At 50.8% G+C, this 56709-nt stretch carries 62 protein-coding genes and 1 riboswitch (2 of these 63 running past the window's edge); of the genes, 3 read left to right on the top strand and 59 right to left on the bottom strand.

Annotation, left to right across the window (positions count from 1 at the left end):
- From AC0YOA_RS10580 to AC0YOA_RS10450, 27 genes are all read right to left on the bottom strand, one after another.
- Positions 1-74 carry the start of an ABC transporter permease gene (locus tag AC0YOA_RS10580; RefSeq protein ID WP_475786513.1) on the bottom strand. 913 nt of this gene lie to the left of the window's left edge, so 74 of the gene's 987 nt are visible here — the first part of the coding sequence; its start codon is at positions 72-74; its stop codon lies off the left edge, out of view.
- Positions 71-1600: a sugar ABC transporter ATP-binding protein gene (locus AC0YOA_RS10575; protein ID WP_475786512.1), complete on the bottom strand. Its 1530-nt coding sequence runs from the start codon at positions 1598-1600 to the stop codon at positions 71-73. The genes AC0YOA_RS10580 and AC0YOA_RS10575 overlap by 4 nt, the downstream gene beginning before the upstream one ends.
- A gap of 48 nt (positions 1601-1648) precedes the next feature.
- A complete protein-coding gene (locus tag AC0YOA_RS10570; RefSeq protein WP_475786511.1) occupies positions 1649-2815 on the bottom strand; it encodes a sugar ABC transporter substrate-binding protein in 1167 nt (388 codons plus the stop codon).
- 168 nt (positions 2816-2983) lie between these two features.
- Positions 2984-4462 carry a stage IV sporulation protein A gene (gene spoIVA, locus AC0YOA_RS10565; protein WP_475767907.1) on the bottom strand — a complete coding sequence of 493 codons (1479 nt, stop codon included), beginning with the start codon at positions 4460-4462 and terminating at the stop codon, positions 2984-2986.
- A gap of 352 nt (positions 4463-4814) precedes the next feature.
- Positions 4815-5543: a hypothetical protein gene (locus AC0YOA_RS10560; protein ID WP_475786510.1), complete on the bottom strand. Its 729-nt coding sequence runs from the start codon at positions 5541-5543 to the stop codon at positions 4815-4817.
- A 59-nt stretch (positions 5544-5602) separates the two neighbouring features.
- A complete protein-coding gene (locus tag AC0YOA_RS10555; RefSeq protein ID WP_475786509.1) occupies positions 5603-5947 on the bottom strand; it encodes a 2Fe-2S iron-sulfur cluster-binding protein in 345 nt (114 codons plus the stop codon).
- Positions 5944-6543: a nucleotidyltransferase family protein gene (locus AC0YOA_RS10550; protein WP_475786508.1), complete on the bottom strand. Its 600-nt coding sequence runs from the start codon at positions 6541-6543 to the stop codon at positions 5944-5946. Before AC0YOA_RS10550 ends, AC0YOA_RS10555 begins: the two co-directional genes overlap by 4 nt.
- A gap of 20 nt (positions 6544-6563) precedes the next feature.
- Positions 6564-6860, bottom strand: coding sequence for a 2Fe-2S iron-sulfur cluster-binding protein (locus AC0YOA_RS10545; protein ID WP_210041483.1), 297 nt, complete (start codon positions 6858-6860; stop codon positions 6564-6566).
- A 49-nt stretch (positions 6861-6909) separates the two neighbouring features.
- Positions 6910-7089 (bottom strand): DUF2768 family protein, encoded by a 180-nt coding sequence (locus tag AC0YOA_RS10540; RefSeq protein WP_210041485.1) that lies wholly within the window; start codon positions 7087-7089, stop codon positions 6910-6912.
- Positions 7090-7274: 185 nt separating this feature from the next.
- Entirely contained in the window at positions 7275-7556 is a 282-nt protein-coding gene (locus tag AC0YOA_RS10535; RefSeq protein ID WP_210041494.1) for a stage VI sporulation protein F, read from the bottom strand.
- Positions 7557-7717: 161 nt separating this feature from the next.
- Positions 7718-8755, bottom strand: coding sequence for an NAD(P)H-dependent glycerol-3-phosphate dehydrogenase (locus tag AC0YOA_RS10530; protein ID WP_210041496.1), 1038 nt, complete (start codon positions 8753-8755; stop codon positions 7718-7720).
- An 8-nt stretch (positions 8756-8763) separates the two neighbouring features.
- Positions 8764-9357, bottom strand: coding sequence for a glycerol-3-phosphate 1-O-acyltransferase PlsY (plsY, locus tag AC0YOA_RS10525; protein ID WP_475786507.1), 594 nt, complete (start codon positions 9355-9357; stop codon positions 8764-8766).
- Positions 9358-9617: 260 nt separating this feature from the next.
- Positions 9618-10940 (bottom strand): ribosome biogenesis GTPase Der, encoded by a 1323-nt coding sequence (gene der, locus AC0YOA_RS10520; RefSeq protein ID WP_475767919.1) that lies wholly within the window; start codon positions 10938-10940, stop codon positions 9618-9620.
- 184 nt (positions 10941-11124) lie between these two features.
- Complete coding sequence (locus AC0YOA_RS10515) at positions 11125-11310, bottom strand: capping complex subunit for YIEGIA (RefSeq protein ID WP_210041523.1); 186 nt, start codon at positions 11308-11310, stop codon at positions 11125-11127.
- Positions 11303-12226: a YIEGIA family protein gene (locus tag AC0YOA_RS10510; RefSeq protein WP_210041525.1), complete on the bottom strand. Its 924-nt coding sequence runs from the start codon at positions 12224-12226 to the stop codon at positions 11303-11305. Before AC0YOA_RS10510 ends, AC0YOA_RS10515 begins: the two co-directional genes overlap by 8 nt.
- A gap of 3 nt (positions 12227-12229) precedes the next feature.
- Positions 12230-12853: a YphA family membrane protein gene (locus AC0YOA_RS10505; RefSeq protein WP_475786506.1), complete on the bottom strand. Its 624-nt coding sequence runs from the start codon at positions 12851-12853 to the stop codon at positions 12230-12232.
- Positions 12854-13009: 156 nt separating this feature from the next.
- Positions 13010-14350, bottom strand: a complete 1341-nt coding sequence (rpsA, locus tag AC0YOA_RS10500) for a 30S ribosomal protein S1 (protein ID WP_475786505.1) — start codon at positions 14348-14350, stop codon at positions 13010-13012.
- Between the two features lie 108 nt (positions 14351-14458).
- The gene (locus AC0YOA_RS10495; protein ID WP_475786504.1) at positions 14459-15037 is read right to left on the bottom strand and encodes a lysophospholipid acyltransferase family protein; all 579 of its coding nucleotides are present in this window, start codon (positions 15035-15037) and stop codon (positions 14459-14461) included.
- Between the two features lie 3 nt (positions 15038-15040).
- Positions 15041-15742, bottom strand: coding sequence for a (d)CMP kinase (gene cmk, locus AC0YOA_RS10490; RefSeq protein WP_475786503.1), 702 nt, complete (start codon positions 15740-15742; stop codon positions 15041-15043).
- Positions 15743-15875: 133 nt separating this feature from the next.
- Positions 15876-16079, bottom strand: coding sequence for a hypothetical protein (locus tag AC0YOA_RS10485; RefSeq protein WP_475767930.1), 204 nt, complete (start codon positions 16077-16079; stop codon positions 15876-15878).
- A 108-nt stretch (positions 16080-16187) separates the two neighbouring features.
- Positions 16188-16841 carry a flagellar brake protein gene (locus AC0YOA_RS10480; protein ID WP_475786502.1) on the bottom strand — a complete coding sequence of 218 codons (654 nt, stop codon included), beginning with the start codon at positions 16839-16841 and terminating at the stop codon, positions 16188-16190.
- 104 nt (positions 16842-16945) lie between these two features.
- On the bottom strand, positions 16946-18280 hold the full coding sequence (ypeB, locus tag AC0YOA_RS10475) for a germination protein YpeB (protein WP_475786501.1): 1335 nt from the start codon (positions 18278-18280) through the stop codon (positions 16946-16948).
- 116 nt (positions 18281-18396) lie between these two features.
- Entirely contained in the window at positions 18397-18552 is a 156-nt protein-coding gene (locus AC0YOA_RS10470; RefSeq protein WP_210041559.1) for a hypothetical protein, read from the bottom strand.
- 89 nt (positions 18553-18641) lie between these two features.
- Entirely contained in the window at positions 18642-19337 is a 696-nt protein-coding gene (prsW, locus tag AC0YOA_RS10465; RefSeq protein WP_210041566.1) for a glutamic-type intramembrane protease PrsW, read from the bottom strand.
- A 37-nt stretch (positions 19338-19374) separates the two neighbouring features.
- Positions 19375-20631: a Glu/Leu/Phe/Val family dehydrogenase gene (locus AC0YOA_RS10460; protein ID WP_210041568.1), complete on the bottom strand. Its 1257-nt coding sequence runs from the start codon at positions 20629-20631 to the stop codon at positions 19375-19377.
- A 135-nt stretch (positions 20632-20766) separates the two neighbouring features.
- A complete protein-coding gene (locus tag AC0YOA_RS10455; protein WP_475786500.1) occupies positions 20767-21375 on the bottom strand; it encodes a genetic competence negative regulator in 609 nt (202 codons plus the stop codon).
- A 247-nt stretch (positions 21376-21622) separates the two neighbouring features.
- Positions 21623-21928 carry a hypothetical protein gene (locus AC0YOA_RS10450; RefSeq protein ID WP_210041572.1) on the bottom strand — a complete coding sequence of 102 codons (306 nt, stop codon included), beginning with the start codon at positions 21926-21928 and terminating at the stop codon, positions 21623-21625.
- A 271-nt stretch (positions 21929-22199) separates the two neighbouring features.
- Between AC0YOA_RS10450 and AC0YOA_RS10445 the strand changes: the two genes are divergently transcribed.
- Positions 22200-23153, top strand: coding sequence for a polysaccharide deacetylase family protein (locus tag AC0YOA_RS10445; protein WP_475786499.1), 954 nt, complete (start codon positions 22200-22202; stop codon positions 23151-23153).
- Here AC0YOA_RS10445 and AC0YOA_RS10440 read toward each other — a convergent pair.
- Genes AC0YOA_RS10440 through AC0YOA_RS10430 form a run of 3 tightly spaced genes read right to left on the bottom strand, consistent with a single transcriptional unit; the run spans position 23104 to position 24823 of the window.
- Complete coding sequence (locus AC0YOA_RS10440; RefSeq protein WP_475786498.1) at positions 23104-23961, bottom strand: metallophosphoesterase; 858 nt, start codon at positions 23959-23961, stop codon at positions 23104-23106. The genes AC0YOA_RS10445 and AC0YOA_RS10440 overlap by 50 nt on opposite strands.
- 32 nt (positions 23962-23993) lie before the next feature.
- Complete coding sequence (locus AC0YOA_RS10435; RefSeq protein ID WP_475786497.1) at positions 23994-24233, bottom strand: hypothetical protein; 240 nt, start codon at positions 24231-24233, stop codon at positions 23994-23996.
- Entirely contained in the window at positions 24230-24823 is a 594-nt protein-coding gene (locus tag AC0YOA_RS10430) for a lysostaphin resistance A-like protein (RefSeq protein ID WP_475786496.1), read from the bottom strand. The genes AC0YOA_RS10435 and AC0YOA_RS10430 overlap by 4 nt, the downstream gene beginning before the upstream one ends.
- A gap of 101 nt (positions 24824-24924) precedes the next feature.
- On the opposite strand from AC0YOA_RS10430, the gene AC0YOA_RS10425 reads away from it, so the two are divergent.
- A complete protein-coding gene (locus tag AC0YOA_RS10425; protein WP_475786495.1) occupies positions 24925-25845 on the top strand; it encodes a hypothetical protein in 921 nt (306 codons plus the stop codon).
- A gap of 13 nt (positions 25846-25858) precedes the next feature.
- Here AC0YOA_RS10425 and AC0YOA_RS10420 read toward each other — a convergent pair whose 3' ends face one another.
- Entirely contained in the window at positions 25859-26185 is a 327-nt protein-coding gene (locus AC0YOA_RS10420) for a rhodanese-like domain-containing protein (RefSeq protein WP_475786494.1), read from the bottom strand.
- 336 nt (positions 26186-26521) lie between these two features.
- Between AC0YOA_RS10420 and serA the strand changes: the two genes are divergently transcribed.
- On the top strand, positions 26522-28114 hold the full coding sequence (serA, locus tag AC0YOA_RS10415; RefSeq protein WP_475786493.1) for a phosphoglycerate dehydrogenase: 1593 nt from the start codon (positions 26522-26524) through the stop codon (positions 28112-28114).
- A gap of 154 nt (positions 28115-28268) precedes the next feature.
- Here the strand turns inward: serA and AC0YOA_RS10410 are convergent, their stop codons facing one another.
- The 28 genes from AC0YOA_RS10410 to AC0YOA_RS10275 form a co-directional block, all read right to left on the bottom strand.
- The gene (locus AC0YOA_RS10410; protein ID WP_475786492.1) at positions 28269-29726 is read right to left on the bottom strand and encodes an ATP-binding protein; all 1458 of its coding nucleotides are present in this window, start codon (positions 29724-29726) and stop codon (positions 28269-28271) included.
- A gap of 3 nt (positions 29727-29729) precedes the next feature.
- Entirely contained in the window at positions 29730-30446 is a 717-nt protein-coding gene (locus AC0YOA_RS10405; protein ID WP_210041599.1) for a response regulator transcription factor, read from the bottom strand.
- 27 nt (positions 30447-30473) lie between these two features.
- Positions 30474-31739, bottom strand: coding sequence for a c-type cytochrome biogenesis protein CcsB (gene ccsB, locus AC0YOA_RS10400; RefSeq protein WP_210041607.1), 1266 nt, complete (start codon positions 31737-31739; stop codon positions 30474-30476).
- Entirely contained in the window at positions 31736-33403 is a 1668-nt protein-coding gene (gene resB / locus AC0YOA_RS10395; protein WP_379114573.1) for a cytochrome c biogenesis protein ResB, read from the bottom strand. The genes ccsB and resB overlap by 4 nt, the downstream gene beginning before the upstream one ends.
- Before the next feature lie 19 nt (positions 33404-33422).
- The gene (locus AC0YOA_RS10390) at positions 33423-33950 is read right to left on the bottom strand and encodes a redoxin domain-containing protein (protein WP_475786491.1); all 528 of its coding nucleotides are present in this window, start codon (positions 33948-33950) and stop codon (positions 33423-33425) included.
- Between the two features lie 118 nt (positions 33951-34068).
- Positions 34069-34809, bottom strand: coding sequence for a pseudouridine synthase (locus tag AC0YOA_RS10385; RefSeq protein WP_475786490.1), 741 nt, complete (start codon positions 34807-34809; stop codon positions 34069-34071).
- Between the two features lie 134 nt (positions 34810-34943).
- Complete coding sequence (locus AC0YOA_RS10380; protein ID WP_379114571.1) at positions 34944-35477, bottom strand: spore maturation protein; 534 nt, start codon at positions 35475-35477, stop codon at positions 34944-34946.
- Positions 35470-36177, bottom strand: coding sequence for a nucleoside recognition domain-containing protein (locus tag AC0YOA_RS10375; protein ID WP_475786489.1), 708 nt, complete (start codon positions 36175-36177; stop codon positions 35470-35472). The genes AC0YOA_RS10380 and AC0YOA_RS10375 overlap by 8 nt, the downstream gene beginning before the upstream one ends.
- On the bottom strand, positions 36171-37388 hold the full coding sequence (locus AC0YOA_RS10370) for a D-alanyl-D-alanine carboxypeptidase family protein (protein WP_475786488.1): 1218 nt from the start codon (positions 37386-37388) through the stop codon (positions 36171-36173). The genes AC0YOA_RS10375 and AC0YOA_RS10370 overlap by 7 nt, the downstream gene beginning before the upstream one ends.
- A gap of 343 nt (positions 37389-37731) precedes the next feature.
- A complete protein-coding gene (gene ytfJ, locus AC0YOA_RS10365) occupies positions 37732-38220 on the bottom strand; it encodes a GerW family sporulation protein (protein ID WP_475786487.1) in 489 nt (162 codons plus the stop codon).
- A gap of 92 nt (positions 38221-38312) precedes the next feature.
- Positions 38313-39008, bottom strand: a complete 696-nt coding sequence (locus AC0YOA_RS10360; protein ID WP_475786486.1) for a DUF2953 domain-containing protein — start codon at positions 39006-39008, stop codon at positions 38313-38315.
- A gap of 65 nt (positions 39009-39073) precedes the next feature.
- Positions 39074-39694 carry an SMC-Scp complex subunit ScpB gene (gene scpB, locus AC0YOA_RS10355; protein WP_475786485.1) on the bottom strand — a complete coding sequence of 207 codons (621 nt, stop codon included), beginning with the start codon at positions 39692-39694 and terminating at the stop codon, positions 39074-39076.
- On the bottom strand, positions 39663-40442 hold the full coding sequence (locus AC0YOA_RS10350) for a segregation and condensation protein A (protein ID WP_475767963.1): 780 nt from the start codon (positions 40440-40442) through the stop codon (positions 39663-39665). Before AC0YOA_RS10350 ends, scpB begins: the two co-directional genes overlap by 32 nt.
- 17 nt (positions 40443-40459) lie before the next feature.
- Positions 40460-40933, bottom strand: coding sequence for a 6,7-dimethyl-8-ribityllumazine synthase (gene ribH, locus AC0YOA_RS10345; RefSeq protein ID WP_210041652.1), 474 nt, complete (start codon positions 40931-40933; stop codon positions 40460-40462).
- A gap of 58 nt (positions 40934-40991) precedes the next feature.
- On the bottom strand, positions 40992-42233 hold the full coding sequence (locus tag AC0YOA_RS10340; protein WP_475786484.1) for a bifunctional 3,4-dihydroxy-2-butanone-4-phosphate synthase/GTP cyclohydrolase II: 1242 nt from the start codon (positions 42231-42233) through the stop codon (positions 40992-40994).
- 36 nt (positions 42234-42269) lie between these two features.
- Positions 42270-42965: a riboflavin synthase gene (gene ribE, locus AC0YOA_RS10335; RefSeq protein ID WP_475786483.1), complete on the bottom strand. Its 696-nt coding sequence runs from the start codon at positions 42963-42965 to the stop codon at positions 42270-42272.
- 34 nt (positions 42966-42999) lie between these two features.
- Positions 43000-44097 (bottom strand): bifunctional diaminohydroxyphosphoribosylaminopyrimidine deaminase/5-amino-6-(5-phosphoribosylamino)uracil reductase RibD, encoded by a 1098-nt coding sequence (gene ribD / locus AC0YOA_RS10330; RefSeq protein ID WP_475786482.1) that lies wholly within the window; start codon positions 44095-44097, stop codon positions 43000-43002.
- A gap of 175 nt (positions 44098-44272) precedes the next feature.
- Positions 44273-44471: riboswitch (FMN riboswitch) on the bottom strand.
- 254 nt (positions 44472-44725) lie between these two features.
- Positions 44726-45073, bottom strand: coding sequence for a hypothetical protein (locus tag AC0YOA_RS10325; protein WP_475786481.1), 348 nt, complete (start codon positions 45071-45073; stop codon positions 44726-44728).
- Between the two features lie 166 nt (positions 45074-45239).
- On the bottom strand, positions 45240-45671 hold the full coding sequence (locus AC0YOA_RS10320) for a peptidylprolyl isomerase (RefSeq protein WP_210041668.1): 432 nt from the start codon (positions 45669-45671) through the stop codon (positions 45240-45242).
- Positions 45672-46254: 583 nt separating this feature from the next.
- On the bottom strand, positions 46255-47586 hold the full coding sequence (lysA, locus tag AC0YOA_RS10315) for a diaminopimelate decarboxylase (RefSeq protein WP_475767971.1): 1332 nt from the start codon (positions 47584-47586) through the stop codon (positions 46255-46257).
- 129 nt (positions 47587-47715) lie between these two features.
- Entirely contained in the window at positions 47716-49452 is a 1737-nt protein-coding gene (locus AC0YOA_RS10310; protein ID WP_475786648.1) for a spore germination protein, read from the bottom strand.
- Positions 49453-49872: 420 nt separating this feature from the next.
- Positions 49873-50307: a stage V sporulation protein AB gene (locus AC0YOA_RS10305; protein WP_210041672.1), complete on the bottom strand. Its 435-nt coding sequence runs from the start codon at positions 50305-50307 to the stop codon at positions 49873-49875.
- Complete coding sequence (locus tag AC0YOA_RS10300; protein WP_475786480.1) at positions 50300-50953, bottom strand: stage V sporulation protein AA; 654 nt, start codon at positions 50951-50953, stop codon at positions 50300-50302. The genes AC0YOA_RS10305 and AC0YOA_RS10300 overlap by 8 nt, the downstream gene beginning before the upstream one ends.
- Before the next feature lie 376 nt (positions 50954-51329).
- Positions 51330-52085 carry an RNA polymerase sporulation sigma factor SigF gene (gene sigF, locus AC0YOA_RS10295; RefSeq protein WP_210041676.1) on the bottom strand — a complete coding sequence of 252 codons (756 nt, stop codon included), beginning with the start codon at positions 52083-52085 and terminating at the stop codon, positions 51330-51332.
- Positions 52086-52105: 20 nt separating this feature from the next.
- A complete protein-coding gene (gene spoIIAB / locus AC0YOA_RS10290; RefSeq protein ID WP_210041684.1) occupies positions 52106-52552 on the bottom strand; it encodes an anti-sigma F factor in 447 nt (148 codons plus the stop codon).
- Positions 52549-52902, bottom strand: coding sequence for an anti-sigma F factor antagonist (gene spoIIAA / locus AC0YOA_RS10285; protein WP_210041686.1), 354 nt, complete (start codon positions 52900-52902; stop codon positions 52549-52551). Before spoIIAA ends, spoIIAB begins: the two co-directional genes overlap by 4 nt.
- A gap of 388 nt (positions 52903-53290) precedes the next feature.
- The gene (locus tag AC0YOA_RS10280; RefSeq protein WP_475786479.1) at positions 53291-54481 is read right to left on the bottom strand and encodes a D-alanyl-D-alanine carboxypeptidase family protein; all 1191 of its coding nucleotides are present in this window, start codon (positions 54479-54481) and stop codon (positions 53291-53293) included.
- Between the two features lie 287 nt (positions 54482-54768).
- Positions 54769-56709: the 3' portion of an FAD-dependent oxidoreductase gene (locus tag AC0YOA_RS10275; protein WP_475786478.1), read on the bottom strand. It continues 312 nt past the right edge of the window; 1941 of the gene's 2253 nt are visible here — the last part of the coding sequence; the start codon falls outside the window, past its right edge — the gene reads right to left on this strand; its stop codon occupies positions 54769-54771.

The raw sequence follows: 56709 nt of genomic DNA, 5'->3' as shown, positions 1-56709 counted from the left end.
AAAAACAGGATGACGATACCTATAACCATTATAGAGCCGTATTTAAAAATAAAATCCATCGGTTTGCTGATCATGCTGTACCTTCTCCTCCCCCGCTGGCATAATAGAGCAATTGCTCTTGGGTCGTTTCTCCCCGCCCAAAGGAAGCTACAATCCGTCCATCATACATAACCAGAATACGATCGGCAATACCCAGCGCCTCTGAGAACTCGCATGTTAAATAAACAATTCCCCTGCCCTGCTGCGCCAATTCCCCTATGATGCGGAAAATATCGCTTTTGGCGCCAATATCGACGCCTTTTGTCGGTTCATCAAACAAAAACACGTCTACCCCAGCATTCAGCCATTTGCCGATTGCCACCTTTTGCTGATTGCCCCCGCTTAAATACATCGTTTTCTGGGCGGGAGACGGCGTCTTGATGCCCAAACGGCTGATCACCGATGAAGCATTGCCCTGTTCTCCTGAGCCGGAGAGAAACCCGAAACGCGAGAGCAGCTTCAGAATCGGCAGACTGAGATTGCGCTGCACCGACTCAGAGACAAGAATCCCCTGACTCCGCCGCTCTTCGGGTACCAGTGCGATACCACCGCTAATGGCCGTGGCCGGCTGGGAGAGATTCATCCTGGTTCCATTGACGCGGACTTCGCCGGAATCGACGGCATCTGCGCCAAACAGAAGCCGGGAAAGCTCCGTCTTGCCTGCGCCGACAAGTCCGACAATCGCAACGATTTCCCCCTTCTTCACCGAGAAGCTGACATCTTGCACAGTACGTGATGCTGTCATACGTGATGCTGTCAAGCCTTTCACTTCGAGCACAACTGGCCCGATTTCTGCCTCCGCTTTGGGGAATTCCTGCTCGAAGCTTCGCCCGAGCATTGCCTGAATGACGCCGTCCATATCGGTTTCCTGCTTGTCCTCCGTAAGTACGCGCTCGCCGTCACGCATGACAGTAATCCGGCCGCACATCTCGAACACTTCCGGCAGACGGTGGGTAATGAAAATACAACCGATACCGTCGTCCCTCAGTTGCCTCATAACACGGAACAACCGCTCAGCCTCTTCAAGGCTGAGCGGTGCGGTCGGTTCGTCGAAAATGACAAACTTTGCTTGTTCGGTGAGCAGACGTGCGACAAGGACAAGCTGTTTCTCGGCAAGGGTCAGCTCACTGACCCGTTTGCGGACCGGTATAGGAGAGTCGAGGCGCCGCAGAACGGCCTCCGCCTCCTGGTGGAAGGCTTTCCAGCCAAGAAAGTGGCGGCTTCCCGGCGAAGAAATGCGGTCAAGCATAATATTCTCCGTGACGGTCAGATGCGGAACCAGTGCCGTATCGACCTCCTGGTAAACGCAATGGATGCCGCTTGCTTTGGCATCCCCTGGCGTCCGGACCTGGATCGTCTTGCCGTCAATTTCGATAGAGCCGGAATCCGATGTATAAGCACCTGAAAGAATTTTCATCAAGGTGCTTTTACCCGCTCCGTTCGCGCCCAGCAGAGCATGAATTTCACCTGACCGGACTTCAAAATCAACCTCTTTGAGCGCATGCACACCGGCAAAGGATTTGCCGATGCCGCGCATAATCAAACTGCTGCCGTACCCCATGCTGCACTTCCTTGTCTGCTCATTCGCCTGCGTCATGCAAACGGGCTATTATTTTGCAGCTGAAGCTTCAAGCTCCTTCAACGTATCGGTATAACCTTGATCGTTGCTGCCCCAACCTTCAACATATTGGCTAAGCTGCGATGTACTTACTTTCTCCGGGAGAGCGGGCAAATCCTCACGTTTGACCATGGAAGGAGTGAGGACAACTGTCTCATCCGTTTGATCTCCGTTGAATTTTTGATACAAATAACGGACTTGAACGCTGCCGATCGAGATCGGATCTACGGCTGCGGAAGCGACCCAGGGACTGGCCGTATCTTGAATCATTTGAAGATCCTCATCGCTCATATCGATACCGTATACTTTAATTTCTGTACGTCCAGCCTGCTGGATTGCGCGCGAAGCGCCTTTGGCAAACTCATCCCATGCTGCCCATACCGCTGTTATATCGCCTTTGTTCGGAAATTTCTTCAGAACGGCTTCCATTTGCGATTGTGCATCCATGGCTGGATTGTTGGCATTACCGAAAGCGGAGATTTGCTTGATGTCCGGATTGCTTTCCATAAACGCCTTATAAGCGACTTCACGGCGTTCCATAGGGGCAAAGCCGGCTACCCACACTTTAACGATGCTGCCTTTACCGCCAATATCCTCGGACATTTTGTTCAATGTCATTTCCGACATTTTCTGGTCATCCTGCTGAAGGACCGTTACGCCCGGAATTTTGATATCCGCGTCGAAAACGACGACTTGAATGTTCTGCTCAAGAGCCTTTTTGATGCCGGCTTCAAGCGCACCGGCTTGTCCATGATCGATCAAAATCCCGTCGAAGCCTTGGTTGACGGCCGCATCCAGGTTGGAGGACATTTTGGCAAGATCATTATCCGATGCGAACACCTGCACCTCGCCGCCGAATTTGGCTGCTTGATCCTTGACGCCCTGAATATATTGCGACGAGAACGTTCCTGTATTAAACTGCATTATAAGGGCAATTTTTTTGCCTTTGAGTGCATCCAGGTCTTTGGAATCATTTGTTGTGCCGGCTTCATTGACTTGGTTAGCCTCGCCAGTCTGGTTCGTTGCATTGTCCCCGGTCTGGTTCGCTGCATTGCTGCCGCTATTTGTACTCTCGTTTGTTTTGTTGCCGCAAGCGCTCAGCACGACCATCAGAGCAACCGCCAGCAGCATAATAGTTACTTTTCCCCATTGTTTCATCTTCTCTTTCTCCTCCTGCTAACTCTTTCTATTTTTCATAATGATTATAATATCATGCTTTCCTACTATGTCAATCGGAATTAATAACCTATATGTAGAGATTATCCTTATATCTGTAAAAACGAGAAAAGAGACACGCCTGAGCGTGCCTCCAGCCTTGATTTTGGACTATAAAATGATGGCAATCAATCCGCCTGAGCCCTCGTTGATAATACGTCCGAGCGTCTCCTGGAGCTTGTAGCGGGCATTATCCGGCATCATCGCGATTTTGCCCTGAATGCCCTCGCGCACGATGGAGTGCAGCGAGCGGCCAAATATGTCGGATTCCCAAATCTTTATCGGGTCATTCTCAAAGTCCTGCATCAAATACCGGACCAGCTCTTCACTTTGCTTCTCCGTACCGATGATCGGCGCGAATTCAGATTCCACATCGACACGGATCATATGAATGGATGGCGCCGTCGCTTTCAGCCGGACGCCGAATCTTGAGCCTTGACGGATCAGCTCCGGCTCGTCGAGTGCCATTTCCGCCAGAGATGGGGCTGCTATGCCGTAGCCGGTTGTTTTCACCATCTCCAGCGCTTCGGCGAACCGGTCATATTCGCGCTTCGCGTGGGCGAATTCCTGCATCAGCTGCAGCAGATGGTCCTTCCCGCGAATTTCCACGCCCACAACTTCCATCAGGATTTGATCATACAATTCATCCGGCGCATAGAGGTCAATTTCCGCTACCCCTTGGCCCATATTCATGCCGCTCAGGCCCGCTCTCGCAATAAATTCATAATCCATGAACTGCGAAACGACGCGGTCCACATCACGCAAACGGCGGATATCCTTAACCGTATCGCGAACGGAATTCTCATAGTTGCTGCGCAGCCAGTGCTGATCGTTCAGCACCATGACCCAGCTTGGAAGATTGACATTGACTTCATGCACCGGGAACTCATAGAGCACTTCGCGGAGCACCGACATGACATCTTCCTCGCCCATCGTGGCTACACTGAGCGTCATCACCGGAATATCATATTTGGCCTGCAGCTCGCTCCGAAGCTGAATAGCTTCGTCACTGCGCGGACGTGTGGAGTTCACAATGAGGACGAAGGGCTTGCCTACCTCCTTCAACTCCTCAATAACGCGCTCTTCCGCTTCAACATAGGAGCTGCGGGGAATTTCGGCAATCGTACCGTCAGTCGTCACGACGACTCCAAGGGTGGAATGCTCCTGGATAACTTTTCGTGTGCCAATTTCCGCTGCTTCCTGGAAAGGAATCGGCTCGTCGAACCAAGGCGTCGTGATCATCCGCGGACCGTTCTCGTCCTCGTAGCCTTTTGCCCCGTTTACGGCGTAGCCTACACAATCCACCAGACGGATGTTGACATCAAGCCCTTCTGCCACACGAAGCTGAACGGCTTGATTAGGCACGAATTTTGGTTCCGTTGTCATGATTGTCTTGCCCGCTGCGCTCTGCGGCAGCTCATCAATTGCTCTTACCCGATCGGCGTCGTTCGTGATGTTAGGCAGAACAACCGTCTCCATGAACCGCTTGATGAAGGTTGATTTGCCTGTGCGGACCGCACCGACGACGCCGAGGTAAATATCCCCGCCGGTTCGTTCGGCTATGTCCTTGAAAATGTCCACTTTCTCCACTGAATATCCCCTCCCAATCGAATTTCGCCTGTACATGGACGTACCGTTACTGCCGCGTATCCTCCTGCTGTGTAGCCGCCTGTGTCCGCCGCCTCTCGCCGTCTTTTCGGAGCAGGCCAGCGACGCAACTCGTACATGATTTTGGACTAGTAATAGCTTATTGCGCGTTCGTCCCAATTATGACGACTTGCTGATGAAATCTTTCGATTTGCTTCCTTGGCATCTTCGCCTCTGGTCCTTCCAATGAATGAGGTATATGAGAGAAAGAACGCTGCTATGCCTTGAACATAAAAAAATCCCCCCTGCGCCTGCCCGGGGCACAAGGGGGACATGTATTCTCGTGTACAGCCGTTCACTTGAGGACCGCTTGCGGTTCCCCATTAATGAGATGATACACCGGAGACTTGACCGGCACGAAATCCGCATTGTTGACCAGCAGCCCGCGCAGGTCCTGCGCTGGTGCGATGCTCTTGCCTCCAGCCTTCTCAATGGCCTGCATGATATCGCTTCCGTAATCAATGTACACATTTCCTTTGGCATCCATCAGCGTGTATAATGTCTGGCCTGTGAACATGCTGCGGATTACAGGCTCTTTCACAGCAAGCTTCTTATAATCAATGCGGACAAAACCCGGATAGGCCTCATCTGACGACGGGAGCTCGCCATTATGTCCACTCCTATAAGTTTTAACCGCTGCCTGGACATCATTGACTTGTTGATAGATTACCAGATTCATGAGCTTCACCGTCGGATCGGTCTCCTCGTTAATGATAAGGTAGTAATAGCTTCCTCCCTTCTCATAAGCGGTCTCCGGAATGCTCGTTAAGTAATTCATTCTTTGCAGCTTCGCAAAATCAATCAAATATTTTTCATAAATCGGCGTATCTTGATCACTATTTTGAATCGGGAGCAGTCCCGTATCTTTCTGATATTGGTCTATTACCGTCTGCACATTCAGGATGGCATCCTTGGCCGGCTGCTTAGCCAGCTGGTCATCCGGGTACAGACAGCCAGGCAACATAATAATCATCGCCAGCAAAGTAATCATGGCAGCTGCGCTTCTTGTTCCTTGTCTAATCATAGTGCCTCCTGAGATTAATAGCTTGCTGCCGTAACCGGTCTCAAGCATGAATCCTGCGTCTACCAGAGCTTATCTTCCTCCGCCTGACGCATTAACTGTTTCCTGACCGCTGCGCGAAGCGGATCTTCGGGTACTTCTACAACCGATTTACCGATAATTTTAGCCTGACAGGCGAGCCTTGTGCCCTCGGCTTCAAGTCCCCCGAGCTTATACCGTTCATTATTCTGCATGGGAGACAGACCGCTTCCGTTTTGCGCTACGACTTTGCACATCAGGCAGGAGGCTTTCCCGTCGCATCTCGTACGTACCGGGATACCGAAGCGGCGGGCGGCGTCCAGCACCGTTGTCCCTGCCCGAACCGATACGGTACGTTCCGAAGGAAGAAACGTGATGTCTACATTCATAGCGGCCCCTCGTTTCTGGAGATTCCAATAAGATCGTGTATGGCGCCAATTGATGATCCGCTTAGTTGATTTGCCGCCTCAATGGCTTCAAAAGCTTCCAGGTGAATTACGGGCTCAGCGCGCACCGCACCGGCGATGAGTGCCACCCGGTCCAAACGCTCACGCAGCAGATTGAACCATATCTCATGCGCCAAGGGAACAATGCCGATGGCGGTACCTTTGACAGATAGGGAAAGCTGCCGGGGTGCAAGTACTTGTGTGACCTGCACGGCATAACGGTCCTCACGTGATGTAATGACAAAACCACCGACCAGCTCGACCGGAACCCCTTCGATGAGATAATGGCTGAGCACCGAACGGTAGATTCCGCTAACGCTTACCTGCTGCTGATCCGTAGCGTAGCTCTGCAGCGACTCATGCAGCCGCATCGCATCGCTTTCGTCCGCATAAATATCCAGATCGCGCGGAGGGTTGTCGAGCTTGATGCCCCTGAGCAGCAGGCCGGCGCTTCCTCCAGTCAGCCACGTGGCATTGGCGGAAAGGCCCGCTTCCGCGATGATGGACAATACAGACAGCAGATTACTCTCGTTCAGCAACAAAAAGCACTTCCTTCAAATTAAAAATAAGTCCGGTTCTCCGCTTTGATAGCAGCATCTGCCGATTTTACTACCGCCTGACAGCCAAGCCGGTAGCCCTCATCGAATTCCTGGGGCTCCAAGCGGTCCCATTCTTCATCTGTGACATCTTCAAGGAATTCTCCGCCTTCTATAACGAGGCATCTGCATCGCGCACAAGTGCCGCGCGTACAGGAGAATCCCCAATCCAGATTGTGCTTCAGCGCGATATCCAGCAAGGACAGTCCCGCCTCAGCCTCTACGCGAATTGATTTCGTCAACCCTTTTAGTTCTAACATATGCAAACCCTACTTCCTTTCGACATTGCAAACTGTACCCCTCGGCTCTTTATGTAATCGAAATTAATCCGAGAAATCCGCCAATCACCAAGAGCAAAAAAGCAAAAGAGGAAACCAGCATCTTAAACACGCCCTTGGTCTTGTACCTTGCCAGAGTGATCAGAACGGCAGCTATTGCCATAAGCCCGATCCCCACAAAAGAAACCCACATTTTCATCATCGGATCCATATTGCCTTGTCGCCACCTTGTCCACCAAATAGTCGCTTCATTATACCATTAGTGTACTTTGCTCTGCTACTTTCAGGTTTAATTAGCAGGTTGCAAACAACGGAACCCAAAAAAATAAGGATCTCGGCGCTGGGCGGCTCGCTGCGGTAGCCTCGCCGCCTGCGCCGTGCGCTTCAATCCTCATTTTACTTCTTAAGCATCATTTTCATCAGCATTTCCATGCTTGACGTGTTCATTCCGCTCTTCTTAACGGCACCGATAATATCGTTGACCGTTTTATCCGTGACCGGCACCTTTGCCATAGCCGATACGGACTTGATAAGCTTGCGCAGCTCATCTTCATCCTGCAAAGTGTTGGCTGTTACATTGCTGGCCAGCTTTTTAACTGCATTCTCCGTTATCGGTTTACCGGTCTTTTTGTTGACCGCATTAAGAACGTCTTTGGAAAGATTGTTTTTATCGCTCAATTTTTCCCCTCCTACAAGAGTTTGCGAAGTAAACTCACCTCGTAAGCACAGGCTTAGTTTACGAAGTAAACCCGTCTCGCAAGCGTATGCCCAGTTTACGAAACGTAAGCTTACTTCGAAAGCAAAAGCTTGCTTTCCTCGTATCATATGAGGGGAAAGGATTATTGGTGTAGGCCCCAGGAGCCCGCTCCTTCTTCCATTTCATGTGTGCGGCCCCGGCCCATCAAATCCTCGACAGCGCTGCGCGGCGGTTTATTCGCAAACAAAACCTGATACAGCTGCTCCGTAATCGGCATGACCACATCGAATCTGGCAGCGAGCTCACGCGCTGCGCTGGTTGTGCGGACGCCCTCAACCACCATTCCCATACGCTGCAGTACGTCATCCAGTGCAAGTCCGCCGGCAAGCATGGAACCTGCACGCCAATTGCGGCTGTGCTTGCTTGTACAGGTGACAACCAAATCACCGATGCCGGCAAGACCGGCAAAGGTTAAAGGGTTCGCCCCCATTGCCGTGCCCAGACGGCTGATCTCGGCCAATCCTCTGGTGATGAGCGCAGCCTTGGCATTATCGCCAAAGCCCAGTCCGTCCGTCAATCCCGCCCCAAGGGCGATGATATTCTTGATTGCACCCGCTACCTCAACACCCACAACATCGGGATTGGTATATACCCGAAAATAGGGGGTGATAAAAGCATCCTGAGCCCGTTCTGCCGATTCCTGGCATGCTGATGCCACTACAACCGTCGTCGGTTGTTTGTTCACGACCTCTTCTGCATGGCTGGGTCCTGAGAGCACAACAAGCTGTTTCGGATCACCTGACAGCTCCTCGGCAAGAATTGAAGTCATCCGGTTATAGGTGACGGATTCAAAGCCCTTGGTTGCATGAACACAAAGCGTCCCCTCAGCGATAAAAGGAGCGGCCTGTCTGGCCACTTCCCGCATGGCGGAGGAAGGCGCGGCAAATAGAACAAGCTCAGCCCCTGTGACCGCTTGTTCTATATCCGTTGTGGCTCCTATCCTGTCAGAGAGTACAGTGTCGGGTAAAAATTTATGGTTGCGATGCTCTTCATTGATTTCCGTGACTTGCTCGGAATTGCGGGCCCACATGATGACATTGTAGTCATTGTCAGCAAGAACGGCTGCCAGTGCGGTCCCCCAGCTTCCGGCAACAAGGACGGCTGCTTTCCGGTTTGTCATATGTGCACCTACCCTTTTTTGGCTCCCAGCTTGTTTTCATTGCCCTGCAGCAGCTTCACAATATTGCTGCGGTGACGGACAAATGCAAAGACACAAACAATCAGACTAGCCCACAGCAAGGCCTCGGACATCCCGAATATCCAAACAAATAAAGGCGTTAGCAGTGCAAACAGCAAAGAACCCAGTGAAACAAAGCGGGTCAAGGCAATGGCAGCGATAGCCACGCCGCCGGCGATGAGACAGGGCACCAAGGCCAACGTTACCATTACGCCCACTGTCGTAGCGATTCCTTTGCCGCCTTTGAAATTAAACCAGATCGGCCAGTTATGGCCGGCAATGGCTGCCAATCCGCATAATACGGGAGCCCAATCATCACCGACGATCAGCATGCCCAGCAAAACGGCAGCGACTCCTTTGGCGATATCAAGTAAAAAAACAGTAATTCCCGGACCTTTGCCAAGCACACGCAGCGTGTTGGTCGCGCCTGCATTGCCGCTGCCATGACTGCGGATATCAATGCCCTTGACCCATTTGGCGATTAGAATACTGAATGAGATGGAGCCTAATAAGTAACTTATGAGAACCGCGATGACTGTAAACACGTTCTTCTCTCCCCAGGAAGATATTTCTTACCCCCTAAATCCCCCTTTCATAGGGGGACCCCAAGGGCTCCGCCCTCTGGACACCCGAATGGTATAACGTTTGGGGGACAGAGACGGACTATTTGATTATTTTGCAGCTTCGGCCCGCTTTCGTCCCTTCGGGACACGCTTTAATGCGCAGATTCTGTGATAAGGACTCTTAGCCCTTTTCACAGAATCTTTTTTTTTCCCTAACGGGACATGTGTTGATGTGCGATGATTTAATCCTCATCTGATTTGCGGCGGGTATAGATACGGATTGGTGTGCCTTCGAAGTTGAAGGCGCCGCGGATTTTATTTTCCAGATACCTCTCATAGGAGAAATGCATCATCTCCGGATCGTTGGCAAACAGCACGAAGGTCGGCGGTTTGGTGGCAACCTGGGTTGCATAGTTGATACGCAAGCGTCTGCCTTTGTCTGTTGGCGGAGGATTGATGGCGATGGCATCGGATACAATATCATTAAGCAGATGCGTCTGAATTCGAAGCGCATGCTGCTCGGAGACATGATCGACAACCGGAAGCAGCTTGTGCAGCCTCTGCTTGGTTTTGGCCGAAAGATATACAATCGGCGCATAGGTCATGAACAGGAAATGATCGCGGATGCTCGTGGTAAATTGCTGCATCGTCTTCTCGTCCTTGTCGACAACATCCCATTTGTTAATGACGAAAATCGATGCTTTCCCTGCCTCGTGGGCATAACCGGCAATATGCTTGTCCTGCTCGATGATGCCTTCTTCGCCATTGATCAGCACCAGCACAACATCTGCTCGCTCGATGGCTTTTAATGCGCGCATAACGCTGTATTTCTCGGTTGTCTCATAAACCTTGCCCCGTTTGCGCATCCCTGCCGTGTCGATCAGCACATATTTTTGGCCGTCGCGCTCGAATGGTGTATCGATCGCATCGCGCGTTGTACCGGCGACATGGCTGACAATAACCCGTTCCTCACCCAGCAGCGCATTGACGAGCGATGATTTTCCGACATTCGGGCGTCCGATCAAGGCAACACGGATCACATCGTCTTCATAATGTTCCTCTACAAGCTCGGGAAGCTTACTGACGGCAGCATCCAGCAGATCGCCTATGCCCATACCGTGAGATCCGGAAATCGCGATCGGATCGCCGAAGCCCAGATTGTAAAACTCGTAAATATCATCATGCCGATTGAAATTATCAACCTTGTTTACTGCAACCACAATCGGTTTGCGGGATCGAAGCAGCATTTGTGCAACTTCATCATCCGCATGAGTCAATCCATCTTTGGCATCCACCATGAAAACAATAACATCTGCTTCTTCAACAGCCAGCTCCGCCTGCATGCGGACTGATTTCATGATTTCGTCTTCGCCGTCGATTTCAATGCCTCCCGTATCCACGATACTAAAGGCTCTGCCGTTCCATTCTCCGGAACTGTAAATGCGGTCCCGGGTTACGCCCGGCTTGTCCTCCACAATCGCTAACCGATCGCCAATGATGCGGTTAAATATCGTAGACTTCCCCACGTTAGGCCGCCCTACGATGGCGATAATGGGTTTTGCCATGTTTTCACTCCTTCATAAAAATAGGTGCTTTTTTGTATTTTCACTGCCGGTTCACAGTGTATATGCAACGAATAATGCTATCCGTTTTTTCACAAATATAAGTTATGTATAAGAGAGGGTTATACGAGCTTATATTTACTCACGCCTACCATCATAGCAAAAAACCCCCCGCTTGGCTAACATTTCATTCCTGATGGCGATCTACCAGAATGATTGTTCCATTCTTCAAATCATGAGCGCTGGCGTCTAAAATCTTTTCCAGCAAAAATGCTGTCGTTTCCCGTTTGTCTATGTCGGGTTCGATAAAAATCGGCGCGCCTCCGCGGGTGCCCTCCCCATTCACCGTTACAATAGCCACAATTTTAGCCATGTCTATCCTCCTTACGGTTCACACTTGCTTCAGTTGGCATCCGAACCGCAGACTCCAGAATCGGCACTTTCAAGGTTACTGCACGCGCTTTGCTTCCATCCATATCCTGAGGCAGCAAAAAGACGGCTAACCGCCCATTTTTCATGTCCAATTTGGCTAAGGGGACCAGTGCAGGCTCGCCATCGTCCCGGTACACCCCGAGAATTGTGGACAAATCGAATAAAATCGCCTGCCGCTGTCCGAGATTACTGAGTGTGGCTTTGCCATTGGCATTAAAGGGCGTCAAAATAATACCGAGACCTCTCTCCGCAATTATCTGCTGATTGGTGGTCAGCCCCACATTCATAATATATATATCTCCGACAAATAAATCCGGACCGTCAACTCTTACCTCAGCGATCTCCGCTTCTGCAATATGGGAAATATTTTTGCCGGATTTAAGCACCCATACCAGCATAAAAGACAAAATCCCCGCAAGAATGCCAAACAACGGCCCCAAGCTGATGGAAGCGAGACTTGTCAGCAAGGAAGTTAATATAACCAGATAGTTTCGTCCTTCAAATACCATGGCGATGCCTTCAATGTAAGTAGCCCCTCGGGGGACCAGCTCCAGACTGTCGATTTTGTCGAGCGTATCCCGTTCCATTTTACGGACATCGCGGAACTGCTGGGCAGCGAGCGTCAAAAAGGTAATCGCTGTGAAATCCTTGTTATACAAAGCCGGAACGGCTACAGCACCCAGCGCCGCCGCAATCACGCCGAGAGAGATATGAATAATCCGGCCATGCGGATATGTCGGATATTGCCGGTAATCCGTCCGCAGCATCAGCATCCGGGAAAAAATACCAAATGCAATTCCAAGCAGAATTCCGATCAAAATATGATGCGGTTGTCCGATTTTCATCTGTTCCCACATGGATTATGAACTCCCGCCTCTCTGGGTGAACCGGCTATTGCCTTTTTGAAGCAAGCTTCGTATAAAGCCCCTGACCAGACTGACAATTCTCGCTGCAAGCAATGCGATGGCAAATCCATCCCACCATCCCAAAGATCCTATAATCAGCATTCCGCCTGGCGGCCGGATAATATCCACTAGCTGCGATATCAGGGCGGAGGCAACAATTAAAACAAATTGATGACGGAAACGCTCTACCAGAATGCCGGCCATCAATCCCGCTATCAAGGGCCCATCCCATAAAGGATGGATGCCGACAAATACCGGATCTGCCCGGTACATAACATGCACCCACATCCAGATCACACCCGTAAACAACGAGCAAAGCGTAAGGTACACGATTTGTCCGGCCTGACGGATGCTTACAAGCGAAAGAATCGCTGCCCCGACCGCTGCAAGCACACTGCCTTGCACATAATCAGTCGTCGTTCCGATGGGGATTTTTATATTATGCAGAATAAGAACCGCAATAAAGAAAATGGTAAGCGCACGGCCTGATACCCCGTCGGCAACCAGGTGTTTCCATCCGGTTGCATATAATATAAGCAGCATGGTAACGAACCAGCATCCGATAAATCCTTCATTCAAACATTATCCCCCCTCTTTCGACTATCCTATTATGCGCCTCAGCCGCCAAACCTAATCTTTCGTATCCATCTTAGCGTACACAAAGAAAAAAGCCGCAAAACAGGCAATAAATGCCTGTCTTGCGGCTAATGATAAAGATTTCTACGAATTTCGGTCTTATTTCAATTTGCTCAATTTATCGCCAAACCGCTCAGCCAGCGTAAAGCTCATGCCTTCGTTGCTCAAGCTGACGTTCGGATTGTTCAGCTCCACCTTAGGTGAACGCTGCGATGAGGAGGAACGCTCCGGACGCGATGACTTCTCAGGTTGTTCAGGAGCTTCTTCCGTTTCCTTGATGCTGAGGCTAACGCGCTTCTCAGACGGGTTGAAATCAAGCACTTTCGCCTGTACTTCCTGACCTTCTGTAACCACTTCATTCGGAGTAGCTACATGACGGTGAGCAAGCTGCGAAATATGAACGAGACCTTCAACGCCCGGTGCAATCTCAACAAAAGCGCCAAAGCTGACAATACGGCGTACCGTACCCGTCACGATGTCACCCGTTTTGAATTGACCATTAGCAGATTCCCATGGGCCCGGTTGTGCGGCTTTCATGCTCAAGCTGATTTTGCCTGCGGCAGGATCGACTTTAAGCACTTTAACGCTGACGGATTGGCCTTCCGAGACAATATCCTTCGGATGAGCCACATGCTGCCATGAAAGCTCGGATACATGAACCAGACCATCAATGCCGCCGATATCAACAAATGCGCCAAATGGAGTAAGGCGCTGAACAGTGCCCTCGATCTCTTGGCCTACTTGAATCGAGTTCATTACAGCCAGTTTGTTTTGCTCGAATTCAGCATCCAGCACTTCTTTTTGGGAAAGAATCACTTTATTGTTCTCGCGATCGATTTCCTTTACCTTAACGCGAAGCGTACGGCCTTTGTAGTCACTGAAATCTTCTACAAAATGACGCTCAACCATGGATGCCGGAATAAATCCGCGCACGCCAACATCGGCAACCAGCCCGCCTTTGACAACGTCGGCAACCGTTACTTCGAATACTTCTCCTTGGTCAAAACGGTTCTGAAGCTCATCCCAGGCTTTCTCGCCGTCGACCAGCTTTTTGGACAGAACGAGTTTTTCCTTGTCATCGTCAATGCTGACGACTTTCAATTCTACCTCTTGACCGACTTCTACGGCGTCTGCCGCACTTTCAATCTGAATCGAGGAAAGCTCACGAAGTGGAATAACGCCGTCATATTTATATCCAAGGCTCACATAAGCTTGGTTATCCTCAATTTTGACGATTGTGCCTTTTACAGAGTCGCCTTTCTTCAAGGACACAAAGTTGTCCAATGCGTCTTGGCTTTCCACTTGTTCAGCGGCTTCGACATTTTCAGTCGTTTCCGCACCAGCGGATTGTTCAATTTCATTATTTTCCGCAGTAGCGGTCTCTTGCGATTCGATATTTTCCGCAGCTGCGGTTTCCTGCACGTTTGTTTCTTCTGACATTTGAAAAACCTCCTCAGTTCATACCCCAACTTTATTTAAACGCACGCCCGCGACATTGAAACAGAAGCTCCGACGTACCATCTAAAACTTAATTATACATGCAAAACCCTATCCTTGTGCAACCATTTCGCGAATTCGCTTCATAATGGCCTCGGTGACCTGCTCCAGAACATCGGATGCGGGATCCTCCGTGAATGCGGAAATATCAATAGGCTTGCCGTAACGGATCTTCATCTTGCGGAAGATACGATAATTTCCGACAATCGCTACCGGTATAATGGTTGCATTGCTGCGCATCGCAATCATCGCGGCGCCTTTCTTCCCCATCTCAGAGGCGGAAGCCTTACGGGTTCCCTCCGGGAAAATGCCCATGACTCCCCCTCCCTGCAAAAGGGTGATGGAGGATCGTATCGCTTCCTTGCTGACACCGCCGCGTTTGACCGGAAATGCCCCAAGCTTGCGGATAAAAGGACCGAATAACGGAATTTGGAATAATTCCGCTTTCGCCATATAGTGCACACTACGGTTAAGCTTTGTGCCTACTGTAGGAGGATCAAGCACACTAAGATGATTGGAGCAAAGGATTACGCCCCCTGTAGCCGGAATATTCTCCAGCCCGCTTGCCTCAAATCGGTAAAAGACGGCATACAGGATGCGGAGCACAAGGCGGCAAAACCTATATAACATAGTTTACTTCGCCTCCGCCAGTTTGGTTCGGCTTAAGTCTAGAATAAGTGCTACAACTTGGTCAATAGTAAGCTCAGTGCTATCGACCTTGATGGCATCCTGCGCACAAACCAATGGCGAAATTTCACGCTGTTCATCGCTCAGATCACGCTTGGCAATTTCCACTTCCAGCTGTTCCAGCGAGATTCCCTCAAGATCCTTCAATTCCTCATAACGCCGCTTCGCTCTTATTTGAACGCTTGCGGTCAAGAATACCTTCAATTCGGCATCGGGCAGAACATGGGTGCCGATGTCACGGCCATCCATAACAATGCCTCTTGATGCGGCAAGCTGCCGCTGCAGCTCCACCAACCGGATACGAACCGATTCATGTGAAGCCACCTGTGAAACGTGTAGCGTTACTTCGCGTGAACGAATAGCGGATGTTACATCTTCCTCATTCAAAAATACCATTTGACCGTTCTCACCCGGAGCAAGGCGGATGCTCAGCGAATTCACCAGCTGCTTGAGCCCGTCCGTTTCTCCGGGATGGATTCCCGCCCGATTGGCGGCCAGCGTTACCGCACGATACATGGCTCCGGTATCGATGTAAACATAGCCGAGCTGCTCGGCAACCTTGCGTGCAACGGTGCTTTTGCCGGCACCTGCAGGTCCGTCAATCGCTACGTTAATGCGGTCGCATTCGCGTCCCCCATTGATGCTCAACGGTGTATAACCTCCTTGAGAGCCGTTAGCGGTTTTCATCCCATGCTCTGATCATCAAGAAAAAAGCAGGCTCTGCCTGCGATAGTAAAAATTATACCACAGCAGTTTTGAAGATGCAAAGAACGTGAATCGCCTAGAAGGGGGTCCCCTCCAATCGATCCACGCCTGTTATCCATAAACGAACCTGTGGAATCTGCAGTACAAGCTGACTTGCAACCAGTAGAATCAGCAGGATAATAACAATTTTTTTCAGTACATCGGTAACATCATCGGATAACTCTTCAAACCCTTTCAAACGCTTGGTACGTTTGCGGGCGAATAACTGACGAAGCTTCATGGTCGCCTCTCCTTGTTGACTGCCAGGTAGATAGATAGTCATGGGTTGTGAGGATAGTTTTTCCAATAAGCTTGTCCTTATGCGCAAAAAAAAGAAAAATGTCGGTTTTTATTTTTTGCGAAAATCCAGTTGACGTTCAAAACAGAACCTAATAATCTTCTGTCTGTCACCGTCCGAAATGCTTGCGAATTTGGCCATAATCTGATTTTTGCCCGTTTCCATGCGTTTCACGCGGACAACCTCCGCTTTAAACTGGGAATGGTCTATCGTACCGTTTCGGTAAGGCACCAGCAGCCAGCAGTCCAGATCCGTACCGTCCACAATCGGCCATTTGGCATCGGCAAGAAAGGAGATCCCTCCTCCGCCGACATCGTCCGTCATCCCGATAAAACGGACATGAGTCGACATCTGGATTGCCAGCTCCAGCTCCGCTGAAACCCGCAGGAAATGCCGCCTCTGGACCTTGGTTATACTCTCCGGGTCCGGCTTGCCGATCCGGATCATTTTGACAACATCGTCCTTGAATCCCAGCACATGTGAATTAAAATAATGTTTAACCCCATCGCCGGTCATAAAATAGATGGACAGCTCATCTCCCAGAAAAAGCCGTTTGTACCGGCCATTACTTTCGAGAATGGGAATATCAATAAGAAGCTCATGATCTGCTTCGTCGGAAACTCTCGATTTATATTCGGTATTCGCTTCTTCTTCATCGGATGAGGCCACTTGCAGGTAAAGAAATTGATTCACTTTCGGCAGCATGATCGTCCCCCCATTTTCCTCGATTATAGCATAGCCCATGCCATATAGGGGAGGTCCTCATGAAAGAAGATAGGACGTGCAACATGAGTCGCACGTCCTATTTTCTATTGGGGCATTTCTTCGATTGCTTCTTCAACACCTGTATCGGCATTAATGTACATCCGATACATCGCATTATTGATTTTGCCGACAAATTCGTAGCATAGCACTTCTTCACCCTGTTCGCTCGCAATCAGTGCCAGCTGTTCGGATTTCGTCTCAAAATCCGGATTCAATGCCTTCCGTGCTGCAGCCAAGGTCAGCTTGGGTTTTGGTATTGTCCGCTTATGATGCTCATACACATAATCCGAAGCCTGAAGTCCCACCACATCGCCATTGTCCAGCGCTACCTTAACCGTCACCTTCTCCGGGAAGATAAGCACTCCATCCTGTGTGCCGACGAGAGTCAGGACGGCAATCGTATCGTAGCGGTCGTAATTTACGGTTTTCATGCCTTTATAGCCATGGTCGTTCAAAAACTCTGTCGCTTTGGTCTTGGCATCTTCGGCCTGCAGAGTCTGCTTGCCGATAGTGCGCGGATTCTCAAACCAGATCAGCTGCCCGCCTTTTTTGGTGAAATCCATCTGTATCGGATTGTCCATATTAGGCTGTTCAATGGTGGCGGAGTAGGACTCATATTCCGTTCCTTTCCCATTTTCGACAACGTGAATGTTGCTCATATCCGGCATATTCATAAAATCGGCAGCAAGCTTCCTGATGTCTTCGGCCGATTTCATATCGCCGCCAAGCATTTTAATCGATCTTTTTTGATACATGCTGGAAACTGAGGGTCCCCAATTGATTTCCGGGTATTCACTGACGGTTTTGTCCACGGTTTTGAATCCGTCAATAATGGTGTTGTCATTAGTCGATTTCTCGGAGGCCAACGCGACTTCAACATCCATCCACCGCAGACTGTTCGCCAGCACCTTGCCTTGAACGCCGATCAGTTCATTGGAGATTTGCTCGGAGTTCGTATACAGTGTTTTGAGCATCTTGTATTCGTCAGTCGACAGCGGTTGTTTGGTTAAATCCCGCACAGAGGTTTTATAAGAGAAGTTGGCAATCTTCGAGAGAAACTCCTCTGTCTTGTTAAAAGGCAGCAGTGTAAGCGGCAGCTGATTGATTTCGCTTTGAGCCTGACTTGTCAGACGCCAAACGTTCACCAGCCCTTTGCGGTGATAATTCTGGGATGCCGCATGTACGGCAAGCGTGTTGCCAAGCTCCCGATGAAGCTGCGTGACATGGTAGGTCAAATCATGGAAAGCCCGCTGATATTGGTTCTCCGCTTTAATCAAAACCGAATTCTTCTCTTGATGCTCCTGATAGCCCCAATAAATCGAACCGATAAAAAACAGTGTCATTACCGGGAATAACACAGCGCTTAATCGACGGTACATAAGGCAAAAGCTCCTTTCGTGTGCAAAACCTGGTGTTAGTTTGGTTTGCACGAAGGAGCTTTATACATCCATGTCAATAACATATGGCAGCGGAGGATATTCCTCCGCCGCAGGCTTTACAGAGCCTCTTCCACTTCAAAATCATGCTCATTGTTGCAAAGACACTGCTTGAAGCCTGTATCGATGCGGTCTTTGTCTCTTCGTCCGCGAAGCACAAACTTTTCTCCGCAAACCCTGCAGCGAATGCTCACTTTAACTCGTGCCGTAATCATTTTTTCCTCCTGAATGTAATACTGCTTCAATCTTCAACAATAGTCGCGAACAATAGTCGCGCTTGATGATCCTATTATGGACCAAAAAATTACAATTTAATCTCTTCTTCCCGCCCAAGCAGGGCAAACGGTGACCGGGCGTTGGCCCGGTTCATTTTCCGGATTCCCTTTATCCACAAATAGGTCATGAGCGGTACAATAAACCATACCCAGTAGGTGGAGCCGGAACCCATAATCCAATCGTAAACGCCATGCTCCACCATGGGCGCAGCGGCTGCAAGCATAATAAATTTGCCGCTGGATTTTTTCGCGGCAAATTTGGCTTTGCCCAAATAATATCCCATTGTGACGCCAAACAAGGCATGTCCGGAAACAGGAAGAAGCGCACGGATAAGCAATGTGCCCATGGAAGAAGGCTGAAATACCGCATAGAGCACATTTTCAACAGTAGCAAAACCAAGCGATATCGCTACTGCATACACAATCCCGTCATAAGGCTCATCGAATTCCGTATGGTTGTATATGATGTGATACAGCACGAACCACTTGACCAGTTCCTCCACCCCTGCCGATACGGCAAAGGCAAATACGAAGGGATGGTCTCCCCACAAAAGGGTCAGGCCGCGTTGAATGACCATAATAGGCAATACGATGACGACACCGAGAAGAAATACGCGCAGTACCATATGAATCGGTTCAGCATCGTACCGGTCCTTCAGATAAAAGTAAGTGAGCAAAGAAATTCCGGGCGCAACCGCTCCGGTTAATATGGAAAAAAGCAGCATTTTCTCGTCTGTCACCTCCTGGTGTCATGCACAACCCTTACACCCAACCGCGATAACGCGAGGCCTCCGCCATCTTGCGGACCCCGACCATATAGGCGGCCAGCCGCATATCCACCTTGCGGCTGATATGAAGGTCATAGACTTGATTAAATCCGCGGATCATCATTTCCTGCAGCCTGCTGTCCACTTCGGTTTCGGACCAATAATAGCCCTGATTATTTTGAACCCATTCAAAGTAGGACACAATCACGCCGCCGCCGCTTGCCAGCACATCCGGTACAAGCAGGATGCCGCGATCCGTCACAATTCGGGTAGCATCCATTGTAGTTGGCCCATTTGCCGCTTCCACAATGATTTTCGCTTTAATTCTGTCGGCATTATTCACTGTTATCTGATTTTCTATCGCAGCGGGTACGAGAACATCGCATTCGAGCTCAAGCAGCTCCTCATTGGATATCGTATCCCGGAATAAATTGGTCACTGTACCGAAGGAATCCCGCCGGTCAAGAAGAGAGTCGATGTCCAGTCCCTCCTTATTATACAACGCTCCGTTCACATCGGAAATACCTATAACTTTGGCACCGGCATCATGCATGAATTTTGCCAGAAAACTTCCGGCATTTCCAAAGCCCTGAATGACTACCGTCGCATCGGGAAGAGGAATGCCTTTTACCCGGAGAGCCTCGTCGATGACGATCGCAACCCCGCGCGCCGTCGCGCTTTCGCGCCCCAGCGACCCGCCAAGCACAATCGGCTTGCCGGTTATAAAACCGGGTGAATCAAACTCGCGGATCCTGCTGTATTCATCCAGCATCCAGGCCATAATTTGTGAATTTGTCATCACATCGGGCGCGGGTATATCTTTGGTTGGACCCACAAGCTGGCTGATTGCCCGGACATAGCCTCTGCTGAGCCGCTCCAGCTCCCGGAAGGACATATTGCGGGGATCGCAGATAATGCCTCCCTTTCCTCCGCCGAAAGGCAAATCGGCAATGCCGCATTTCAAGCCCATCCAGATCGAGAGCGCTTTGACTTCATTCTCGTTCACGTCGGGATGAAAACGGACTCCTCCTTTAGTTGGACCGACCGCATCATTATGCTGGGCCCGGTATCCCACAAACATACGCATATTGCCATTGTCCATCCGGACGGGAATGCGCACGGTCAACAGCCGCATCGGTTCCTTGAGCAGCTCTACCATTTCATCTCCATAACCCAGCTTGCGAAGCGCATCCTTAATTACCGCTTGGGTAGATGCGAGCATATCGTTTGAATTCGACACAGATTCATTCATAAATCCGCCACCACCTTTTCTACCATAATATGAGCGGTTAGAGTCGGTGCTATGCGGCGGCAAGCATGACAGGTAAACAAAAAGCACCGTGCACAGGGATTGAACCCCGAATGCAGATGCTTAGGAATGACCACTTTAGAAATAAGTGCAGATTTCGGCGACAGCCTTGGCCGGCATAATCACTTTGCCATACTCCTCAAGAATCGCAGTTGTCACGGATGTTGCTTCCCCGTACTCGGCAAGGAGGGCAATAATGGCGTGATAGCGCGCCAGCTCTACACCTTCAGATTCAAGAACAAGCATATATTTGCCATTATAGGAATATAAACGTCCATCGTCCGTTAATTCGGCTGCCTTGATTTGCTTGCAAACCGCAATCACATCTTCGATGTCCCGGAAAGCGTACATGACAACATCACTTTGCTCAAGTGTGACTTCAAGCTCATAAACATCCTCTTCGCCGTCGTCTTCCTCGAGGGAGCGTTCCTCCGGCTTGAAATTCACCTTGCCTCTTGTAACAATGACGACCATACCCTGAGCCGGGAGGGCAAATACTTCAACAGCAAGAGGACCGCTCGCATCAAAACCTAATTCGTTATAGGCCTGATCCATCATCTCGCTGAAAAGTTCGTGCACCTTCGGTATTTCGCGCCACATGTCTTCCTTCTGGATCCCACGCTCCAGCAGGTCGTCGAACGTCAGAAATATACGTATTTTGTCTTGATTGAGTCGTTCGATTTTCATGATAGGATCCCCCTTCTCGAAAGCATCTGCTTCGTTTTCGCGGAGCAAAACCGTCTTCGAAAGCGCACAAACGCGGTAATATCGGTTATAAACAGCGTATGAAGCAAGCGCTGTTTGGTGATTAAATCGTGCTATGTAACTATGTTAGCATGTCTGTGATTGGAATGCTACTTAGATCACACAAAAAAAGAATCGCCAGACCGTCTCCTATTATACGAAATCAGACGATCAAACGATTCAATTTTTTTTAATGCTTTGTCGCTTCCGCCATGATCTCTTCCGCCTGCCGCTTCACATGTGGATCCTGATTCAGCATTTCCTCAATTTGATTCCAGCTGTCGCCCGATCCTTCCGAATGCTTCGAGTCATGATCTGCTTTGTCGGAGCGGAATTTACGGTCGAGAACCGCATTAACCGCTCTTCCCTTCATTCCATCCCAAGCCTCGCCCGCCGCTGCGCCAGCCCAGGCAAACATTCCCGGACGTTTTCTGGCGGCATACACCGCTACTGCTGCTCCGGCAAGACCACCGAGCATAAAAGCGCTCCATTTCATCGGTAATCCTCCTTGTTTAAGCTTCGTGATTTCAAGCTTAGTTTGACCCAACAGGACTGCTGTCATTCCGTGCTCCAAGATATGCCGATTACATATTATCATCCTGTTTTCCTGGAATATTGCAAGCTGAATAAAGAGCGGAAAAATGCGTGACGGAGGAATAATTATGTTACAATGGTTGAACTTTAGAGTAATAAAGAGGAATAGGCTATACATATCCGGCAAGTCTTAGTAAGCCGGACAAATCAAAATGACTTTAGGAGGCATAACTATGCCAGGACTACATAAATCCACCATCATGCTTAAGCTGTCGCTAGGCTTCCTGCTGCTTTCAGGATGCGCGGCTCAGCCTCATAATAATGAAGCAGGCAATCAGACAATTGCGCCTGCGCCAAATACGGCTCCTTCCAATAAGGATGCCCCTGCGAGTGAAGGTCCGGCGCAGCCGGCCGCAGAGCCTGCAGATCCCCAATCCGATCAAACTGCGGGAACAGAGCCTGCTGCCAGCAGCGGGAGCGAAGACAATTCAACGGGTACAGCAGCCCAGAAACCAGAAGATGCGCCGGTCAAGGAAAAACTCTACAAAATGAGCAAGGCTTACCGATTTGAACCCATCTCCAAAGAAACGGCCGACAAGGTTGTTCTTCTCACCTTCGATGACGGGCCCAAAGAGGATAAAATGATTAGCGGCTTGCTGGATACGCTGGATAAGCATAAAGCGAAGGCAATTTTCTTCGTCAATGGCTACCGCGTGAAGAAACATCCCGAACTGCTTAAAAAAATAGCCGACCGCGGACAGACGATCGGCAATCACTCCTGGGATCACATCGATTTGAAAAAAGAATCAGTTGCTGCAATTGAAAAGCAGGTTGGGGATGTTCAGAACATTGTGAAGGAAACCTTAGGATTTGAGCCTGTATTCTTCCGCCCGCCTTTTGGTTCGGGAGGAGACAAGGTCCGAAGCATTGTGAACAAAAAAGGCATGCTGTATACGACCTGGTCAAACGGTTCTCTGGATTGGGACACGAAAAGCACAAAGGAGCAGCCTGATCTCGTCATAAAAAACGTGTTGGAGCAGCTCCACCCCGGCGCTAATATTCTGATGCATGAGCTTCCCTGGACGGTTGAAGCACTGGACACGCTATTGACCAGGCTCGAAGAGAAGGGCTACGGATTTATTGATCCTCAGACGATAGACCTGGGTCTCGATCAGACTTCAAAGTAAGAAAATGCAGCTGTGCGGGAGCCAGCAGCCTAAGCGGGAATTTGGATGTGCCGAATCCGCAGCTTACGAACAGCAGAGGCGATACCGTCTCTGCTGCCTGGATTGCCGGCAGCTTAAACCACCCGCGTCCATAATGCTTCAGAGATTGGGTCCTCAGCACGGGGCCAAGAAGAGGCAGGACGATCTGCCCGCCATGTGTGTGGCCGCTTAGAATAAGATCAACCGGCATATCGGAAAGCAGCCGGCCGGCAATAATGGGGTCATGCGCAAGCAGAAGCGTGAACAAACGATGCCCGTCTTCCGGCTCACTCAAAGCCAGGGACAGCTTATCCCTGTTGGTGCGGGGATCGTCCACGCCCGCCAGGCGGATACGGCTCCCATCCTTTTGCTCCAGAATCACGGACTCATTAACCAGCATATGGATTCTTTCTTCCTGCAGCATTACCTCAAACGGGCGGATATCCTCATCATGATCATGATTGCCATAAATAAAATAAACCGGAGCGATGGAAGCAAGCTTCCGCAAATTGCCGCGCACCCGTTCAAGAGGAACGCCTTTCTCCCGAAGATCGCCCCCAATAAGAACGAGATCGGCTCCCCCTTCCCCGATGCACCGCTCTATTACCTTAACCGGAATTACTCTTCTATGAATGTCGCTAATAAACAAAAGCCGCGTACCGTCAAAAGCATCCGGCAGCCTGTCAAGTGAAATCACATGCTGATCAAGCCGGTAGCGGTAGGCTTCACTTATCATATAGACAATAAGACCTATAGCGGCGATCCCCAGAGCAAGCAGCCACCCTATCATCGACGAACCGCCTCCCATACTTGCATAGCCGGTTATATTCCGGACAGTTTTTTTCCCCAGATTACAAGTCCGATCACGAGAATCATAAACAGCATAATAAGCAACCGGTAATACCATTTGGCGATCTTTAGTTTGTTTGAGGGATGCTTCAGGACCCTTGAGGACAGGACGTCACTTTCCGGACGCGCTTCAGATGCGCTCCTGTTCCTTTTCTTCACCCGGGATTCAGGCTCAATCCTCCGCCCTCTTCCGTATTTTAGAACTCTGCTCATGTTTCCCTCCGAAAACGAATAACGAAACCCATCACCATATCAATAACAAAATGGGCGATGATCGGGGCCCATAACGACCCTGTCTGTATGTAAATCCAGCCTAATGCATAACTGATGGAGAAGACCAGACCAGTCGGTATCCAATGCCTCAAATAACGGACATGGATCGCGGCAAACACGATACTCGTCCAGTAAGGACCCAGATTATGCTGGATGGCTCCCCGAAACAAGGTTTCCTCACAAATAGACACAATCAAAGACAGAACAACTATATGCCAGACCGGCCTGTTTTTAAAAATCCGGTCGTTGACTCCTCCGTCGTCCCCCGCTTCCTCAGGGACAAAACGGGATACAAGAAGGTCTACAGCGATGACCGCAGCAGCCAAACCAAGACCCCACAGAAGGAATTTCCAGCCACTTGGGAGAGCATACAATAAAAATGGATTTCGATGCTGAAATAAAATCCAGATCAAACCGATAATAAAAGTAACGGCTTGCGTGGCATATAAATTTATCAGCAGCAGACGGTCATCAATTTGGTCAATCGTGACTTTTTTAAAGCGGATTTTACGAATGTCGAATTTTTTCATTGTTAACCGCCTGACATGAAGGTTCATATTTCCTTTTCCACCTATTTAACCTATACTGATTAGGACAATCGAATTAGATCAGAAGAACGAAGGGGATTATCATGGAGAAACGATTAACACGAACTGAAATGCTGTTTAGCCTCGGTTTCCTGTTTATGCTGGTTTGTGCTGTCGGCGCTTTTTTTTATGGTGTTAAGATCGGATCCGACCAGACCGAAGCGAAGCTCATTGAGCAGACCAGGCATTTGAGCGGAGGCAAGAGCAACAGTGTATCCGCGTACCAGCAGCAAGATCTGGTCTCCTTCTATCATACCGTATTTTTACCCTATCGTGAATTTCAAAACGAATGGACTCAAACCTTACATAAAATGTCCACCCAACAGCTGTCGGATTCCGCTTCCGCTTTGAAAGAATTGGCCAGTTCAGCCAGGCAAAAATACGATGAAGCCAAGCTCGCATCCGTGCCGGCCACATCTCCTCTTCTTGAACAATCCCAGCTGCAGCTCCTAAAGGGACTTAAACTGTTAGGAGAAGCCGCGCAGCGCGGTGCAGGCTCTGTCAGAGATATGTCATCGGCCGCTCTGGTCCAAGGCCTGGAGAAGGACGCTTATTACCTGGAAGGTGTCAAACAAGCGTTAACCGGCCAACAGAATTATTATTATGCCATGATGAAATGGAGCAGCTCCGTTAATCCGGATATTCCTGACCAGTATGCGGCAACTTCGGTACTGGAGCTCAGCAAGTGGAAATCGCTCCCGCTTGTCGTGAAGAACAAATTAATAGCTGAGCAGTTCAAGGCGCGTATGCTGGTTGTTTCCTATTATCCTCAGGATTTGACAGCGCGTGTGGATCAATTCATCGGATCCGGGCAAGCCGCCAAGATGGGCATGAAAACTCTCGGGTCCGTCATTGATTTGCTGATCAGCACAGAGGCCGTCCGTCCCGGAGACTTCGACGACAGCAAGCCGCTGCTTTATCCCAAGGAGCTGCTGCCTCAGCTGCCGTTTTTCTATCCGGAATAATGCAAATGCTTACTTAGTCATATTGGAAGCCTTGCAGAGAGGCTACAGCCGCCATTCCCCCAACAACGTTGTGGAGGTTGCTGTAGCCTTTCTCTGTTAAATACCGGCAGACTCCTGTACTTCTGACCCCATGAGCGCAGATAATATATACCGCTTTGCCCGCGGGAATTTCCGCAAGCCTGTGAGGAATTGTATTCATTGGTATCAGCAATGAGGAATCCAGATGATAATAATCCCATTCCTGCTGCTCCCGCACGTCAATAATTTGATCGGAATCAAGATTCCCCCCGGCCGCAAGCTGCAAAAACTTTTCCGGCTCGATATCGTTCCATTGCTCCATCTGTGTGCTCCTCGGCGTTATTTGCATGCATGTCCGGGAAGCCCGAAAACGCCCTTGGGAAGCATGCTCTTTTCAAGGTCGATCATAACGAAATTTTCACAATTGAGCAAGTTTCGCCATTGCAATTATCCGCTTGCTTGCTATAGAATAGTAAAGGTTACGTGTCAATTCTTGTCGGTCCGTGCAGAGCCTCAACCCGCGCGGATGGAAAGCGTCAGGCGATTCACCGGGCACAGCTTTATTCCGCGCCCGATGTAACCTAAACAACGGCTCTTACTACTTATAGTTCTACATAAGCGTGTACCTGCGTAAATAATTTTCAGGAGGCAATCAGACATGTTTAAAGTATTAGTCTCAGACCCGATAAGCGATCTCGGTATCCAGAAGCTTGTGGATGCGGAAGACGTCATTGTCGATAAAAAACCAGGACTGAGCGAGGACGAGCTTGTTGCTGTCATCGGCGAATATGATGCCCTGCTCGTTCGCAGCCAGACCCGCGTAACCGCGCGTATTATGGAAGCGGGCAAATTGCTGAAGGTAGTTGGCCGCGCTGGCGTCGGAGTCGACAACATCGATCTGGAAGCCGCAACGCAGCGCGGTATTATTGTTATAAACGCGCCTGACGGAAACACAATCACGACCTGTGAGCATACCTTCGCCATGATGATGGCCGTTGCCCGTCACATCCCGCAGGCTTATCTGAAAACGGTTGGCGGCGAATGGGACCGCAAATCTTTCCTCGGCGTTGAGCTCCGCAACAAAACTCTGGGTGTATTGGGCATGGGCCGGATCGGCAGCGAAGTCGCCAAGCGTGCCAAAGCATTCGGAATGGAGATATGGGGTTATGACCCGTTCCTGACTGAGGAGCGTGCGGAGAAGCTCGGTATCCGTCTATCATCGGTTGATGATATAATCCGGAATGCCGATTTCATGACCGTTCATACGCCGCTTACGCCGGAAACGCGCCACATGATTGGCAAAGCGCAATTCGCAGTAATGAAGAAAGGCATGCGTATTATCAACTGCGCGCGCGGCGGCATCATTGACGAGCTTGCACTCGTTGAAGCCGTAGATCAGGGCATTGTAGCCGGTGCAGCGTTCGACGTGTTCGAATCCGAGCCGCCTGCTGCCGATCACCCTTTCCTGTCCAATCCCAAAATCATCGTAACGCCTCATCTCGGCGCTTCAACAGTAGAAGCCCAGGAGAATGTTGCGATTGACGTCTCGGAGCAGGTACTGAACATTCTGCGTGACAAGCCGTTTATGAACGCGGTCAATATGCCGCCAATCCCGGCCAATGTGTTGAACATTCTTCAGCCGTACTTCAACCTGGGCGAGAAGCTTGGCAGCTTTGCCGCTCAGCTGACTGAAGGTGCAATTCAGGAAATCACTGTCAATTATGCCGGAGAGCTGGCCGAAGTCGATACCCAGCCGCTGACCCGCTATATTGTGCGTGGCGTGCTCTCGCATCATCTGGGCTCTGAGATGGTCAATGTTGTCAACTCCATGCATTTGGCCAAAGAACGCAGCGTCAATATTATTATTCAGAAATCCCATACATCGCGTGACTTTACGAATCTGGTTACGGTAACGCTGCGCTCGAAGCAGGAAGAACGCCTTGTAGCAGGCACCTTGCTCACCGGATATGGACCACGTATCGTGCAAATCGACAAATTCCCGGTCGATGTCGCTCCAGGAGGCAATCTCATTCTCGTATCGCATAATGATAAGCCAGGTATCATCGGCCGTGTCGGCACTCTGCTCGGCACCAACGACGTCAATATTGCGACGATGCAGGTCGGACGGAAAATTGTCGGCGGAGCAGCGATCATGGTTCTATCTGTGGATAAAGGCGTTCCAAAGGATGTTCTTTCCCAGATCGCCGAGCTGCCTGATTTGAATAATGCGAAAGAAATTATTTTGTACTAGGCAGCTCCTTTTTCTTGGCGGGGTACAACAGTTTAAAACATTCTCTGACAAAAGCGCTCCTTCGCGGGGGCGTTTTTTTTGATGTTTCACGAACAACAAGATTAGTCTGCCTGCTTCAACAAAAAAAGCACCCCTGTCAGGAGTGCCTTGTCAATTATATTATTCCTTCGACAGGAAGCAGCAGCGTAAAGGTGGTGCCTTCTCCAACAACGCTTTCGACATCAATTCGTCCGTGATGGGAGTCGACGATGTTCTTCACAATCGCAAGTCCAAGCCCGGTACCTCCCGAGGATGCTCCGCGCGTGCGCGCTTTGTCGGCTTTATAGAAGCGCTCGAAGATATAAGGCAGATCATCCGCAGAGATCCCCTGCCCCTCATCCTGTATCTTCAGCTCGACAAAGCTCTTGCGGTCCTTCGTTACATAGCGGGCCGCCAGCTTGATCTGAGCCCCGCCCGGTGTATGGCGAAGCGCATTGTCGAGAAGATTGGTCAGCACCTGCTCCAGCCGGTCCTCGTCCGCTCCACGAATTGTCAGTCCCGTTCCCGGAGGAAGCTCGCTCTGCAGAGTAATGCCCTGTTCCTTGGCATAAACCTGAAATTTACGGTGAACACGCTTGACCAATCCTTCGAGATCAACCTGCTCATTTTTCATCTCGATGTGACCGGCCTCCATTCTGGCCAGATCCAGTAGATCCTTGACCAGCCTGCTCATTCGCAAGGACTCGTCATGAATTACCTGAACCAGCTCCATCCGTTCCTCGGGCGAAGCGGCGATATCATCAATCAGCGCTTCGCTGTATCCCTGCAGCATGGACAGCGGAGTCCGGATTTCATGAGACACATTAGCGACAAAGTCACGGCGAAGCTTCTCCAGTTTCGATTCCTCTGTCACGTTCCGCATTACAGCCACCGCGCCGCGTACAGAGTCATTGGATTTGAGCGGCGCCATTACGACTGACCAAACGCCGCTCTGCACATGAATCTTATCCGTCAAATCTCTGCCTTCTCGCAGCACACGCTTGTACAGCTCCGAGATGGGTCCCGGCACCGGGATTCCGGGACGTATTCGAGGGGCTGAACCTGAGGAAGTATCATCCTCACTCCAGATCAGACTGCTCCAATTCTCGATTACATGCTGTCCGCCGGGATTGGCCAGAATCACCTGTCCCTGTGCATCCAACGTAATAACGGCATCTGCCATACTCCTGAGAACGCTTGAGAGATGCTCCTTCTCGTGGTTCAAATCCCGGATTAGCGTATCCAGATCTGCTGCCATGTGATTAAAGGTATTCGCCAGATCCCCGATTTCATCCGAAGAGCGGATTGGAACGCGTGTGCGGTATTCCCCCTGCGAAATAAGATCGGCCGCTTTCTTCAGCTGCAGCAGAGGCTGGGTAATCTTCGTGGACAGGAAAAAAGCAAAAAAGGTCGAAAGCAGGAAGCCGATAATCGCAGTATAAACGAACAGCACTTTTACGTGATGCGAGTTATCTCCTTTGAACGTAAAGTCGATATATTGAAGGAGGAACATCCCCAGAATAAGCAGGACAACCGCGACCAGGCCGATAATGGTGATCCAGAGCTTGCCGACGACACTTCTTAATAACTTCATCGATTACTTGGAAACCTCAAGCTTGTAGCCAACGCCCCATACGGTTGTAATCATGGATGCGGCTTCAGGCGATACCTTGTTAAGTTTCTCGCGGAGGCGCTTCACATGCGTATCGACGGTACGCAGGTCCCCGAAAAATTCATAGTTCCACACATCCTTGAGCAGCTCCTCGCGGGAGAACACCTTATCTGGCGACGTTGCCAGATAATGGAGCAGTTCATACTCTTTAGGGGTAAGGCTTACCTCTTGGCCGCCTGCCATGACCCGATGAGCGTCATGCTCGATAATCAGATGAGGAAATACGATATTATTGGTTGTGATGGTTTCCTTCGTCAGGAACGCTGTCGCGGACGAGCGGCGCAGAATTGCTTTGACCCGATAGATCACCTCGCGCGGACTAAAAGGCTTGACCACATAATCGTCAGCCCCCACCTCGAATCCCTGAACCCGATTCATTTCCTCGCCTTTAGCCGTCAGCATAATAACAGGCGTCGCCTTCACCTGACGCAGCCTTGTACATACCTCTATGCCATCGATGCCGGGCAGCATGACATCTAGCAGAATCAAGTCAAAGTCGCTGGCTGTCGCCAAGCGCAGAGCGCTCTCCCCGTCCTCTGCCTCCTCGATGGAATATCCCTCTTTTTCCAAATACATTTTGAGCAAACGACGGATCCGTTCTTCGTCATCCACGACCAGAATGCGATGCAGTTCTTCGGACATCCGAATCAGACTCCTCTCATGATAGGTTTAATCGACGCCTGCATAGGAATGCAGACCAACCAGAACAAGATTAACTCCCACCAGCGTGAACATGACCACGATAAAGCCAATAACCCCCAGCCAGGCGGATTTGGAGCCATGCCAGCCGCGCGACAGGCGCAAATGCAGAAAAGCGGTATAATACAGCCAGGTAATGAGCGCCCATACCTCTTTGGGATCCCAGCCCCAGAAGCGGGACCAGGCCTCATATGCCCAGATCATCGCGAATACGAGCGCCCCTAGCGTAAAGATCGGATAGCCGATCGCTATCGCCCTGTAACTGATTTCGTCAAGATCATCAGGGTCTATAGCCCGGGTTAGCGGGTGGATAACAGCGGCAATCGGCTTGCGGATCACAAGCCGGATCAAGCCATAGAGGATGAGACCGGCAATGATCGCCCAAACGATCGTGTTCAGCTTGCGGGCCGCATCTACCCCTTGCATCCAATGCGGCGTTTCAAACAGGCCGTCCTTCATGCCAAGGAAGGAATCCATGGAAGTGACCTGGCTGTTGTACGGCTTGAAAATCGGTGGTGTAGTATACGTAACATCCTCGACTTTTGAGCTTTCGACACCCGCATCGCTGATGCTGACCGTTTCCTGGGTGAAAGTCGCTTCATATCCGGCTGCCCGAAAGGCAAATACCGAAACCAGAAATCCGATCAGAACGATTCCGACGAACATTACCAGCTCAATCCAGCGCTGCGACCGGCGTGCACTCGCTCCTGTTTCCTTGAAATCAACCGTACGCAGCAGGTACATCAGCGACAGCGCAAAACCGACTCCGAAGAAGGCTTCCCCCAGCGCCGCTGTTGTGACGTGGATTTTCAGCCAGTAGGAGTTGAGCGCGGGAATAAGCGGCTGAACTTCCTGTGGAAATACGGAAGCGTAAGCGACGATAAAAACAACAAGCGGAAGTGTAAACACCCCGATGAGCGGCTTTCGGTAAATCGCGTACACTACAATGAAAGCAAACATGACGGCCATGGCGAGGAAAGTCATGAACTCATACATATTGCTTGTCGGGATATGTCCTCCGCCGATCCACCTCGTAATAAAGAACGTCAGGTGCGAGATAAACCCGAGCAGCGACACGACAAAGGAGATGCGTCCCCAGCGGCGGATATGTGCCTTGGGATCGCGATTGCTGAACTTCGCTCCTGCAACCGTGATGATATAGAAGATAAACCCGAAGCAGTATAAGAAAAATGCGACCAGAAAAATGTCGCTGCTGAAAGTAAGTAGTGAACTCACGTTGTGTTCCCCCCGTTATCTAGCGACTTTGGCTCCACGACGATGCCGGCACTGCCAAGTGCGGCCGCGACGTCGGCACGCATGCCGTAATTGTTCTTGTTTGTGTGTGCGCCGAGCAGCAGCCGGTTTGCGTCGGCGCGAAGCCAAATGCGGCGATGCTGCCAATAGGAGCCGATCAGCAAACCAAACATGGATATTCCCGCCCCCGTCCATATGAACGGCATGGCCCGGTCAGTACGGATGTTGAGGGTGGTAATGATACCGGCAAATGTTACATTTTCCATTGATCCAACCTTGATTTCAAACTGCTCGCCGATTTTACCGTTTATGACATCCTGACTGAAGGTTTGCTTATCCACTTCCTTCGGAAAGTACATGTATGGCTCGCCGGTCGCCGGCAAATTCGGTCCCTTGATCAGAAAAACAAAAGCCGGCGCGTTGGGCTCGGACGACTTGGTTCCGGGCTGCCCGTTCTTGTCCAGTGTAAAATCCATATAGGTCTGCTTCAACTGCAGCGTATAGGGACCAAGCTTATACTCAAGCTCGGGATTGCGCATCTCCAGATTGAACGGCCCATAGGTTTGACCGGTTGCTTTGTCTACAAGCACCGGTTTGACCGCTTTGAGCTTGGGTGTATCGTCAAAACCGAACTGATAGGCTTTGAGTCCTTTATACGAGAGCGGATCATTCACGATGATATTGTGCCGGTTGACCTCTTTAAGCTTGGGGCCGGCAGCGGGATCATCGCAATCCGCCGTACAAGTGTAGAGAACGGCTTGCGTCTCATACAGCTTGGCTCTTGCCGTCCCTTTCAGCGCATCAGGTAGCTCGGCGTCCGTATAGTAGTCAAGCGTGAATTTCTCATTCTTGATGTAGTAGCTCGTATCGGGAATCTGAACCGTCTCCCCTTCAGGAACGGTCACATAGGAGTCCATGGCCCAGCCTGGCAGCGAACGCAGCAGCACGGCAAGGAGGAATACGATCAGACCGATATGATTAATGTATGGCCCCCATCGGCTGAATCTATTCTTCTCCGCCAGCAAAGCGGTTCCCTCGCGGGTTACGCGATAGCGCTTGCGCTTCAGCTTCTCGCCGATCTGGGCGGTCAGCTTCTCCGCGTCTTCCTCCTGAAGCTGCGTCTCAAATACCGTACGCTGCCGAGTGAGAAACTGTGGATGCTTGCGGATCTGCTGCTTGTTAAGCGCCCTGTAGAGCGGCAGCACACGGTCCAAACTGCAGATGACCAAGGATGTTCCGATCATCACCAGCAGCCCGATAAACCACCACGACTCGTACGTGTTGGAAAATCCCAGCTTATAATACCACTTCCCGATCCACCCGTAACGATCCTCGTAATATGTAGTGGGGTCAAAGGAAATAAAGGCATTCTCCTGTGTGAAAATCGTTCCGATCATCGCGGCGATCAGCGTAATCACAATCAAGCGAACGGCAATCTTCACGGAAGAAAAGAAACTCCATACCTTGTCGATAACGGATTGATTGCTCTTCTGGGATCGGCGCGCTATTCCGTCGTACCGCATTTCAAGGGGCGTATCAATGTCTACTTCCTTGCCATCCAGCGGTTTGCCGCAGCTCTCACAGAGTACGGTCCCGACTGGATTCTGATGTCCGCATTCGCATTTTGTATTTTCAAATTCCAACAAGAAAAAAGACCTCCCTCGGTCAGGACTGAAGCAGTTTCGTGACGCGCTCGTCAATGTCCTTTTCCGTCATCGGCCCGACGAAAATGTCCATAATCGTTCCGTTCGGTTTGATAAAAAAAGTTGTCGGATACGATTTCAATCCATATTGGCGCTCCACTTTGCGATTCTCATCCTGTACTATCGTGTAGCTTACTCCATACTGCTTGATGAAATTATTAACCGTCAATTTGTCTTCGCCCAAATTAATCCCGATAATCTCAATGGGCTTGTCTCCCTGCTGTTCGTACTGCTTCTGAAGATCCGGCGTTTCCGTTACGCACCCTGGACAGAAGGTGCCCCAGAAATTAACCACAAGCGCTTTACCCTTGTAATCTGAGAGCCTGTGCGTCTTGCCGTCGATGCCCAGAAGCGCAAAGCTTGGCGGTTTATCTCCTTTGCGCGGCAGACCGTCGCTTGAAGCGAACAGGGCATTGCCGATCGCATAGCCGCCTAGCAGCAGCACAGCAAGAAAGATAGTAATTTGTATGGCTCTGCGGTTTGATTTCATGCGTATTATTCACCGCCCTATGCATAAAAAGTATAGTCCCGACAAGCTAATAACAGTTCGCTTTCGTGTCATATTGATTATAACGAAAACCGACGGCAATTGAGATTGCCGCCGCTCGTTATTTTTGAATTTTATGTGTCTTGACAGCAGATTTTAGCAGGAGTTCAACTTCCTTGGGTGTTAAATGACGATACTTCCCTCTTTTTAGTCCAAGCAGACTAAGCTCTCCGAATTTGATTCTGCGCAGCAGAATCACCGGATGGGAGATCGCGTCGAACATACGCCTTACCTGGCGGTTGCGGCCTTCATAAATCGTAATGGATATCGTAGACAGGTTCTTCTCCGTATCCACATCATGATACTCCACCTCGGCGGGAGCCGTCATCCCGTCCTCGAGCATGACGCCGTTCTGCAGCTTCTCCAGCAAGCTGCCGTGAGGCACGCCCTTCACGGTCGCCCAATAGGTCTTGGGTACATGATGGCTGGGATGGGTAAGCAGATTGGCAAACTCCCCGTCGTTCGTCAGAAGCAGAAGCCCTTCCGTATCATAATCCAGTCTTCCGACCGGATATACCCGCTCCGTTATGCCGTGCAGAAAGTCGGATACGATCGTGCGTCCCTGCGGATCGCTTGCGCTCGTAATGACCCCCTTAGGCTTGTTAAGAACCAGATAAAGCTTTTTCTCGCTCTTAATAGGCTTTCCTTTTACTGTAATGATATCCAAGGCCGGGTCTGCTTTCACCCCTAGCGTTGTAACAGGCTCGCCATTGACTTCAACCTGTCCGGATAAAATAAGCTCTTCGCATTTGCGCCGTGAAGCCACGCCCGCATGCGCCAAAATTTTCTGTAAACGTTCCAATGCTTTCACCTCATCCTTCATAATACCCTAAAAGCGGCAGCAAAGGAAAGGTTGATCAAAGAAGCCCGTCAAGGGAGGCTGCAGTCTCTTTAGAAGGAGATCATGCAGCCCCTTAACGGGCTTTGAGCGTTGTTTCATCCAAACACATATAAACAGATAATAATAGCAGCTATAAAGCCGACCAGATCGGAGAAAAGCCCGACTTTCAAGGCATAGCGGCTGCGGCGGATGCCGATCGCTCCGAAATAAACAGTAAGCACGTACAAGGTCGTATCCGTGCTCCCTTGAATCGTCGAGGCCATGCGCCCTATCATCGAATCGGGTCCGAAGGTCTTGATCAGCTCCGCAGTAAAAGCGAGCGAACCCGCTCCGGTCAAAGGCCTGAGCAGGCCCAGGGGGAGGACTTCACTGGGTACGCCCAGCTGATCAAGCAGGGGACTGATCAAAGAAGCGAGCATATCCATCGCTCCCGAAGCCCGGAACATGCTGATGGCAACCATCATTCCCACCAGATGAGGAATAATGTTGACGGCTGTGCCGAAGCCGTCTTTGGCACCCTCCAGAAACGTCTCGTAGACTGGAATTCTGCGAAAGGCGGCGTACAGCGGAATAAATACGATAATAAAAGGGATCATCCAGGCCGATATCACCGTTATCCATTCATACAAGAACCTCACCCTTTCCGCTGCCAACGCTTCCGTTAGGCGGGGCGCCGTCATGAGCAATGAACTCACGAGGTTCCTTTACAGGCGAATCAATATGACCTCCGTCCTTGTCCGTCCATTTCGGCGGCTTAGCGCGGCTTCTGTACCATCGGTCAGCTGCGATGGCAGCTACGGTGGCCACCAGTGTTGCAGCCAGGGTAGTCCCGACAATTTCGGCCGGATGCGCCGAGCCATAGGTCATCCGGATAGCAATCAGGGTAGTGGGCACCAGTGTGATACTGGAAGTATTGAGCGCGAGCAGTGTGCACATGGCAGGCGTGGCCGTTTCCTTGTCGGGATTCAGCTTCTGCAGCTCCTGCATGGCTTTGATGCCCATGGGCGTGGCCGCATTGCCGAGTCCCAGAATATTGGCGCTCATATTGCTCATAATGTAGCCAAGCGCCGGATGCCCTTTGGGGACATCCGGAAACAGGAAGCGCACCACGGGCTGCAGCAGCGAGGCCATTTTGCGGAGGAGACCGGCGTCTTCGGCAATCCGCATCAATCCCAGCCACAGCACCATGACGCTGATTAAGCCGAAACTGACCGATACGCCGTTCTTGGCCCCCTCGAAGGCCGCTTCCGTCAGGGCTTCCATACGACCATTAATGACCGCGGCAACAAAGCTGATTGCAATAAAAAATAACCAGATCCAGTTTACCATCCTGCCCTCTCCTTCCCTCCAAATAACATAGAGAGTGTCAGTTTCAACGCACTTCCGAAAGAATGCATTGCCGGCTTGGCGGCAGTCAGATCGGCATCCTTCTCGTCCGCAGGTGCCCGTTCCGGCTGCTGAGTTTGCTGAATTCGGCTGCTCTGCGGTTCATATACAGGTGTAGAGCCGATTTTCACATCCCCCATATACCAATCAATTTTCCCCCGCTCACCGAGCAAGTACTCGGTCTTCCTGGAATCGGTTAGCACCAGCTTGGAGCGAAGCTGTTCCTTCTCCCCCTCCGCAAACGGATAAAGCATTGTGCGTCCTACCGACAAGGGATAGCCATTAACTGTCTGTCCCTTATGGGTGACCTCGGCGAGCGGATAGTTGGCAAAGCCCCAATCCAGCAGCTTCTGGTGATCTAGCCAATCATTGCCGTCGTTCAACGTCACAACCGCCAGCTGCTGACCTTCTCTTGTCGCCGAGCTGACCAGGCAGCGTAATGCCTGTTTGGTGTAGCCGGTTTTCACGCCATCCGCCCCATCATACATCGTGAGCATTTTATTTTTGTTTTTCCATGTATAATCCCATTCATCATTTGGATTGGGAGCCGTTTTCACTTTGGTTTTCACAATCTCTTTGAAGGTCGGATTCTTCAGCGCATAAGCGGTCAGCTTGGCCATATCATTGGCCGTTGAATAATGACCTTCGATATCAAGTCCATGCGGGTTCATAAATTGTGAATTCGTCATCCCCAGCATCTGTGCCTTATCGTTCATCATGTGGACGAAGCCTTCCTCGGAGCCGCCTACATGTTCGGCAATCGCCGTTGCCACATCATTGCCGGAGCGCAGCATCAAGCCGTAAAGCATATTCTGCAAGCTCATTTCCTCGCCCAGCTTCAAATAAATCGATGAGCCTTCCCTGCCTGCCGCCCGCTTGCTTGTTTTCACCATATCCGAGAGCTTGCCATGCTCAATGGCCACAATGGCCGTCATGATTTTGGTCAGGCTGGCGATTTTCATCTGTTCATCACCCTGGGAGGTGTATAGAAGACGCCCGGATTCCACATCAATGAGAGCGGCAGCTTTCGCATGTGTCGTAATCGGCTCCGGAGCGTCGGCATATGCAGCAAGCGGGACACCAATACCAGTGATCCCTGAACATGCAAGGGTTACAATCCCCGTAAGACCAATCAATAAACGGACAAGCCTCATACGCTTCCTCCTAAAGAGTTTTTGGTGGTCTTCATTGAATAACCACCCATTGAATACCAAAAACTCACTTCGTAAGCATAAACTTAGAGTTTTTGGTGGTCTTCATTGAATAACCACCCTTGAATACCAAAAACTCGCTTCATCGTGATTCAGCCACTGCTTTTAAGCATATGTAATCTCTGATGAATGGGTCTTGTACTATTATATGAACAAGCTGTCTGGTTATGCCCTTTGTCCTGTTGTCCGGACAAGCACGTAAAAAAAAGAAACCGCCAGGGATGAACGGTTTCTATAGGTGCTATCCACTTACGGAACTCCAAAGCCCGTTAAGACGCCGAGCATTTTAGATATATTTTCCTTCGGTTCGGTCGTGCCGGTCAATATGAAGCGAATCACGATCACGGTCACGATCAATATCCAGATCGTCCCGCTGGAACATGCTTTGAATTTTCTCAAAAACCTTTGGAGCGGAGTCAATGACACGCTCCATAAGATGAGTCTGGTTATCAAGAGGCACAATACGGACGCCATGTACGCCCACTACCAGAAAAGCGATAGGCGTGATGGATACGCCGCCGCCGCTGCCGCCTCCGAAGGGAAGCGACACGGATGCCGAATGTCCTTCATGCTGTTTGGAATGGTGCTCGGTCTCATGATCAAAACGGATATCACTGCCGCCTGCCACAAAACCAAAGCCAACCTTGGATATCGGCATAATAACACTGCCGTCCGGGGTCTGGACGGGATCGCCAACGATGGTATTTACATCCACCATTTCTTTAATATTTTCCATTGCGGTTTGCATTAAGCCTTGAATCGGATGGTCTGCCACTGGGTTATCCTCCTTAAGATCAATCATATCGTCAATCCCAACCTGCACATTGCAGTCTTTAGCGTTCCCCCAAGCCGCATCCTTTATGTGATTCAGGCACGCATTAAAATACGCTGCCAGCCAACCAAACCCTTGGGAATACCCTTGACCTTCTTCAGGCGGTACATCAATACGATAGTGGCGTAAATCGCGTAACCAAGACGGATTCTTGCTTTAAACCGGCCTTCAGTTGCAAAATAAACCTGGTTATATACAGGCTGTACCGTGAGCACGGGATCATGAGTCAACCGGATAAGCTGGGATAACAGGCCAATCGACGTTGTTTTGGCCGACCAGATGAACCCGGTTACCATGGCCGTCCATACCGCATCGCCAGTCCCCACTGCCGTATGCCATTTCCATTCGGTTACATGAATATGTCCGAGGGTCCGCCTGGCCCACCCGAATAGATCTCTGGTTTGGCCCAGAATCTGTATAACAGTTTGAAAAGACTTCATAGCCGTATGTGAATCCATATGATCGGTAGATGATTGCTGTTTGCTTCCGCCCAGATTCTCCGCGGTCGCTTCTTTTTTCATTTCCAGCCCTTCTTCTTTCATCTGTATATCGGGCAGCTTCCAGTGGTAATGAACCAATCCCATAAGTGCGCGAATCCGCAGCTCAGCCTGATCATCCTGACCGATCCGCTTCACATGACCACGAATCACGACAGGCGAAAGTGCAGCGGCTAACAAGAGCAAAAAAAAGAGACCTGCCGCGATCATCCATCCGAGCGGGTACCCTAGCATGGGCTACTTTCCCCCGTTTCCCTATAATTGGTCGGATATAGTATGACCTAACGGACAAATCTCATTCATGTTTCATCATCATGTGCTGCACCTGGCACTTCATCAATCGTAATCTGTCGGTTCTCCAGCTTGTCGAACAGCAGCTGCGTTTGCTCGTCCAGCGAATCATCATCGACATCCGCCGGCTCGGGCAGCGCATCCAGACTGGCCAATCCGAAATAATCCAGGAATGATTTGGTCGTCCCGTACAGAATCGGCCGTCCAATCGCTTCGGCACGGCCTACGCCTTCAATCAGATCTTTGACAACCAGTGTATGCAGGGCCCGATCACTCTTGACGCCGCGAATTTCTTCGATATCCACGCGTGTAATCGGCTGCCGGTATGCCACAATGGACAAGGTTTCCAGCGCCGCCTGCGACAGGCTTGATCTTGTCGGCGTATAGGCCATCCGCTCAAAATAGGAGGAATGGGCCGGGTTTGTCGTCAATCTGAACGCGCCGGCAATGAATGACATCTGGATACCGCGTTTTTTCTGCTTTAATTCCTTCATCAAATCCTTGGCGATATCGGAGGCTACCGTGGCATCCAGCTCTAAAATATCCGCCAGCTGCTTGACGCTCAAGCCTTCGTCTCCAGCCATAAACAGCAGGCCTTCAATAATCGATTTCAACTTCGAGAATTCCACTTTCTACTGCTTCTCCTCTCCAATGAACGACTATATCGTCAAATAATTGATGCTGAAAACATGTAACCTGCTTCATCTTCATCAGTTCCAGAATGGCGAGAAAGGTAACGACAATTTCATGGCGGCCCATCTCCTCGCGAATCAGCTTGGAGAAGCGGACGGTTTCATGCTCGCGCAGCAGGTCCATAATATCACGGATGCGATCCTTCACTGAGATCTCGTCCCGGTGAATAGTCGACACCATATTCCGTCTGACCGCTTTGCGCAGCGCCTTCTGGAACGCTTTGATCAGGTCTCCGACATGCAGCCCTTCAATGGGGTTAACCGGCTCAGCCTTCATGAACGGCGTCAGATCCTCCGGCTCCTTCGTATACAGAAGGCTCCGCTCGAATTCCTGCTCCCGCAGCTGCTCCGCAATTTGCTTGAATTTCCTGTATTCCACCAGCTTCGCAATCAATTCGTCATGAGGGTCCAGACCATCGTCTTCCCACATGTCGTAATCATCCTCGATAACCGGCGGCTTCGGAAGCAGCTGTCTGCTTTTGATGGACAACAAGGTAGCCGCCATAACGAGAAATTCGCTCGTAACTTCCAGCTCCAGCTCCTGCATTGCACTTAAGTAATCCATATATTGATCCGTGATTTCACTGATGGATACCTCGTGAATGTCAATCTCTGCTTTATCGATCAGATGAAGCAGCAGATCAAGCGGACCTTCGAACGCTTCCAGTTTGTATGTTACCGTCATGACGGCCAAGCCCCTCCTTACCCTTGCAGCTGTCTGGTCAGGTTAGCCATCTCAATGGCCGTTACCGCCGCTTCCCATCCTTTATTGCCCGCTTTCGTACCCGCGCGCTCAATAGCCTGCTCGATCGTGTCTACAGTAAGAACGCCAAAGATTGTCGGGACGCCGGTTTTCAGCGCTACAGCCGAAACTCCCTTGGCTGCCTCATTGCATACATAATCAAAATGCGGAGTCGATCCGCGTATTACCGCGCCAAGGGTTATGACGGCGTCGTATTTTCCGCTCTCTGCCATCTTCTGGGCGATCAGCGGGATTTCAAATGCGCCTGGAACCCAGGCCACTTCCACATTGGCATCATCCGTGCCATGACGCTTGAAAGCGTCAAGCGCGCCGCCAAGCAGCTTGCTGGAAATAAATTCATTGAACCGTCCAACGACGACTCCAAAGCGTTGACCTTCATTTACAATTAAATGTCCTTCATATATATGCGGCATTTTGATGTCATCCTTCCATAAATGGGTTTGTCTTTGCCTCTATAAGGCAAGAAATTAATTAAATTTCAAATTCCAGCAAATGGCCCAGCTTATCCTTCTTGGTGTGAAGATATTTCTCATTGTTCTTATTGGATACCATTTGAATCGGAACACGTTCAACCACTTCTATTCCATAACCTTCAAGCCCTTTAATTTTCCGTGGGTTGTTGGTTAACAGACGCATTTTGCTAATGCCCAGATCTTTCAGGATTTGAGCGCCAATGCCGTATTCCCGCAAATCGGGAGCGAAGCCCAATTTAATATTCGCGTCAACCGTGTCGAATCCCTGCTCCTGCAGCTCATAGGCCTTTAATTTGTTGATCAGACCGATTCCGCGGCCCTCCTGACGCATATAAAGCAGGACGCCGGAGCCGGCTTCTTCAATCTGGCGGAGCGCCGCTTCAAGCTGCGGACCGCAGTCGCAGCGGTGGGAATGGAACACATCGCCGGTCAGACACTCCGAGTGGACACGAACCAGTGTCGGCTTGTCGGGATCGATCTCGCCTTTAACAAGGGCCACATGCTCCTTGTTGTCCACCTCATTCGTATAGGCTACAGCGCGGAATACACCAAAATCAGTCGGCAGATTGACATCAACCGCACGCTCGATAAGCTTTTCCTTCTCGTTGCGGTAATGTATCAAATTCTGGATGGTGATCAGCTTCAGGTTATGCTTGTTTTTGAATTCCACCAAGTCGGGAAGCCGGGCCATGGTGCCATCCTCTTTAATGATTTCACAGATCACCGCAGCGGGTGCGGAACCGCACATCCGGGCCAGGTCGATAGCGGCTTCCGTGTGCCCGGTACGGCGCAGGACGCCGCCTTTTTTGGCTATGAGCGGGAAGATATGGCCCGGGCGGCGGAAATCGGCGGCTTTGGTATTCGGATTCATCAAAGCCTTGACCGTTTGTGAGCGCTCGCCTGCGGAAATGCCTGTCGATGTGGATATATAGTCAACGGATACGGTGAAGGCTGTACCGTGATAATCCGTATTATGTGTGACCATCGGCGGCAGCTCCAGCTCCTCGGCACGCTCCTGGGTGATGGGCACACAGACAAGGCCGCGGGCTTCAGAAATCATAAAATTAATGATTTCCGGCGTTGCTTTATCAGCCAGCGCAATCAGATCGCCTTCATTCTCGCGGTCTTCGTCATCCACAACGATAACCGCTTTGCCCAGAATAAGATCATAAATCGCGGCTTCGATGCTGTCAAATACTTCGTCTTCCTTTAAATACGAATTCTGCTGCTCTTCTGTCATGTTGGTATCCTCCTTTATCGTCTAGGTGTCGGTCGCTTAATAAAAGCCATTGTCAGCCAAAAACGCGGCTGTGATCCCTCTGGGGCCGGCCGCCTGCTTGCCGCCGCCTGCTCCATTAGCTGCTCCCTCTTTAGCTCCGCCTTTGAAGTGGAGCAGATGGTCCACATATTTGCCCAGTACATCGCATTCGATATTGATGCTGCTGCCCGCCTGCTTAAGCTGCAGAGCGGTCGCGCGAAGCGTGTGGGGAATAATCGAGACTGTGAAAGCAATGGAATCCACATCGACCACCGTCAGGCTGATACCGTCAACTGTGATCGAGCCTTGCGGAATTACATACCTCATCAAGTCGCTGTCATGCGGCCGAATCGTAAAAACAACCGCGTTTGCATCCGTTGTCCGGGTAGCAATGGTTCCTGTCCCATCCACATGTCCCTGAACAATATGGCCGCCGTAGCGTCCCCCTGCTTTCATAGCCCGCTCCAGATTGACCCTGTCGCCTGGCCGTGTATCCTTCAAGTTGGTATGGCGAAAAGTTTGCGGCATCACATCTGCCGTGAAAGTTGAACCCGACAGCTCCGTTACCGTCAGGCAAACGCCATTTACGCTGATGCTGTCGCCAATCGCCGCATCCTCCAGCACGCGGGAAGCTTCGATTGTCATCATCATCGCTTCCCCCTGCTTATAGCTTCGCTTCAGGGCGCCAATTTCCTCAATCAGACCTGTAAACACGCCCACACCTCCCTTACAATTTCTTCAATCTTGTTTAATCTGCTTCCGGCAGATGCTTGTAATCCGGATAACCTGTCAGGCAGAGATCACTGCCGATACGTTCAAAAGTCAGCTCGGACAGTTCAATCGCCTCACTCATTTTTTCAAATCCGCCAAACGTGAAAGCTTCGGGCGAGGAGGGACCTCCTATCAGCTTGGGCGCAACGAAGAGGATAATCTTGTCGATAAGCCCAACTTCCAGCATAGAGCCGTTCAGCACGCCTCCGCCTTCGAGCAGAATGGAAGCAATCTCAAGCTCGCCGAGTTTGTGCATCGCCATGCGCAAATCAACTCTATCGCCCGACCCGCAGCTGAGCACCTCTACCCCTTGTGCCTCAAGCTCAGCTCTTCTCCCGGCATCAGCGCCTTCGACAGTCAGCACAATGACGCGGGAGGTACGATCCTTTAGAAGCCTTGCCTTTGCTGACAGGCGAAGCCTGGAGTCGACTACAATGCGGATCGGGTGAAGAGCAGGAACGCTCAGCCGCGTCGTTAATTCCGGATCGTCCGCGATTGCCGTCTGCACCCCGATCATGATCGCCATATTCTGATGCCTTAAGGTGTGTACAAGCGCACGCGATTCCGGCCCGCTTACATACCGGCTGTCGCCCGTCCTGGCGGCGATTTTCCCGTCCAGCGTCATCGCTGTTTTCATCGTTACGTAAGGCAGCCTCTTGGTAATGAATTTATTGAAGGCATCATTCATACGGCGCGATTCTTCACCCAGCAGTCCGACCTCAACGGCGATTCCTTCTTCCCGAAGACGGGCAACACCGCGGCCTGCAACCAAGGGATTGGGATCCAGACAAGCGACCACCACCCGGGAAACCTTTGCTTCGATGATCCGTTCACAGCAGGGCGGGGTCCTCCCATGATGACTGCATGGCTCAAGGGTTACATAAACGGTAGACCCTTCCGCATTTTCTCCAGCCATTGCAAGCGCATGTACCTCGGCATGGCCTTCCCCCCGCTTGAGGTGGGCGCCAAGACCGGCAATACGGCCGCCATTCACCACGACACAGCCGACAACCGGATTAATGCCGGTTTGCCCTTTCGCTTTAGATGCCATGTCCAGGGCCAGCTTCATGTACATTTCGTCATTCAACACCTCAATGGAAATAAAAAATCACCCCTATGCAGGCAAGCTGCCGACGGGGTGATGGTTTGAAAATCTTGAAAAAGACGGATCAAAGGCACATTCAAACAAACCAGTCATCTTTGTGAAAAAAAGAACAAAGAAGACAAGAAATGAAAATGAGCTTTGCAAACGTCCCCTTCTCCCATCCAGACTGTACTGTCGGTCCCGGATTTACACCAGGTCCACCGTTTCACTGCCGAATCCTCACTAGGAGAACCGATATTATGCGAAACGGGTCACGGACTGACAAAGCCGGAATTCGGGTAAACCCTCATTCACATGCTTTGATCACCGCCGGTTGGGAATTTCACCCGACCCCGAAGGTAGTTGCAAATATTTGATGTTGCTTAATCCTACCAAACAAATGGATTAACTTGATTGAAATAGTACCACTTGAAAATGAAAAAAGCAAGGATTTTCATCCTTGCCTCAGTTAATAGCCCAATAGGCTTGCTCTTTGAATTTTAATTTAATTATCAGGTTTGTTTCATTTTGTCTTAAGGTAGGGCCGCTATACTTCTAAATAACGACCCCCCATTCATATAGATTGACTTGACCCGCTCATGCCAAGCGGGTCCTTTTTTTATTTCTTGTAGCCTGGCATGGTGTAATCCTGATTGGTCAGTTTAGGCAGTATCTTCATGGATTCAATATGCTTTTTCGTCTCCAGCGTGCCGATTTGATAAATATATGCGTACAAATCTCGAATATCTTCGCTGTACTGCTCTTCCGATTTATCATGATCCGAGGATTTAAACGGAATGATCGCGCGCAGCGATGTGATATCGTCCGTATATTTTTCCTTGTCCAGCTTATGCTGAAGCAGAGCAAGTTCGTCCTCGCTCGCCTGAACGGTTAATTGGTCTGTTCCGGTCAATTCCGTTTCAATCGTTCCAGAAGTGATGGACACATAATAGGTTTGAGGCAACATATGAACCCCTCCTCTCGATTCGCAGCATTCGGCCGTGACAAGCGGCGAAAACGGTAATATTAGCTGCGTTAAAGGTTATTAAACGAGTCTCCTCCCTGCGAAACAAACAACCCGTGCAGGCATGAACGCCTGCACGGGTTGTTTGGCTTACCGATATATAATAATTTTAAACTTCAACGACTTCCACTTTTTGCATTTTGTCGCGGCCTTTAAAGCCATCCACATGCTCCATGCCCTCGGTTACTTTGCCGAAAACCGTATGCTCTCCGTCCAGATGAGGCTGCGGCTGAAACACGATGTAGAACTGGCTTCCCCCTGTGTTGCGGCCGGCATGGGCCATCGCAAGCGCTCCGCGCTCATGCTTGTTCGGGTTGATCTCACAATCGATCTGGTAGCCTGGACCGCCGTTGCCGATACCGTTCGGACATCCGCCTTGTGCGACAAAGCCAGGAATGACACGATGGAATACAAGACCGTTATAAAAGCCGTCATTTGCCAGCTTCTCAAAGTTTGCTACCGTATTGGGCGCATCTTTTTCGAACAGGTCGATTTTTACCTCTGCGCCGTTTTCCATGGTGATTTTTGCTTGTTTTGCCAATTTGATCATATCCTTTCTGGAATTAAAATTAACATCCCCCTAAATCCCCCTTCGCTAAGGGGGACCCCAGGGCGCTCCGCCCCTGGACCCCGGACGGGGCGTGACTGCTGCGGGGCCGTCTTCGATGAAACTTTCGGCGGTGGGATCGTTTACGTGCGCTTACGCGTACACACTTGACTTTTTCCGCGTTTAAGACACTTTTTGCCCGTGGTGCCTGCTGCTTTCGCCGCTTTCCCGCAACCGTCTGCTACTTGCCGCGTCCTGCCTTCCGTCCGGAAGCTGACCTTTAGAGATCCGTTCGGCTGCGCCAAGTGTTAAAGGTCAACGACATCAAACCTTAAAGATCAAGACATCAAAGATTAAGGATCAAGATACTACACCTTAAAGATCAAGATACCAATACTTGAGGACAAGATCAAGGGATCGTTCGGCTGGGCAAAACGTTTGGTATTACAAAGCAGAAAACTGTTTCTCATCTGACTTTTGATATTATAGCATGAACGTATGTGTATACAAAGCATGTCCCCCACAGAAAATCCATCAGCTGTGGGGGACATCGGTGACAACGGGATAATTCAGCGCTTTATTTGGCAGCGGATTGCTGCAGCATGCGGGCCGGGATGACGTCGTTGCCGATAATATCGTCCATTGATTCGCGTTTAACCACAACATCTGCCTGGCCGTCTTTGACAAATACGACTGCCGGACGGCGAATCCGGTTGTAGTTGCTCGCCATGGCGTAGTTGTAGGCTCCAGTACAGGAGACAGCGAGCAGGTCGCCGATTTCCGCTTTTGGCAGCTCAAGATCCAGAATAAGCTTGTCGCCGCTCTCGCAGCATTTGCCGGCAACGGTTACGGTTTCTACAACCGGATCATTGGCGCGGTTGGCGAGCATAGCTTCGTATTTGGATTCATAAAGAGCAGGACGCGGATTGTCGGTCATCCCACCGTCAACAGCAATATATTTGCGGACTCCCGGGATTTCTTTGCTTGTCCCGATCGTGTACAAGGTCGTTCCCGCATCGCCTACCATGCTTCTGCCTGGTTCGACCCAGATCTCCGGAAGCGGATAGCTGGCTGCCGAGAAGTTGGATTTGATGGAATCCGTAATAGCCTTCACATATTGAGAAATCGGGAGCGGTGTGTCGTCCTCCGTATAGCGGATGCCAATGCCCCCGCCAAGGTTGATGACGCGGAATGTGATTTTCAACTCATCGCGTACTTTCACGGCAAAGCCGGCTACTTTGTCGACCGCCATCTGGAAGCCTTCGACTTCAAAAATTTGCGAGCCGATATGGGAATGTACGCCCAGCAGCTCAAGATTAGCCAGCGAAGCCGTTTCTTCAATAGCGCGATAAGCGGAGCCATTGCCCAGATCAAAACCGAATTTGGAATCGGTTTGACCTGTTGAGATGTAATCATGCGTATGGGCTTCAACACCCGGCGTGATGCGCAGAAGCACATTGACTTTTTTGCCCTTGTCGCCAGCCAACGCGTTCAGCAGAGCAAGCTCGATGAAATTGTCCACAACAAAACAGCCGATATTGGCATCAAGCGCCATATTGATTTCCTCCGGAGTCTTGTTGTTGCCGTGGAAATGAATGCGTCCAGCCGGGAACCCCGCTTTGATAGCGGTGTACAGCTCGCCGTCCGATACGACATCAAGGGAAAGATCCTCCTGCTCCGCAATCGCGCACATGGCCATAACGCTGAATGCTTTACTGGCGTAGGCTACCTGAAATTTCAGGCCCGATGCCCGGAAAGACTCGACATATTCGCGGGCACGCTGGCGAACAAGCGCCTCATCGACAATATATAACGGTGTTCCGAACTGCTTCGCGAGATCTGCGGTATCGCAGCCGCCAATCTCCAAATGTCCCTGCGGGTTGATTTTACTGGTTCCGTGTAAGTACATGTATTTCCCTCCGTGTTCTCCAATTATTCGAATTGGCTGGTTTGCACCATTTAACACGAGTATACCCGATTCCCCCACTGACCGAAATGGATAAATACGCATTAGATTTGTATTTTTTGCAAAATGGAATTACTTCTTGTTGCTCTCGGGCATCCGTTTGCGCTGCTGCGGCTTAAGCATATTCGGACGGGTGCGGTTGTGCAGGACAGGTATGCGGATGATGACACTCCATAGTCCCTGCATATCAAATGGAATGAACGGCCACATATAGGGACGGTTGAATGATCGGCTCACGACCAGATAGATAAGCAGAAAGGTTGTCCCGATCATGAAGCCCGGCACCTTGAATGCAGCCACCGCAACAATGAGAATCAGACGGACGATCCGGTTCGCAAGACCAAGCTCATAGCTTGGTGTCGCAAACATTCCGATCGCAGCAACAGCCATGTACAGAATGACCTCATTGACGAACAGCCCGGTCTGCACCGCGATGTCGCCGATCAATATAGCGGCTATCAATGACATGGCTGTGGCAAGCGGCGTGGGTGTATGCACAGAGGCAAGCCGCAGCATATCAACGCCCAGCTCGGCCAATAGAAATTGAGCGACAAGCGGCAGCCTGCCTGCCTTCTGCACACCAACAAATTCAAGGAAATGCGGCTTCAGCTCCGGCTGGAGCGTGAACAAAAACCAGATCGGCAGCAAGAAAAGCGATGCGAGTATGCCTATATAACGCACCCAGCGCAAGTATGTGCCAATGAATGGCGTCTGACGGTTCTCCTCGGCATGCTGAATCAGATCAAAGAAGGTTGTCGGCAGCATCATGACGCTGGGTGTCGTATCCACGAAGACGGCGACATGGCCCTCCATCAGATGCACAGCCACCACATCGGGTCGCTCTGAATACCTTACGAGTGGAAAAGGGTTCCATCCCCGCTTCACGGTTGCTTCCTCAAGCTGCTTGTCAGCAAACGGCAGACCGTCCAGCTTGACCTGCGATATTTTATCCCGAATCGATTCCACCAGTTCCATGTCGGCGATATCGTCGATATAAGCCAAACAGATATCCGTCTGGGTGCGGTCTCCGAGCCTCATGATTTCATAGCGCAGATGCTTGTCCCGCAGCCGTCTGCGCACGAGCGTTACATTCACAAGCATCGTTTCCACAAACCCGTCGCGGCTGCCGCGCACGACGCGTTCAAGCGACGGCTCTTCCGGCTGCCGTGAGGGGAAGCTCTTGGCATCGATCATGAGGAGCGTGCTTTCCCCATCTATATAAAGAGCCGTTGCGCCGGACATCACGGCTGTCATCATATTATCCCAGTCGCTTTCGCGGGCGACCTGGACAGCCGGGACGTATAATTCAAGGAAGGAGTGAATCACGCCCGTGGATAAATCTTCAGGCTGCAGATACGTCAAGCGTTTCAGCACCTCTGTAAGCACCGTATCCTTGGCAAAACCATTAAGGAAAAACAATGCGGTCCGCTTCTCGCCGAATGTCATTTCCCTGACGACCACATCGAAGCTTTTTTTATAACCGATCTCATCCTCCAGTTTCTTGATAAATAACTCAAGCACCACCGGTATCGGATGCGGTTCGCGTTTTTGCTTCTCCTGCCTTTGCTCTTTCCACTTCCCGATAATAGGATCTATTTCGAATTCCTGCTCTTCCCCAATTGCCGATCCGGCCTGACTCTTATCAGCATTCCGGCTGTCAGACTCCGGCACGGAGTCCCTACTTGCGAATTCCCGCTTAAGCTTAAGCCCCTGCTCCTCACCGTCAGCTGATTCTGCTCCTACAGCCGGGTTCTGCTCCTCTCCGTCACTAGAGATTGCCCGCATTCCCTCGTCTTCTGCCGCTTCCATCCCGAGATCCTGCTTTCCTCCGCCGGTTGTTTCTGATTGAAACTGCTTCTCTATATATCCGGGTTCGTCCTCGCCTTCCCCCTCCTCACTTCCTGCAGAATCTGCCTGAAGTACCCCCTCCTGCGCTTCCATCCTTTCACCGGAGTCTTCCCTGCCATCCGCATGTTCTTCTGATTGCGAATCCACCAGGGCATCTGCAAGGATCTCAAGTTCCTCCAGCAAAGGCTCAATATCCACTTCTTCGCCTATTGGCCGAGGCTTAATGCCATAATTCCCTTCCTTCCATTGCCCTTCGACAGGCTTAGGGATAATCATGGGAGAAGGTTTAAATTCTTTATGCTCATCCAGTCTCATACTCCCTGCCTCCATTTAGAAAATATATAGTCAGTCCTGCGGACCAGTAAGAAGATTTGCAAGAATTCATTCCGGCCATTGAAAATAGAGCCAGTCGAATAATGAGCCTACGATCTTGCCAAGCACCATCGCCGTCACCAGCCATACTGTAAAGCTGCTTAAATTCAGCCTTTTCGCCAGAATGGGCAGAACATTCATGACCTCGGTGAGAGCTGCGGCCAGCATGCCTACGAAGATACCGTCGAACAGCCCCATGAACGCCAAAGTAAGATGGCGCGGCAGCGACAGACGCCAGTCCATAAAATCCGCCAGGGACCAGTACACCGCCCCCAGTATAACGGAGCTTTCAAACCAGATTGATTTGCGGTAGGCAAAAGCAAGCTGGGCCAGTCTCGGAATGATATCAAGCACAATAATCAGAGCTACAAACCCGCTTCCGACAGCAAGGCCCCCGGCAAGGCCCAATATTGCGGCAAATCCGTTAGCGGCCCAGCTAATCATTGCGGATCTTCGCTTTCATCGGGATGTTTTCGTTCTTTTTATACATTTCCTCGGCGATGACGCAGTCATTCACATTTTCCTCGTATATATAAAGCTCGACTTCCAGCGGATTAGGTTCCTCGTTAAACCTTTTACGGAACAGACGGTTAAAAAAAACGATCATTCCCGCCCCGATTCCGATGGAATAAGGAATTTGAAACCACAGTGGGTGATCATTCTTGCGGCCGGTCACAAGCTCCGTAATCCGGATGTGAACCTCCTTCATGCTGACATCCGTGTGGAAATTCATAATGGCGAGCCCGGATCCGAAAAACAACAACAGCCAGGCTGCCGCCAGCACAAGCATCTTCGGTTTGGGCGGATTATCCAAAACGATGACCAGCACCTGCGGATCTCCGAAGGGTTCGATATCCACTTCAGCTTCGGCCTCGCGAATGGCTTGAATGATCTGGAGCAGGTCGATAACTACACGGTTCCCGTCCTTGCTCTTATGCTGATGAAGCAGGAGAGTCTGGAGCCTGGACTCCATCACAGAGTCGGCGCTGAAGATACGGGCCGCCTGCCCAAGCGTGACGCTTCCGCCAGGCTTGATCAGGATTCGCTTGCGCAGACGCAAATAAAGAGTCGAATTAGCTGCTGATCCCATGTCCGCTCCCTCCAATCACCCGTGCCCAACTGGGGTTATTCCCTTTAGTATGATTAAAGGCTGCCTTGGATAGTCACCCCTGCGCGAACAATTTCTGCCATTATTCCGTACGCAGCCTGCTTCGTCTGTCTTTGCACGGCCAATACTGGGGTTCTCCCGCTGCAGACGGGTAGTGGTAATACTTGTAACCCGCTTTCTGCCTTTATTGAAATCTGAATGTTCAAGAAGAAACGGCTTCGTCGTTCTTTGGGTTAATTTTCTTCCGTCAAACCCTATAGAAATTTATAGGCGTGAAACTTATGCATTCTTTAAAGTCAAAAAAAAACCGGTTACCCCATATAAGGGCAACCGGTTTTATGCTGCAGCACCTATTCCTCTACAATGCAATCTGATCGCGGATCAGCTGTAAAATCTTTTTCTCCAGCCTGGATACCTGGACCTGCGAGATCCCAAGCCTTGCCGCAACCTCAGACTGCGTCTGATCGCGGTAATATCTTAGAAAAACAATAATTCTCTCCCGCTCCGACAACCCGCTGATCGCCTCGGAGAGAGCCAGCTTATCAAACCAGCGGTCCTGGGAATCATCGGCGATCTGATCCATTAAGGTAATGGGGTCGCCATCATTCTCGAATACCGTTTCGTGGATCGAGGTAGGCGGCTTATTCGCTTCCTGGGCGAACACGACATCCTCCGGCGTAATGCCAAGTGATTCCGCGACCTCTTTAATTGTCGGCAGCCTTCCAAGCACCTTGGACAGCTCGTCCTTCGTCTTGCGCACCTTGTTTGCTGTCTCCTTAAGCGAACGGCTGACCTTGAGCGTCCCATCGTCCCGCAGGAAGCGCTGGATTTCACCGATGATCATCGGCACGGCATAGGTGGAAAATTTGACATCGTAGGACAAATCGAACTTGTCCACCGATTTCAACAGACCGATGCAGCCGATTTGAAATAAATCCTCCGGCTCGTAGCCGCGACCCATGAACCGTTGAACAACCGACCAAACGAGCCGGATGTTGCTGTGCACAAGCGTATCGCGAGCAAGCGTATCCCCGGTTTGACTAAGCGCAATCAACCGCTTGACTTCAGAATCGTCCAAAAATGGCTGCGCCGTTTGTTTCAGATTAACATCCATGCGGTTCAACCCCTATGCGCCTAATTAAAAAGCGCTTTTTTCGATTCGATGCGCTTTGTCATCGCAATAGATGTGCCTTTACCCGGTTCGCTCGAAACGTCAAAGCCATCCATGAAATTCTCCATAATCGTAAAACCCATTCCGGAACGCTCAAGCTCCGGCTTGGAGGTGTAAAGAGGCTGTCTGGCCAAATCCAGATCTTCAATTCCATTGCCGTCGTCCTTAATGACAATTTTTACGGTATCGCCTGTAATGACCGCCTCAATCGTAACCATGCCGCTTGCATCGCTGTCGTAACCATGAATAATGGCATTGGTGACCGCTTCAGAAACGACTGTCTTCAAATCGCTCAATTCTTCCATGGTCGGATCAAGCTGGGATATAAACGCAGCAACCGCAACACGGGCAAACGACTCATTTTCCGAACGGGCGGAAAATGTCAGCTTCATCTCATTCGTTCCATTCATGAGACGACCTCCAGACTTGTGAGCGCTAAACGCTCATTCTCGTGAATCGATAAAATTTTGAACAGACCCGACAGCTCGAACAACCGGTAGACGCCCTGGTTAACATCGCAGACAACCATTTTGCCGCCCTTGGCCTTGAGCTGTTTGTATCGGCCGAGGATGACGCCAAGGCCAGAGCTGTCCATAAACAGAAGATCCTTCAAGCTAAGAATGATATGATCGGTATTGCCCCGCAGAATCGCTTCCTCCATCTTGAAACGAACGACATCGGCCGTGTGGTGGTCAAGCTCGCCACGCAGCCTTACGATGAGCACATTGCGATAATGCTCCAATTCCACCTGCAGACTCATAGCCTTGTTCACTCCCAAAAGTTTTTGCGTTTCTGCACCCGGAAGATCTCTCCCAGAATCAAAAGATATCGAAAGAGCCTGTCCAGATTTTACGAGAAAATGCCTGAACGATACGTCAAGCAATCCGCGAAGCCCGGCATACAGCGGCCCTCAGCATAGTAGCTATGCTGCGTACCGCCTGCTTTCGCAAGTACCCGCATGATGTTGAACAAGGAATTCTCTATCCCCGCTTCCGATTCCTGCCTCACGACAAAACTAGAAGCTAGACGCTATGAGCTGACAAAAAACGCTTGGTTGGCAGAATTCGCCGCATGTTGGATAGGCCGGTTTCGGCTTGCCGAAAGCCTAAGCCTATCCCTCCGAAGCAGCTCGGCTTACGCCGAAAGCTTTAAGAAAACAGGTTGGCGCCGGCGCGTTTGAACAGTTTCCACCATCCGGCGCGCTCAACCGTAGCAGGCGAATCCACCTGGAATTCGTTGAGTACCTGATCGCCCTGATAGACGATCAGTTTGCCGATCGGATCATTGATGGTTACAGGCGCTTTGAGCGGCTCCATCCGAAGCTCATAGCGGATGTCCTTCACCGGGCTCCCTTTCTTCAACAGTACGCTGTAAGAGTGTTTCGCTTTGAGCTCCAGCTGCGGAATATTGCCCTTCTCCACTTGAATGGTGCCCATCTTATCGCCTTCCTTGAAGATTGAATGGTTCATATATTGAGCGAATGAGTAGTCAAACATTTGGGATACTTCCGCGTTGCGTGTCTTTGTATTCGGCTCTCCCATGACAACGGCGATAACTCGCAAATTATCGCGGCGGGCCGTTGCGGTCAGACAGAATTTGGCTTCCGTCGTAAAGCCCGTCTTCAAGCCGTCGGCTCCGCTGTAGAAACGGACAAGCTTGTTCGTGTTGACAAGCCAGAACGGTTTCTCGCTCGATTTGCGCAGGTAGTCCTGATAGAGTCCCGTATATTTTGTAATTTCGCTATGCTTTAGCAGCTCCCTGGACATTACTGCGATATCATGCGCAGACGAGTAATGGTTCGCTACCGGTAGTCCGTTGCAGTTTTCGAAATGCGTATTCTTCATTCCAAGCTCGGCCGCGCGTTTGTTCATCTGGTTGACGAACTCCGCTTCAGTCCCCGCAAGCTTCTCGGCCATAGCCACCGAGGCGTCATTGCCCGATGCAAGCGCAATGCCCTTGATCATTTCGTCAACGCTCATTTCCTCGCCAGGCTCCAGAAAGATCTGCGAGCCTCCCATGGATGCTGCATATTCGCTGGTGGATACCTTATCCGTGAGTTTGATTTTCCCTTCGTCCAGGGCTTCCATAATAAGCAGCATAGTCATCACCTTCGTGATGCTTGCCGGCGGCAGTGGGGCATGACTATTCTTCTCGTAAATAATCGTTCCGCTGTCGGCATCCATCAGAATGGCCGATTTGGCGGACTCCGCCAGGTTTCCCTGAGCGGCAGGCGCCGTTTTTGCAGGCGCTTCCTCGCGCGCAAACGCAGCTGCAGGTACAGTTAACACCATCACAGCCGTTATACATCCAACTAGTAATTGCTTCCATTTTCGATTCATTATTGTGGTCCCTCCTAGGATGATGCCTGCGCGGAGCAGGGCCGCTTTTCGTCTACTATCTCATCCTTAGTGTGGACCGATCGCAGCTAAAATATTCCAAAATGATTAAGAAGAATCAAACAGAAAGAGACATGCGTTTCGCATGTCCCTGTAATGGATACGAATATCCCGGCAGCCCGGACCACTACAGTCCGGTGAAAAGAAAGCCAGTGCACGCGAAACCCTCTTCCAATCCCAGCACTGCCGGTTCGCCAGCTTGTTCATTTCCGGCCATATGCCGGGCGCGCCTACTTGCCGTAAACCCGGATTTCCGAAACTTCGACCCGGGGACAGCCATTGGTTTCAGAAGCAGCAAAGCGAAGAATCCCCGCTGTAACGGCTTCGGGCAGGCGGTGGATTCTTTTTCGCCGACGGTTATTGTGAACCTCGGCCACCACCATCCACTCTCCCGAGACCAATACCTCAAGACGGTAGCTTTTCACAAGCTCCGGTATCACTTCGAACGGCGTAAAATGATGATGCAAATTGATCAAATCCTCATTCACATCGTCATTGAAGGTAAGCTGGATCTCGCTGATTTGCTGCGGTACATCCCAGCGAAGCTCAACCCATTCCTCCTCGCCTCCTGCCAGCGGCCCGGAAGACCACAGCTGCGGCCCCCCGTAAGGCCGCCCGAAGCCGCCTGCAATTTTATCCGGTGAATAGGCTTCCGTAGGCTCGGTCAGACGAATGCAAAACGGTTTGCGAACCTTGCCCCGCATGCTCCACTGCACGACGGGCTGATCCGGCTGGACCTCTTCCAGATCGGAAGAAACAATTGGCTTCCGCCCTTTCTCAAATACAAGGATGCCCGTCTGAGGCTGCGCAGAGGTGTGCAGGGAAATCGCTTCATTCGCCTTGATGATAACAAAGGCGTTGGCAGGGGACTCCGGACGCCACTTTGCCGGAATATGCACCCATTGCGTTTGTCCTGGCGCAACGGCAACCTCATATCTACCAAGCTGCGTATGCGGTACGTAGTTTTCTCCCCGGCCGGTATGCCATATCTCGATTGTCAGCATCGTATTAGCTGCGGCCGTGATCAAAACATCCATCCCGTTCAGTTCAGGATCCACCGGAACCAGCACACCCATGTCAGCGCTCAGGGGTGTTGAACCATCAGCCGATTCTACGGCGAGCCTCTTCAGACTGCTTGAAGCTGACAGAATGGCTGTCCGCGCCAAATCCTGAGGATCCCTGTTCGGTACCCCGATAATGGAGGCATCCTGCCTGAGCATGGTCTGCTGGAGAAATTCCAGATGGCTGCCGTGAAGCTCCCTCGGAGCAATCCCCTTCTGGACGCATAAAGCGGCTCCTGTACCTGCAGCTTCGCCGATTACCGCGCAGGTGGCCATAACCCTTGTTGTCCCGAAAGCCACATGCGAAGCGCTGATATCGCGTCCCGCGAACATCAGATTGTTGACGTTGACAGAATACAAGCTGCGGAACGGAATGTGATAAATGCCGTCAGCGTACAGATGCTTCGACCCGCTTTGCTGGGAATAGACACCCTGCGGCGGGTGCAAATCGATGGACCATCCCCCGAAAGCGACTCTGTCCTCGAACGGCGTTTGGGCCAAAATGTCATTCTGATGCAGCACATAGTCGCCGAGGAAGCGGCGGTACTCCCGTTTCCCGGGAACGCTTCCAACCCATTCAAGCGTCATCGTCCCGGAATCGAACTGCCCCGAATTTTTGATATAATCCCAAATCCCGTAGATGACTGACCACAGCTCATCGCGGATCCGTTCATTCTCATTTACAATATCATGCTCTCCGCCCCATTCAATCCACCAGTAGGCGCATCCGTTGTCGCCGCTGCGAATAACCCGCTTGATCGGAATGTTGGTGGCAGTGATATCCTTGGCGAAGCTGGGCGCAATATATTTCACCGGCTGTCCGGTATCCTTCGTGTAGAACAGCAAGGTGCTTCCCAGAGTAATATCATCGGCAACTTCAGGTGCCCAAGCCTCATTGTATTCCGATGTGGCTTCCCTGCCGATGCGGTGCCTGGCTCCGGCCAGAAAGCCGATGAGACCATCTCCAGTGCAGTCAAGAAACATCGGGCTTTCGAACCGGATGCGGCGCTCGGAGCCCATCATCCAGCCTGTGACAGATTTGATGCTGCGGGTTTCCCCGTCTCCATCGGCTTCCGCTTCGTGCACATCCGTGTTCATGAACAGGCTGAT

It is taken from the genome of Paenibacillus sp. JT22N12, from assembly GCF_056269365.1.
The sequence above is the reverse complement of the archived record's forward strand: the minus strand, read 5'-3'. Positions and strand labels throughout refer to the sequence as shown.

What these genes read in the sequence shown, in the direction of transcription:
- AC0YOA_RS10570 (WP_475786511.1), bottom strand. Translation starts at nt 2,815, where the DNA reads ATGAAACAATGGGGAAAAGTAACTATTATGCTGCTGGCGGTTGCTCTG.
- AC0YOA_RS10405 (WP_210041599.1), bottom strand. Translation starts at nt 30,446, where the DNA reads ATGTCCGAAGAACTGCATCGCATTCTGGTCGTGGATGACGAAGAACGG.
- AC0YOA_RS10300 (WP_475786480.1), bottom strand. Translation starts at nt 50,953, where the DNA reads ATGGGATCAGCAGCTAATTCGACTCTTTATTTGCGTCTGCGCAAGCGA.
- AC0YOA_RS10435 (WP_475786497.1), bottom strand. Translation starts at nt 24,233, where the DNA reads ATGAGCAGAGTTCTAAAATACGGAAGAGGGCGGAGGATTGAGCCTGAA.
- AC0YOA_RS10555 (WP_475786509.1), bottom strand. Translation starts at nt 5,947, where the DNA reads ATGAATGTAGACATCACGTTTCTTCCTTCGGAACGTACCGTATCGGTT.
- AC0YOA_RS10310 (WP_475786648.1), bottom strand. Translation starts at nt 49,452, where the DNA reads ATGGAAGCGGCAGAAGACGAGGGAATGCGGGCAATCTCTAGTGACGGA.
- ribD (WP_475786482.1), bottom strand. Translation starts at nt 44,097, where the DNA reads ATGTACATGAAGCTGGCCCTGGACATGGCATCTAAAGCGAAAGGGCAA.
- serA (WP_475786493.1), top strand. Translation starts at nt 26,522, where the DNA reads ATGTTTAAAGTATTAGTCTCAGACCCGATAAGCGATCTCGGTATCCAG.
- AC0YOA_RS10530 (WP_210041496.1), bottom strand. Translation starts at nt 8,755, where the DNA reads ATGACAAACCGGAAAGCAGCCGTCCTTGTTGCCGGAAGCTGGGGGACC.
- AC0YOA_RS10515 (WP_210041523.1), bottom strand. Translation starts at nt 11,310, where the DNA reads ATGGCTAAAATTGTGGCTATTGTAACGGTGAATGGGGAGGGCACCCGC.
- AC0YOA_RS10450 (WP_210041572.1), bottom strand. Translation starts at nt 21,928, where the DNA reads ATGAAATGGAGCGCTTTTATGCTCGGTGGTCTTGCCGGAGCAGCAGTA.
- AC0YOA_RS10510 (WP_210041525.1), bottom strand. Translation starts at nt 12,226, where the DNA reads ATGTGGGAACAGATGAAAATCGGACAACCGCATCATATTTTGATCGGA.
- AC0YOA_RS10280 (WP_475786479.1), bottom strand. Translation starts at nt 54,481, where the DNA reads ATGAATCGAAAATGGAAGCAATTACTAGTTGGATGTATAACGGCTGTG.
- AC0YOA_RS10370 (WP_475786488.1), bottom strand. Translation starts at nt 37,388, where the DNA reads ATGAGGCTTGTCCGTTTATTGATTGGTCTTACGGGGATTGTAACCCTT.
- AC0YOA_RS10420 (WP_475786494.1), bottom strand. Translation starts at nt 26,185, where the DNA reads ATGGAGCAATGGAACGATATCGAGCCGGAAAAGTTTTTGCAGCTTGCG.
- AC0YOA_RS10410 (WP_475786492.1), bottom strand. Translation starts at nt 29,726, where the DNA reads ATGAAGTTATTAAGAAGTGTCGTCGGCAAGCTCTGGATCACCATTATC.
- ypeB (WP_475786501.1), bottom strand. Translation starts at nt 18,280, where the DNA reads ATGTACCGTCGATTAAGCGCTGTGTTATTCCCGGTAATGACACTGTTT.
- AC0YOA_RS10495 (WP_475786504.1), bottom strand. Translation starts at nt 15,037, where the DNA reads ATGTTATATAGGTTTTGCCGCCTTGTGCTCCGCATCCTGTATGCCGTC.
- AC0YOA_RS10540 (WP_210041485.1), bottom strand. Translation starts at nt 7,089, where the DNA reads ATGGATCCGATGATGAAAATGTGGGTTTCTTTTGTGGGGATCGGGCTT.
- spoIIAB (WP_210041684.1), bottom strand. Translation starts at nt 52,552, where the DNA reads ATGAATGGAACGAATGAGATGAAGCTGACATTTTCCGCCCGTTCGGAA.
- AC0YOA_RS10440 (WP_475786498.1), bottom strand. Translation starts at nt 23,961, where the DNA reads ATGATAGGGTGGCTGCTTGCTCTGGGGATCGCCGCTATAGGTCTTATT.
- AC0YOA_RS10375 (WP_475786489.1), bottom strand. Translation starts at nt 36,177, where the DNA reads ATGGTAAACTGGATCTGGTTATTTTTTATTGCAATCAGCTTTGTTGCC.
- ribH (WP_210041652.1), bottom strand. Translation starts at nt 40,933, where the DNA reads ATGCCGCATATATATGAAGGACATTTAATTGTAAATGAAGGTCAACGC.
- AC0YOA_RS10390 (WP_475786491.1), bottom strand. Translation starts at nt 33,950, where the DNA reads ATGAAATCAAACCGCAGAGCCATACAAATTACTATCTTTCTTGCTGTG.
- spoIIAA (WP_210041686.1), bottom strand. Translation starts at nt 52,902, where the DNA reads ATGAGTCTGCAGGTGGAATTGGAGCATTATCGCAATGTGCTCATCGTA.
- AC0YOA_RS10545 (WP_210041483.1), bottom strand. Translation starts at nt 6,860, where the DNA reads ATGTTAGAACTAAAAGGGTTGACGAAATCAATTCGCGTAGAGGCTGAG.
- sigF (WP_210041676.1), bottom strand. Translation starts at nt 52,085, where the DNA reads ATGGATGTTAATCTGAAACAAACGGCGCAGCCATTTTTGGACGATTCT.
- AC0YOA_RS10460 (WP_210041568.1), bottom strand. Translation starts at nt 20,631, where the DNA reads ATGAATGAATCTGTGTCGAATTCAAACGATATGCTCGCATCTACCCAA.
- AC0YOA_RS10430 (WP_475786496.1), bottom strand. Translation starts at nt 24,823, where the DNA reads ATGAAAAAATTCGACATTCGTAAAATCCGCTTTAAAAAAGTCACGATT.
- AC0YOA_RS10480 (WP_475786502.1), bottom strand. Translation starts at nt 16,841, where the DNA reads ATGCTGCCGAAAGTGAATCAATTTCTTTACCTGCAAGTGGCCTCATCC.
- AC0YOA_RS10560 (WP_475786510.1), bottom strand. Translation starts at nt 5,543, where the DNA reads ATGATTAGACAAGGAACAAGAAGCGCAGCTGCCATGATTACTTTGCTG.
- AC0YOA_RS10485 (WP_475767930.1), bottom strand. Translation starts at nt 16,079, where the DNA reads ATGAAGCTTCGTCAGTTATTCGCCCGCAAACGTACCAAGCGTTTGAAA.
- AC0YOA_RS10325 (WP_475786481.1), bottom strand. Translation starts at nt 45,073, where the DNA reads ATGTTGCCTCAAACCTATTATGTGTCCATCACTTCTGGAACGATTGAA.
- AC0YOA_RS10470 (WP_210041559.1), bottom strand. Translation starts at nt 18,552, where the DNA reads ATGATTACGGCACGAGTTAAAGTGAGCATTCGCTGCAGGGTTTGCGGA.
- AC0YOA_RS10350 (WP_475767963.1), bottom strand. Translation starts at nt 40,442, where the DNA reads ATGACGGTAACATACAAACTGGAAGCGTTCGAAGGTCCGCTTGATCTG.
- AC0YOA_RS10425 (WP_475786495.1), top strand. Translation starts at nt 24,925, where the DNA reads ATGGAGAAACGATTAACACGAACTGAAATGCTGTTTAGCCTCGGTTTC.
- lysA (WP_475767971.1), bottom strand. Translation starts at nt 47,586, where the DNA reads ATGTACTTACACGGAACCAGTAAAATCAACCCGCAGGGACATTTGGAG.
- AC0YOA_RS10455 (WP_475786500.1), bottom strand. Translation starts at nt 21,375, where the DNA reads ATGAAAATCGAACGACTCAATCAAGACAAAATACGTATATTTCTGACG.
- AC0YOA_RS10305 (WP_210041672.1), bottom strand. Translation starts at nt 50,307, where the DNA reads ATGATTAGCTGGGCCGCTAACGGATTTGCCGCAATATTGGGCCTTGCC.
- AC0YOA_RS10360 (WP_475786486.1), bottom strand. Translation starts at nt 39,008, where the DNA reads ATGCTAGGGTACCCGCTCGGATGGATGATCGCGGCAGGTCTCTTTTTT.
- der (WP_475767919.1), bottom strand. Translation starts at nt 10,940, where the DNA reads ATGGCAAAACCCATTATCGCCATCGTAGGGCGGCCTAACGTGGGGAAG.
- AC0YOA_RS10575 (WP_475786512.1), bottom strand. Translation starts at nt 1,600, where the DNA reads ATGGGGTACGGCAGCAGTTTGATTATGCGCGGCATCGGCAAATCCTTT.
- AC0YOA_RS10340 (WP_475786484.1), bottom strand. Translation starts at nt 42,233, where the DNA reads ATGACAGAAGAGCAGCAGAATTCGTATTTAAAGGAAGACGAAGTATTT.
- AC0YOA_RS10445 (WP_475786499.1), top strand. Translation starts at nt 22,200, where the DNA reads ATGCCAGGACTACATAAATCCACCATCATGCTTAAGCTGTCGCTAGGC.
- prsW (WP_210041566.1), bottom strand. Translation starts at nt 19,337, where the DNA reads ATGCTGCTTTTTTCCATATTAACCGGAGCGGTTGCGCCCGGAATTTCT.
- rpsA (WP_475786505.1), bottom strand. Translation starts at nt 14,350, where the DNA reads ATGTCAGAAGAAACAAACGTGCAGGAAACCGCAGCTGCGGAAAATATC.